This window comes from Pseudoalteromonas sp. McH1-42 (genome assembly GCF_022347845.1).
GTDB classification, from domain to species: domain Bacteria; phylum Pseudomonadota; class Gammaproteobacteria; order Enterobacterales; family Alteromonadaceae; genus Pseudoalteromonas; species Pseudoalteromonas rubra_D.
In genome coordinates this window covers 57,672-115,342 of sequence record NZ_JAKRFU010000015.1, presented here as the reverse complement: position 1 = coordinate 115,342, position 57,671 = coordinate 57,672, and the positions used below count along the sequence as shown (strand labels likewise).

Here is a 57,671-nt window from a genome sequence, read left to right as displayed (position 1 = left end):
AAAACAACTGCCGCTCCCAACGGTGCTAGAAACAGACACATCGCCACCCAGCAACTGGCATAGCCGTTTGGTTATACTCAGACCCAATCCAGTCCCGCCATATTTTCTGGTGGTGGAAGCATCAACCTGAGTGAAGGAATCAAACAAGCTTGAAAGCATCTCTTCGGGTATGCCAATCCCGGTATCCTGAATGCGACAAGTGAGCAGGGTTTTGTCTTCACTGATAGAATGAGTCAAAGACGCGCTCATCACGATTTCGCCTTGCTCAGTAAACTTAATTGCATTACTCAGGATGTTTGCCGCGATTTGTCGGATCCTGCCTGGGTCTGAATTAACCATGGCTGTTTGGATACCCGTCAGGTCGATGACTAAGCCGACGCCTTTCGTTTGAGCGCCGAGCGCCATGGATTCAGCCAGCTGCTCAAATAGCTGTCTGACATCGAAATCGATGAACTCAAGTTCCAGTTTGTCAGCCTCAATCTTAGAAAAATCCAGAATATCGTTGATCAGGCTCAGTAAGGAGTGAGCACTGTTACTGGCAATGCCGACAGAATGCGCCTGCTCAGGTGTCAATTCGCTGTGCTTGAGAAGCTCCAGCATGCCCAGCACCCCGTTCATTGGGGTTCTTATCTCATGACTCATGTTGGCTAAAAATTCAGATTTCAGTCGGGTTGCTTGCTCTGCTTTTTTGAGTGCAGCTTCAAGTTCCATCGCTTGTGACTTCAAAGAAGCCGTTTTCTGTGAAACTTGCTCTTCGAGTTGCACTACGAATTGCTTTTGGCGATTGATTTCCGCTTTTTGCATGCGGGTGCGCAGATAGATGACGGTAAAAATAAGCAAAGCACATGCTATGGCATAGAGTGTGTAGGCCCACCAGGTTTTCCAGGGCGGTGGGGCAACGTGTAAGTTAATAGATAACAGTTGCTCGCTCCATTCACCTCTACTATTCGTGGCTTTTACCTGAAATGTATAAGTTCCACCATCCAGATTTGTGAACGTGGCTGAGTTTCGGTTGCCAATGTCTATCCAGTTGTCGTCATAGCCTTCAAGTTTATAGGCATACTGGTTTTTATTAGGCGACACAAAATCAAGCACGGAAAACTCAAGAGAAAAAATATAATCCAGGTAGGTGAGGTAGATATCTGTGACGTATGAATAGGGTTTGTCGAGCTTTACAGACTGGCCCATTTTATTAAAGCCCGTCAAGATAAGCGTTGGGTCTTTGAGGGTTGATTGCAAAGGACGTGTGCTGAAATATTCGATACCGCGTTGGCTACTGGTAAAGAGCAGGTCTCGTTTGGCTTTGACCAGGCTATCGGAGTAGTAATTTAATCCAAGCAATCCATTATGGCTGTCAAAATTACTCACTTTCCCCGTAGACGGTGAAAACTTAGTGATGCCTCGGTTTGTAGTTAGCCATAAATTACCTCTCATATCGTCAGAGATAGCGCGGATCAAGTTGCTTGGCAGGCCATTTTGCGTGCTAAAGTGCGTAAAGTTGTTTGTCTTGGCCTGATACAGGTTGAGCCCTTGCTGGGTGGCAATCCAGATCTGCCCATCCTGGGTTTGGTAGATATCCTGTACAATGCTGCCAAGCAGGCTGTCTTCACGATATGGGTTATTCACAAAGGGCTGAAAAATTTGCTCTTTTTCAAGCCACAAGTTTACACCATTACCGGTGCCGACCCACATGTTGTGGGTATCATCTTTGTATATGGTTAGCACTTCTGGGTGTGACAAGCCATAGGAGGTATCGAGGTGTCTGAAGGTGCTAGTGTCCGGGTTATAAATGTAAACTCCGTTTTTGTATGTACCTACCCAGAGGTTGCCTTGTTTATCAACGGCAAGCGCTCTTATTTCTCTAAATTGCCTGTGATTTGGGTCATCCTTTGGATAACGAATAATTGTCACGTCACGTGTATCCAGGTTGAACTGTGCTAACCCTTCATCCTGCGCGACCCACAAAGTGGCATCGCCATCAAGATGTAAAACCGGGCGCTCAAGGAGTCGATTTTCACTAAAGCCGTTAGATTCATTAAATAGCGGCTCAGAAAGGGGGTGTAGGGTTTGAGATGCAACATCCCACCTGAGCAAGTGAGAAGTCGAATTGACAACAAGCAGGTCTCCATTTTTATCTGCAGCAATTCCATTTGGTGCTTTGAGCATTGAATTGCTGATGGATTTGAATTTACGATGTGGGACCAGTTTAAAAATACCGTGTACTTCATTAGTGATCCACAGCGTTTTGGCATTGTCTTCAAATATTATCCGCATGCCATTATTGTACTCAAGTTCCAGTTGCACTAATTCTTCATTTGACGGGTGCTGCCTGAATACGCCTTTACTGGTAACAAACCAGATATAACCCTCCTGATCCTCAATCATTGAGTTCACCTGTCCGAGGTCGGTGCCATCTTGAGCGCCAATTTTACTGAACTCAGCACTGGCAGGGTCGAATGCAAAAGGTCCTTGCTGGGTTCCGACGTATAGTTTGCTATGCGACGTTTTTAAAATGTGCCTGATTTCATTGGTGCCAGTGGGGGTGGTGTTTGTTGGGTCAGGGAAAAAATAGTTAAAGCGTTGCGTGGTTTTATCGTAGAGGTTCAGGCCGTAACTGGTCGCTATCCAAAGGCGGTCCATACCATCATTTTCGATGTCCCATATTCGATTGTGAGACAGGCCGGTGACTGAGTCAGTGCTTTTACTGACGTGCTCAAACTTACCCTCTCCCAGGTATCGATTAAGGCCACTATCATATGAGCCCAACCAGATTGAACCATCCAGATCATGATATAAAGACTGGATCCGGTTTGCTGAAATTGAGGTTGGCTGTTTAGGGTCATGAAGAAAGTTCTCGAACTGTCCGGTCTTTGGGTCATAGCGATTAGCACCTCCACCCCAGGTGCCAATCCATATGTCGCCATTTCTATCTAACATCAGGTTGCCAGCATCATTGTGTGACAAGCCGCTGTCACTTTGACCATCAAACTCAAACAGAGTGACCTTACGGCCATCATAGCGCATCACACCATTCTCAGCAGTACCGAACCAGAGTAAGCCTTGCTGATCTTGTATTATTGAATAGATTTCGGATGAGACAAAGCCGTCCTCAGCAGTCAGCTTTTTAACTGAGTATTGATTAGCAAGTACTGGGATGTTGCCAAAACACAATGCTGGCGCAACAGCCATCAAGACCAAAACGATATAGACTACAAAAAGCCGTTTACCCAAATGCATGATTGGCAACCATGAAAGATGCTTAAAAAGCGTAACTCGTGTTACTAGGCTAGTAGAAATTGCGTTCGATTTCTATGCATTTAGTTGTTTATACTGTTAAAAATTTATTATTTGCTGAGCAGGTTTCAGTCTATCCCAATACTGTTTATGCCATTAAGCAAAATAGTGCCGACATTTATCGGTCTATTGCTTTGGAACGATGTCAAAACGATTGAAACATGAACGCAACCTTGATGGTTTCCAGCACTCTCTCACACTTTGCCACATTCGCTGACAACAAATACATACTTAAACGAGTCCCTGGCTCCTATCCTAGTGTGCAGATGTTTAGACAACTTAGTTATCACCACATACAAGGATAGAAAAATGAAAGCACCAACAGATCATACTACTAACTTAAAGCACTTAGCATCTCAAGTGCTGGACAATGTTAACTTTGAAAGTATCAAGGATGTGACTGATATTGTTGTTATCGGGGGTGGGTTAGCCGGGCTGGCGGCGGCAAAGCAGTTGTCAGACCAAAACCGCTACCACTTTAAGCTACTTGAAGCAAAAAGCCGGGTTGGTGGGCGGACCTTGAATCAACAGCTGACAACAACAGGCGGGGAGCGCCATATTGTCGATGGCGGTGCACAGTGGGTAGGTGCGACACATATTCATATGCAATCTCTAATTGCTGAGTTGGGGCTTTCGACCTTTACAACGCCACAGGAGGGGGAGCCAATATCGCAAGATGACCTCCCAGCGCAAGTTCAAAATGAATTGGCTACAATACGTGCAACCCTTAATAGGTTGGCGGCAAGCTTACCCATACATGCACCCTGGTTGGCCCAGAGCGCTCAGGCCTGGGATGGTCAAACTGCCTATGATTGGTGTGTGGGCCAAGGTTATTCCGCCACTGCGATAGAAGAATTGGATTATTCCGTCCGCTCATTTTTAGCAGCTCCGATCGCACAAATCTCCTTTTTATTTTTACTCCACTATATACGAAGTGCTGGCAGTATTGAGCAACTAGAAGTCATCACCGGGGGGGCGCAGGACCGTATTATCAAAGAGGGAGCACAGTCGATTTGTCTGGCGCTGCAACAGCAGTTGGCAGAACATGTGCAATTTGATGCTGTGACCAAAGTAGAGGAACACGGCGAATTTTGCCTGGTCAGCTGCCAGAGCGGGCAAGTTATTTTGTGTCAGCGTGTGATATTCGCTATGGCACCCAGTTTACTCGGTAATATTCAGTTCGAGCCGCCGTTGTTATCGAATAAAAGGCAGCTTATTGAGCAATGGGATACGAGTGAAGGCAGCATCAAGGCCCACCTGTTATATACTCGACCATTTTGGCGTGCGCAGGGCTTGAGTGGTATTTCATTCATCCCAAACGAGGTGCTGACCAGTACTTTTGACTGTTCCCGTAACAGCAATGGACCGGGTTTACTTACCGTATTTGTAAATAGTAGTGACGCAATGCGCGCGTTGTCGCTGGATGAACGCAAGGAACAAGTGCTTGCAGTTCTGAGCCAATTCTTTGGCAATGAGGCATTTGAGGCTGTGGATTATGTGGAGACAGACTGGCAGGCAGTACCTTATCAGAGGGGGTGTGAATCTCCTCTTGCGGTTGGCAAGCTCACTCAGTTCGCCGATAACCTGAAAAAACCGCTCGGGTCTTTTCATTTCTGCGGAACAGAAACGGCAGACATCTGGACAGGTTATATGGAAGGTGCGGTTGCTTCAGGGTATCGGGCAGCGGAAGAGGCTGCCCAGGCACTGGATCACCAGCTGCTTAGCCTGTAATCTCATTTGTAGATGACTTTGTCATTGATGCAAGGGGCTAAACGTGCGTTTTAGCCCTTATTTAAGCCGGTCCGTTGAGTGACTTTTCCATTGCTTCACGCATTTTGAACTTTTGTAGTTTTCCAGTCACCGTCATGGGGTAAGTATCTACAATACGTATGTGTTTGGGGACTTTGAAGTAGGAAAGCTTGTCTTGTAAGTAAGTTCTAATGGCTTGCTCATCAACATAATGATCCGGTTTTAGTTGAAGCCAGACGCAAACTTCTTCACCATATTTTTCATCGTTGATCCCAAATACCGCCGCATCCTGAATGTCAGGGTGATGATACAAAACTTCTTCAATCTCCCGGGGGGAGATGTTTTCGCCGCCGCGGATGATCATGTCTTTGATGCGTCCCACAATAGTGACATACCCTTCGTCATCCATTACACCCAGATCGCCAGAATGCAACCAGCCTTGTGCATCTATGGTTGCCCGGGTTTTGGCATCATCCTGCCAGTAGCCTTGCATGACACAATATCCTCGAGCACACACCTCGCCGGGCACGCCCCTGAGAGTAAGCTCACCACTTTCATCAATGATTTTCACTTCAGTATGGGCAATGGCACGACCGACAGTGGTCACTCGTTTAATCAATGGGGCCGACACTTCAGTAATATGATTAATGGGGCTGCATTCGGTCTGGCCATAGCCAATTAAGATGTCTGTCATGTGCATTTTTGTCTGCACATCACGCATCACTTTTTCCGGACAAGTGGCTCCCGCCATGACACCGGTTCTGAGTGAGCTCAGGTCGAATTGATCAAACTGCTCGTGCTCCAGTTGTGCGATAAACATAGTAGGCACGCCGTGCAGTGCCGTACACTGCTCGGCCTCGACGGTTTGCAGTGTCAGAAGCGGATCGAAAGCATCGTTGGGGAACACTGCGCAAGCCCCCTGGCTGAGACAAACCAGGTTGCCCAGCACCATACCGAAACAGTGGTACAGCGGAACCGGAATACAGAGCTTATCCTGCTCTGTAAGTTGCATGGTCTGCGCAACCAGGTTGGCATTATTGAGAATATTACGATGGGTTAATGTTGCGCCCTTAGGGTTGCCGGTTGTTCCTGAGGTAAACTGGATATTGATGGCGTTGTCGGGGCTTAATCTGGCTCCGATAGTGCGCAGGGTGTTGTAATCTTGATCTGACGCGAGAGAAAGCAACTGATTGAAATCACACAACTCTGTTGGGGTTGGCTCTCCTTGCTGGGGGATCACCACAACATGGGTCAGATCAGGCAGTGTAGGTGCGCATAGCTCACCAAAAGAATGCTCTTCCAACTGCGGGGCGAGCTCTTTAAGCATATCGACATAGTGACTGTGTTTGAACCGGGTGGCCATAATGAGCATCTTACAGCCCGCATTATTGAGCGCAAACTCCAGCTCGGCAGGGCGGTACGCCGGATTCAGACACACCATAATGGCACCGATCCGCGCTGTGGCAAATTGCACGAGAGACCACTCAAGGTTATTGGGCGACCAGAGTGCAACTCTGTCGCCAGGCTGGATCCCGCAATGTAACAGGGCGGCTGCCAGTTCATCAATACGCTTAAGGTACTCTCGGTAGCTGAGGCGCTGTTGCTGATGGCAAACAACAATTGCTTCACGGTCGCCGAACTGTTCGACAATGTGCTCCAGAAAGCCGCCAATGGTTTGATCAAGTAAAGGCGTGTCAGAGGGACCTCGGTGATAACTGAGGGTCGGGTTCATTGCTGATGTTGTCATTATCTACTCCTTGTTGTTGTCATTGCTTTTTACTATCCAGTGCACCTGCGAAACCAATCAGGGAGCTTAAAATGGTAATAAGCTATAACTCAAAGAAATAACAAAGTTTGCCCCATTGCAAGCGAGAGCCGATGGATCGGCATGAAATTAGACTAATGGCTAAGGAAACAGGGTGAACAGCCAGCAAGGAAACCGTTATCAAAAGTAAGCGGATGGGCTTAGGAAGACTATTCAGGTAAAAAATAAAAAAGCGCCGGCACTCATTGAGTGATCGGCGCTTGTATTCGACCTGGAAAGTTAGGCCAGATCTTCTTTAGTATCTACATGCTCAGCTTTGTGCTGCTGTGCAATCTCTTCACTGAGTTCCTGTTTAGAGCGTTTCTCAGAAACACGTCTCGCCGTTAACCAGTAGAAGAATAGGGGCAGGAAGAACACTGCCAGGAAGGTTGCAGCAAGCATGCCGCCCATGACCCCGGTGCCTACACTATGACGCGCACCCGCACCTGCGCCTGAGCTCAATACCAGAGGTACTACGCCCAGTATGAAGGCCAGCGAAGTCATAATGATAGGGCGGAACCTCAGTCGTGCTGCTTCCAGTGCAGCAGCTGCCGGACTCCAGCCTTGCTGTGTCTTCATCAGTGCATACTCAACGATCAGAATGGCGTTTTTACTGGCCAGACCAAGTAAGGTGACCAGGCCAATCTGGAAGTAAACATCATTGGTTAAGCCTGCAACCCAGATGGAAATAAGTGCGCCAAAGGTACCAAAAGGTAGTGCCAGTAACACCGAAATAGGCAGAGACCAGCGCTCATACAGTGCCGCCAGGATTAAAAATACCATCACAACAGCCAGTCCAAGTGCCAGACCGGTTGTACCTGAGCTGCGCTTTTCCTGATAAGCGGAGGCCGTCCATTCAAAGGTCATATCCGGTGGCAGAACTTGTTTTGCGATACGCTCAAACTCTGCAATGGCCTGACCTGAGCTATATCCCGGCGCTGCGTTACCCATCAGCTTAACTGCTGACAGATTATTGTAGCGCTGCAAGGTTTCCGGTCCACGGCTGTACTCAATGTCAGTAAATGCTGAGATAGGCACCATTTCGCCACGGTTGTTTTTCACATAGATACGGCCAACGTCTTCTGGCGTCATACGGAATTCTGCCTCGGCTGATAACAGCACTTGCCAGGCTCGGCCAAATTTATTGAAGTCATTGACGTAATAATTCCCCAGATTGGCAGCCAGTGCATTGAATGCTGAATTGATATTCACGCCCATAGCACGAGCCTGTTCCCGATCCATGTGAACTTTCAGCTGCGGTGCATCCGGACGCCACAGCGTCTGAATACCCGCAAGTATCGGACTCTTTTGTGCTTCGCCCATTAGCATTTGCATGCCTTGTTTGAGACGTTCAGGGTCGGTACCCGCTTTATTTTGCAGGTAAACTTCAAAGCCCCCGGTGGTGCCCAGGCCAAATATAGCAGGGGGATTGAAAGCCAGAACCAGCGCTTCGTTGATCCCTGCGGTCTTCATAAATAACTCGCCAACCAGTGATTTCGTGTCGATTTCGCGCTCATCCCAGTGTTTTTGTGTGATGAACAGCGTTGCGGCACTGTTTTTGTAACCGCCACCAATAAAATCAAACCCTGTAAAAGCAACCACGTTTTCATTGGCCGGATTAGACTGGGCGGCAGCAACGACTTCCTCAACTACTGCAGCAGTGCGCTCCAGTGACGAACCATCGGGCAGGAACACCGCGGCGATGTAGAAGCCCTGATCTTCATCCGGAACCAAAGAGCCTGGAGTTTTTTGCCATATAAACATGGTTGCGCCGACCATAGAGGCCATCAGCACCACACCAAGCAAGCCACGTCTTATCATAAAGCTCACGGAGCCCACATAACGGCCGGTGACGCGCTGGAACCAGTTATTGAACCACAAGAAGAAGCCCGCGGTTTGCTTGTGCTCATGTTTGAGGATCATGACGCACAGCGCCGGGGTCATCGTCAGCGCGACCACACCTGATAAACTGACGGATATGGAGATGGTAATCGCAAATTGTCTGAACAACTCACCCGTTAAACCACCCAAAAAAGCGATAGGGACGAACACTGAGCACAATACCAGCACAATAGCGACAACAGGGCCGCTTACTTCCTGCATCGCTTTAATGGCCGCTTCACGAGCATTAAGGTGTTGCTCGTGCATGATCCGCTCGACGTTTTCCAGTACCACGATGGCATCATCAACGACGATACCAATAGACAGCACCATACCGAACAGTGTTAGGGTATTGATGGAATAGCCGAGCATATACAGTCCGGCAAATGTGCCTAATAAAGAAACAGGGACTGCCAGAGTCGGAATTAAAGTGGCGCGCCAGTTTTGCAGGAACAGGTAAACGACCAAAAATACCAACACCATGGCTTCGACCAGGGTGATCAATACTTCACGAATGGACACTTCCACAAAGCGTGTAGTGTCGTACGGAATACCGTGATCCAGGCCAACAGGAAACTGTTGACGAAGCTCTGCTATCACGGATTCTACTTCGTTCGCTACATCCAGTGCATTGGCACCCGGTTGTAAAAATACGCCCAGCAGTACGGCATCTTTACCATTAAAGGTACCGGCAAAATTGTAATCTTTGGAGCCCAGCTCAACACGCGCGACATCTTTAAGACGCAGGGTAGAGCCATCCGGGTTTGCGCGAATGATAATGGCTTCAAATTCTTCAGGCGTAGATAAACGACCCTTGGCGGTTACGCTGTACACTAACTCCTGAGGTTGGCTGCTGGTTGGTGTGGCACCTATGGTACCCGCCGCATACTGTGAGTTTTGCTCACGAATGGCTGCGGTGATCTCTTCAACAGTAACACCAAGCTGACTCATAAGATCAGGGCGGATCCAGACACGCATGGCGTAATCTTTGGCACCGAATATTTGAACGCTGGTGGTGCCGGGGATACGTTTAATACGGTCCAGGATATTCATGGTGACGTAGTTTGATGTCCACAAGCTGGAACGCGTCCCATCCGGCGAATAAAACGCATGGACCTGTAAGAAGCTGGATGAGCCTTTCGCAACAACCACACCCTGACGGCGTGTCTCTTCCGGCAAGCGCGCTTCAACTTGTTTTACCCGGTTGTTGACGTCTACTGCAGCCTGGTCAATATCGGTGCCTATCTCAAACGTCACTGTGATAGTGGTTGTGCCAGAGCTGGTACTGGTTGACTCCATGTACATCATGCCCTCAACGCCGGTGATGGCATTTTCTATCGGAGCTGCCACTGTCTGCTCCAGGACATCGGCAGATGCGCCAGGATAAAAAGCTGTTACCTGAACCTGCGGCGGTGCGATCTCCGGGTACTGAGCGATAGGCAAGGTACGCATTGCGGCCAGACCTGCCAGTACGATGACTATTGAGATCACAAATGCAAAGATCGGGCGATCAATAAAATACTTAGAGAACATACGATTATTCTCCTTCGCCGCTCACGCTAACTGGCATTCCTGGGAAGAATATGCGCGCCATACCTTCAACGATCACAGGCTGGCCAGGGGTCAGGCCCTGTCGTATCACCCACATGTTTTTGCCATCCAGGTTGACCCATTCACCTACCTCAACTGGCGCAGGCAGCGCAACGGTCATGCCTTGTTCGTTTTCAGTAGCAAGATAGACAAATTTACCTGTGCCGTTGTCTAGTACGGCACGTTGCGGCAGCACAATGGCGTTATTGCGCACTGCACCGGACAAACGAACGCGGACAAACTGACCAGGACGCAGCTCACCATCCGGATTGTTGATCCGGGCCTGTAATTCACTGGTACCAGTAAAACGGTTTACCCGGACATCCGAGAAATCGACTTTGCCTGAATGCGCATAGACTGAGCCATCCTGAAGCACTATGGTGGCATTAAACTCATTATTCTTAGGCAGGCTCAGTGTGCCATTTTCAACATCCTGTCGCATAGCCAGCTGCTCTCGTTCAGAAAACCCAAATCGTGCCCGCATCTTGCCGGTATCGGTGAGTTCACTTAACAGTACGGTCGGCCCGGAGACATAGCTGCCCTGAGATACGAACTCTCGACCCATGATCCCTGAGACAGGCGCTTTAACCTGCGCATATTCTAAATCCAGTTGTGCTTCACTGAGTGCTACTTTGGCAGAGTCCAGATTGGCGATGGCAACTTCATAGGCGGAAACGGCGTTATCAAAATCGCGTTTTGAAACGGAACGCTCATCTTTGAGTCGTTCAAGCCTGTCTTTCTCACGTTTTGCCTGTGCTACATTCGCTTTAGCGGCATTGAGGTCGGCTTCTGCTTTGTCTCGTTCAAGCTGCAAGGGACGAAGCTCAATGGTAAATAAAGAACGTCCTGCTTTAACGTACTGGCCCTCTTCAAAGTTACGCGACTCAATGAGACCGGACACGCGCGCTCTGATCTCAACTTCTTTATCACCGGCAAGTGTGGCTGGCAGTTCGATGTTGAACGGCACACTTTGGGTTGTGACCTTGTTGATACTCACTTGCGCAGGTGGCATGGATGGACCTCCCTGGCTTTGAGGTGCCTCGGAGCAGGCAGAAATAACGAGTGCAGACAATACTGCTGTTGCCAGGTGTACTACACGACTGCTGTTATGGGCTGGATACATGTACACTCCAAATCCTGATTAAAATTTTTTATTCCTGAGTAGAGGCAAGTTTACCTCTCATTTATTGGGTTTTCTTTTGCATTTTTCGCTGGCGTGGTTACAAACCAATCAAGTAAGTGTAGCACTGCTTTTTAACTTGCGTGTGCTGCATCATCATTGCGAGATTTTGCTTTAATGCCAGTGAATATCTTGCCGTGCTTCGCTCTGTTTACACCAAAGCAGAACGAACCGAATGAATAAAAAGCACCGTTTATTGCCTATGAAGCATGATTTATCAGCAGGCTGCACAGTGCTGAGATAGTTCGACAATAGTGCAAGTATACGCAAGTGTATACTTAATCAATCTGGAGGTAAACGGCCCCGTGTACTTTTATTTGGTTGTGTATACGAAATCGTTTACTTTAATGTTGGACCTTTTTAAGTTAAACTGCTGTTAATTTTGAACTGATGACCGAGTCGATGACCCAGCTTACTGAAAAACAACAGGCTATCTTAAGTGCAGCGGTAGAAGAATTTGCACAACGGGGTCTACAGGCGACCACAATGGAAGCAATATGCAGTGCTGCCGGGGTATCCAAACGCACTTTATACAAGCATTATGCAACGAAAGAAGCCTTATTTGATGCTGTGGTTATTTCGCTAATTGAAAGAATACAGCCTATTACGACCATTCAGTTTATCCCTAATTATGATTTTGAAGTACAGCTACGGCACCTGGCCGACAGTGCCGTGTCCTTACTGTCGGATAAAGACTACATTAAGCTGTCACGCATAGTGATGATTGAGTCTATGCGTTGCGAAGCACAGGCAGACAGGCTCAATAACAAGTTCAGTCAATGCGAGGCAGCCATGAGCCTGTGGTTTGAAGAGGCCTCGCGGGCAGGCTGCCTGGGTACTTTCTCAGCGCCATTTGCTGCTGCTTTTTTCTGGGGTGCATTAAAACGGCTGACGTTTTGGGATCAGGCGATCCGCTGGCAGGCACCTCTGGCTGAAGCGGATCTGGATGCGTTTGTTGATCAAGCCTGTCAGTTGTTTTGTGGTGGTATAAAATACGTCACGCAACAATAGACCTGACCCGCGCGGCTTTGGTTATTCAACGCCAATAAACCCACCGGTTTGATGTGCCCACAGTTTGGCGTAAATGCCATTCTGTGAGAGCAGTTCATCATGTGTACCTTGCTCAACAATTTGGCCCTGATCCATCACTATCAGCCGGTCCATTTGCGCAATGGTTGACAGGCGATGTGCAATAGCAATCACGGTTTTGCCCGTCATCAAACTGTCTAAACTATCCTGAATCGCCGCTTCTACTTCGGAGTCTAGCGCCGCAGTTGCTTCGTCCAGAATGAGAATAGGGGCGTTTTTAAGTAATACTCTGGCAATGGCGATACGCTGACGTTGTCCTCCGGAGAGTTTAACACCGCGCTCACCGACCTGGGCATCAAGTCCAGTGTTACCTTCGTTGTCTTCAAGCGATTTTATAAATTCACTTGCTTCGGCTTTGTCTATGGCCTTAAGTAAGTCATCTTCACTCGCATCGGGGCGGCCATATAGTACATTATCCCGCACGCTTCGATGTAGTAGTGCTGTATCCTGGGTCACCATCGCAATGTGCGCGCGCAGGCTTTCCTGGTCGACCTGCGAAATATCTTGTCCATCTATTTTTATGGTGCCTTGCTGAACGTCATAAAAGCGCAGCAGTAAGTTGACCAAAGTCGATTTGCCGGCACCTGAGCGACCCACAATGCCGATTTTTTCGCCCGGGGCAATCGTCAGGTTTAGTCCCTGAATAACGGTATGCTGCTCCGATTGCTGCTGGCGTTTGTAGGCAAAGTGCAGATTGTTAAATATGATTTCGCCCTGCGTTACGTTTAAGGCCGGGGCATTGGGCTGATCCTGGACATCCAATGGTTTGGATAAGGTATTTTTACCATCGATGACGGTACCTATGTTTTCGAACAGGCTGGATACTTCCCACATGATCCACTGAGACATACCGTTCAAACGCAAAGCTAGGGCAATGGTAATCGCGATGGCGCCACTGCTGATTGCACTGAGTGACCATAGATAGAGCGAGCCAGCCGCGACACTGAAGACCAGTAGGAAATTCAGTGTTTGTATGCTGACATTCAGTTGCGTTGCTAGCCGCATTTGGGCATATACGGGTTCAATGAACAAATTCATACTGTCACGGGCATAAGTTTCTTCCCGTTTGTTGTACGAGAACAGTTTAACTGTGGTTATATTGGTATAGCTGTCGACTATACGACCGGTCATTTGCGAACGTGCATCGGCCTGCTTGCTGGCTACCTGTTTGAGCCGTGGAACAAAATAGAACTGCATACCGATATACAGAGCCAGCCATATCAGCAAGGGGATCATCATTCTTATATCACTATCGCTGACAAGCGCAAGCATGGCACCAAAGTACACAATGACGTAAACAAGCACATCCAGCAGTTTCATTACAGCCTCGCGGATAGCCAGCGCTGTTTGCATGACTTTGGTTGCAATGCGTCCGGCAAATTCGTCCTGATAGAAGGACACACTTTGCTTGAGCAAATAGCGATGTGCCAGCCATCGAATAGCCATGGGGTAATTACCCAGCAAACTTTGATGTAATATTGCGCTGTGAAAAAATACCAGGCAGGGCAGGCCAATGAGCGTAATTGCGGCCATCATGGTGAGTTCCTGACGTTTCACTTCGAATAATTCGGCAGGCGGATATGCCTGCATCCAGTCAACCAGCGTGCCCATGAAGCCAAACAGCATGACCTCCAGTGTGGCCAAGATAGCAGCGCTCAGTGACATGAGTAGCAGTGGCAACTCCATTCCTATAGTATAAAATCGGCAAAATGCCAGTAACCCCTGGGGTGGCTGTGTTGCCGGGCGTGACGGGAATGGGACGGTGAATCGTTCAAAGAACCTAAGCATAGTGCCTCCTGCATGATGACAGTGCCGAAATGACCCTGCAAGTAGATGAGGTGTGCAAACGTAGACTGTTCAGAAAAAGCACACACCAAGCGTACTTTATAACTCAGAACCTGTAAGAAAACCAAGTGACAATTTGAAAAAAGTGAAAGGGGAGAGTGTGTTAGCTAGTTATGCAAAGAGAAAGCCCGGCATAATCGCCGGGCCAGTAATTATTCTGCCTGCTCGGCGTCTTCATGACCGTAAGTCTTACGCATAATGAACACGTAGGCGTTGTGAAACGCTTGTTCCTGATACTTTTTCAGGCCAGTATCGGCGAAGTCAACAGGCACAGGGTTACGTTTAAGCTGCTCTTTCACTTCCGTGGAAGACAATAACTTCACATCAGTGTCTTCTATTAGCTGGATCGCTGCTTCCATTTTAAAGCCCGCTGCGCTGCCCGCAAACTTGCCTTTATGGGCACGTTGACGGATGGCAATAGAGTCAATTTTGTAATCTTCTACCAGTTTGGCAAAATCGAAGTGGAATTTGCGCATTGCGTCTGTGTCCTGGCCAATATTGCCAAGTGTAAAGCGAGTCTGGCGAATATCGCGAATATCAAAAACGTCTTCTTCTTTGCTCAGAAGGCACAGCAGGGCCTCGCTGCCGGTAATCTCTACACCGAGTGTTCTCATTGTTGGTTTCCCATTAACTGGTCAAATAAATCGTTATAAGTAAGGATCATATCACAGCTCATCATGACCGAGAACTTATTGCAGTATCATTTCGATGGCGATGGCCGCGTGATCGGAATAGCGAATGTCTTCTTCATCTCGTTTGGGGTCTAAGTGCGACGCGTAATTATGGTAGGTGAGACGCCTGACCTTGCTTTGCTCAAGGTTAGGATTGAATTCTTTGGAGGCGAGGATGTAGTCAAGTGTGTTGCCCACCCCCTGATAATAATGTGTGGGGGGTTTTTGTCCGAAACTGAGTTGGTTGTCGGCCAGGCAAAAACTGTCAAACAGCCCGACGCTGTTAAAGTCCTGGTGGATGGCACTGGTCGGGAACTGTTGCGTCATAAAAGACAGCGCAGGACTGGCAATGTGATCGTTAAAATCGCCCATCACCAGTGTGGCGGCGCCTTTTTCACGCTGCGTCTTCAGCGCATCATAATAGACAATGGAGGCTTCGAGTGAGCGGGATATTTGGGATTGCATGGTGCCTACTGTTTGGTGCAACAAAGTGAGCAGGGGATCCTCCTGGGGAGTGTTCCCTAGCATATGGGCCATGGAGTGAACCCGCTGGGATTTAAAGTGTACGGCATAAACGGTTGTCAGGCCTAAGCCAGGCAGCTCGAAGCTACACTTTATTGGGGTCCGGTTAAACTTAAATTGATGCTGATTGTTGAGATATTCCAGTAACTCGGGGCAGGGCTCCAGCGGGGTAAAGCTCTTAAACGGGAATTTGCTGGCAATGGCGACAATGGGATTGAACAGCACATTTGGGTAAACCAAGTCCGGTTTTGGGGTGTCAACGGTTGCGAAATAAGGCAGTCCCAGATCTTCACACAAGGTGGCCAGTGTCTCGGGGCTAAATACCTCCTGAAACACAATTACGCTGGGGTCCATATGTTGGATCAGGCCCGTAATGAACTGTGTTTTGGTCAGCCATTGAGTGTCGTTATACGATTCTTCCAGCTGGTAAAAAGAATAGGGCGGCGCAGCAAAGTTCAGCAAATTAAAAGATGCAAACTTGTATGAGTGTTTCTGTGCCATGGTTTTCCCCGTCATTTTAGCCAAAATCCCTGCTTAATCTTAGTCTTTTCCTTGCAACTCGTCACGTGAGCGTTCACAATGGGCGCTGCGTTTGAAAGTCCTCGGACACCGACAGTATACCACTGTTCAGCCAATGCTTATTCGTAAAAGTGTTGATGGGCATCAAATTTAAAACAATTAACTTAAACTAATACATGTGATGCGTTGTAGGTGTCACCACTGTAAGTAGGAATTATCATGCCAGTAATTACTCTCCCTGACGGCAGTCAGCGTATATTTGAAAACCCGGTTACAACTTTAGAAGTCGCTCAAGACATCGGCCCTGGTTTGGCTAAGGCCACCATTGCAGGTCGTGTAGACGGTGTGCGTGTTGATGCCTGTGATCCGATTGAACAGGATGCACAATTAGAAATTATCACAGCCAAAGATGAAGATGGCTTAGAGATCATTCGTCACTCTTGTGCTCACCTGATCGGCCATGCGGTTAAACAGCTTTTCCCTGAAGCGAAAATGGCGATCGGCCCGACCATAGATAATGGTTTTTATTATGACATCGATATGGAGCACTCGCTGACCCAGGAAGACCTCGATGCCATCGAAAAACGTATGCTTGAGCTAGCCAAAACCAATTACGACGTTGTTAAAAAGAAAGTTAGCTGGCAAGAAGCTCGCGATGCGTTTGAAGCGCGTGGTGAGACCTATAAGATGGAAATCCTGGATGAGAACATCGAAAAAGATGATCGTCCGGGTCTGTACCATCACGAAGAATATGTTGATATGTGTCGTGGTCCACACGTACCAAACATGAAATTCTGCCACCACTTCAAAATCATGAAGGTGGCTGGCGCATACTGGCGTGGTAATGCCGAAAATAAAATGCTGCAGCGTATCTACGGCACAGCGTGGGCTGATAAGAAGCAGCTGAAAGCTTACCTGAAACGCCTTGAAGAAGCCGAGAAACGCGATCACCGTAAAATTGGTAAAGCGCTTGATTTGTGGCACTGGCAAGAAGAAGCGCCCGGCATGGTTTTCTGGCACAACGATGGGTGGAGCATCTATCGTGAGTTAGAAGATTTCGTGCGTGAAAAGCTGCGTGAATATGCATACGAAGAAGTCAAAGGTCCGTTAATGATGGACCGTGGTCTGTGGGAAAAATCAGGTCACTGGGACAAGTACTCGGATGCGATGTTCACCACTGAGTCTGAGAAGCGTGAGTATGCAATAAAGCCAATGAACTGTCCTGGCCACGTTCAGATCTTCAACCAAGGTCTGAAGTCGTATCGTGATCTGCCGCTGCGTATGGCAGAGTTTGGCTGTTGTCACCGTAACGAGCCATCAGGTGCATTGCATGGCCTGATGCGTGTGCGTGGCTTTACTCAGGATGATGCGCACGTCTTCTGTACTGAAGAACAGGTAATGGATGAAGTATCCGCCTGTATCAATATGATCTATGATACCTATTCGACGTTCGGCTTTGAGAAAATTGTTGTGAAGCTATCAACGCGTCCTGAGAAACGTATCGGTGATGACGAAATGTGGGACAAGGCTGAAGAAGCACTGGCAGATGCACTAAAAGCAAATGATATTGAATTTGGTTATTTGCCGGGCGAAGGCGCATTCTACGGCCCTAAGATCGAATTTACTTTGTATGACTGTCTTGAGCGTGCTTGGCAATGTGGCACAGTGCAGCTAGACTTTGCTTTACCGGGCCGTTTAGGCGCGACGTATGTAGCGGAAAATAATGAACGTAAAACGCCGGTGATGATCCACCGTGCCGTGTTAGGGTCAATAGAGCGTTTCATCGGTATTTTAACCGAAGAGTACGCAGGGTTATTCCCGACCTGGCTTGCGCCGAAGCAAGTGGTGATCATGAATATCACCGACAAACAGGCAGACTATGTGCACGAAGTTGTACAAAAACTGAATAAACTGGGAATAAGAGCCTGTGCTGACTTGAGAAATGAAAAGATTGGCTTTAAAATCCGCGAGCATACTTTAAAACGTATCCCTTATCTGCTTGTTGTCGGTGACAAAGAAGTTGAACAACAAGAAGTAGCGGTAAGAACGCGCAAAGGTGAAGACCTGGGCAAGTTCTCTGTAGATGATTTCATCGCTAAAATCAGCGAAGAGATTAAAGACAGACGTTAATTTATAGTAAACCTGTGCGAAAGGCTTATCACTTAATTCAAATCGCTTTTCGCACAATATATTTTTGACTTTTTGGAGGAACGTACCATTAGAGGCGGCAAAAAAGGGCAAACTACTGCTCAGAAAAATCGTATCAATGAAGAAATATCAGCAAAAGAAGTTCGCTTAATTGACGCTGAAGGCGAGCAGGCGGGCGTAGTTTCTATTAGAGAAGCAAGAACGCTTGCAGAAGAAGCCGGCCTGGACCTGGTTGAGATCAGTCCAAATGCAGAGCCACCAGTCTGTAAAGTAATGGACTATGGTAAGTTCCTTTTTGAAAAAGCAAAACTACAAAAAGAACAAAAGAAAAAGCAAAAACAGATCCAGGTTAAAGAAATCAAATTCCGTCCTGGCACGGACGAAGGCGATTATCAGGTTAAACTGCGTAACCTTCGCAAATTCCTTGAAGCGGGCGACAAAGCGAAAATCACCATTCGTTTCCGTGGCCGTGAAATGGCTCACCAGGAAATTGCCATTGAAATGCTTAATCGTTTGAAAGCCGATCTGGAAGAAGTGGCTCAGGTAGAGTCATTCCCGAACCGGGTTGAAGGTCGTCAAATGATTATGATGATGGCACCTATTGCGAAAAAGTCTTAAGCAAGGCATAATACGCGCCGATTTAACGATCGACAGAATTTAACTCAGGTTTAAAGTGCGTCAGCCACCTGAGTTAACCGGTACCTAAGTAAAGGTCACGTGTGGCTTTTCACCGGAATTAGGGTGCATACCAGGCCAACAAAGTGATGTGTATCATCCGCCTGCTTGCATAACGTTAACGCAATATCATTTGGAGTTATTGCAATGTCTTACAAACTAAAGACACACAGAGGTGCTGCTAAGCGCTTCAAAAAGACTGCTTCTGGCGGTTTCAAGCGTAAACAGTCGCATCTTCGTCACATTCTGACTAAGAAATCTTCTAAGCGTAAACTTCACCTACGTAACAAGACTATGGTTCATAAGAATGACCTGGGTCTTATCAATCGTATGTTACCATTCGCTTAATAGAGGATATCAGAAATGGCAAGAGTTAAACGCGGTGTTATCGCACGTGCACGTCACAAAAAAGTATTAAAGCAAGCTAAAGGTTACTACGGAGCGCGTTCACGCGTTTATCGCGTAGCTTTCCAGGCAGTAACTAAAGCAGGTCAATACGCTTACCGTGACCGTCGCGCTAAGAAACGTACTTTCCGTCAACTATGGATTGCACGTATCAACGCTGCTGCACGTCAAAACGGCCTTTCTTACAGCCGTTTCATCAATGGCCTTAAAAAGTCATCTGTTGAAATCGATCGTAAGATCCTAGCTGATATCGCAGTATACGACCAGGTAGCTTTCGCAGCACTTGTTGCTAAAGCAAAAGAAGGTCTTGCAGCTTAATTCCATATTAAGTTAAGCGATTGAAAGAAAAGGAGCCTATGGCTCCTTTTTTTGATCCTATCTATTTTTGAGCAAAATTTTGTCCAGCCAGGTTGAGCTAAGCAAGCGCTTAAGATATCCCATTAAGTAGGTCGGGAAGGTGACGTAATACCTTGGCTTTGCACGTTTTGCTGTCAGTGCATGCACGAGCTTTTCGTAGACTGCATCAGGCCCTAAGGTAAACTTTTGAGGTGCAGACTGCGCATTCAGTCGTGCTAACTGCGCTTCGTATTCCGCTTTATGTGCACTGCTGTTTATTTCAATATGTTGTTCAAACGCAATGCGCGCATTACGACGAAAATCAGATAAGACAGGACCAGGTTCTATCAGGCTTACCTGAATATTTGACCCATTTAGCTCCATGCGGAGTGTATCTGTAAGCCCTTCCAACGCGAATTTACTGGCATTGTAGGCGCCGCGGTAGGGCAAAGCGACAAGTCCCAGAACGGATGAGTTTTGAATGATTCGGCTGTCGCCGCCATGGTTTCTCATATGGGCAACTGCCATGCGCGTCAGGGTATGCCAGCCGAACAAATTGGTTTCAAATTGTGCGCGTAAAACCTCGGTTGGTAAGTCTTCTACCGCGCCGGGCTGACCATAAGCGCCATTGTTAAACAGCGCATCGAGCTTTCCGTCGCACAGCGTAACAGCCTCGTCAAATCCCTTTTTGATAGACGCTTCATCAGCCAGATCCAACAAAATACAGGGTATGTCGTCAGCTTCAAAGCGGGTCAAGTGTTCAGGATTGCGCACCGACGCCACTACGCGAAATCCGGCGAGGTGAAGCGCCTTGGCGCAGTAATAGCCAATGCCGGTGGAGCAACCGGTGATTAATATCGATTTTGTCATGTGTTTATCCATGTTTTTTCGCAGGGCCAAAAGTTAGCTCGCGATTAACTGTGAATTTTTGTAGAATCACCGCACATTGTAAGTTGTTAATTTAAATATTGATATAATCATTATATTGATAGATAAAAATAAAGATTGTTTATGAATTTAGGCATTGTTTTGCTAAGTGCAACAGTAAATCTGAATAGTCATTTACCACCGCTGCAAGACTGGCAGGGAAAAAGTGTCGACCTGATGCAGGAGCAGGGACCACTCACCACAGATTTTGAACTGAGCAAGGGTCTGGAAAGTCCGGACTATGCAAAAACGATGGCATTTATCGACCGCCTGGTCGCGGCGAATCCAACTCAGTTTAAGGCGGTTACGATAGGGAAGAGTAATGCAGGCCGCGATATTAAAATGTTGATTGCGTCTCAGGTAAATCAGTTCAGTCCAGCTATGTTGAAAAATAACAACAAACCGACATTGCTGGTCCAGGCTGGGATCCACGCGGGCGAAATAGACGGCAAAGATGCTATGTTTATGCTTTTACGCGATATAGCGACGGGCAAACGGCGTGATGTGCTCAACAAGGTTAATATTCTGTTTATTCCCGTGCTGAACGTCGATGGTCACGAGAGAAGAAGTGCCTATAACCGCATAAATCAGCGTGGCCCTGCGACGATGGGTTATCGCACCAATGGGCTCAATCTGAACCTCAATCGTGACTACACTAAGCTTGACACGCCAGGTGTACGAGCTGTTATGCAAGTGATCAATCAATACCAGCCCGCTATGTATCTTGACTTGCATGTGACGGATGGCGCTGACTATCAATATGATATTACCTATGGGTTTAATCCCAGCTTTGCCAGTGAGTCGCCCGCTGTTGCCAAAGTGCTGGAGCAGCATTTTACGCCTATGATTGACGAAAAACTTCGCCAGCAAGGCCATGAGCCAGGCCCTCTGGTGTTTGTAATGGATAAACGAGACTTTAAAAAAGGGCTCGCAGGCTGGGTGGCTGGCCCGCGGTTTTCAAATGGCTGGGCAGATATTAAGGCACTGCCGAGCATATTGTTAGAGAATCATTCTCTAAAACCTTATAAACAACGAGTACTAGGTACTTATGTATTTGTTGATGGCGTCATTGATGCATTGTCTGAGCATCATCAGGCATTAGCTAAAGCGGTCGAAACAGAGAAACATTTTGTGCCGGATGAGTTGGTTGTTGAACGCAGCTATGCTGAAAAACCAGCACTGATCACATTTAAAGGTATTGCCTATAAACGCTTCAAAAGTGCGTTATCAGGTCAAATGGAAGCCAAATATCTTGGTGAGCCAATGTTGTATGAGCAACTCCCCGTATACTGGCAAAAAGAAGTAAAGGTTAAAGTGAAAGTGCCCAGTGCGTTTTACATTCCGCCTGCTTATACCAATACTGTGGAAAAGCTTAAACTCCATGGGGTTACCGTTGAGCAGCTGAATACTGATGTATTGGCTGATGATTTGGTTCAGCTTGCGATAACCTCATATCAATTTGCAGACACCCCATTTGAAGGGCGTTTTCGTGTTAGTGCCGAATTTGAGCAGCAGGCAGTGTCGACATCCCTGAGCCTGTCGGGCTGGTATCGAGTGTCAACTCAGCAAGCCAATGGAGAGCTGGTAACCCATTTGCTACACCCTCAAGCACCTGACTCGTTTTTCGCCTGGGGGGATTTCCCTGGCGTGTTCCAGCGCACTGAGTACGTTGAAAATTATGCGCTTGAACCTTTCGCCCGGAAAATGTTAAAAGACAATCCGGCAATGGCACTGGCGTTTGATAAAAAAATCAGCGAGGATAAAGCCTTTGCGAAAGATCCAAAAGCGAGAATGGAGTGGCTATATCAGCGTACGCCATATTATGATCAGGCTTATCTGAAGTATCCGATACTCATGTCCTTTAAGGAAAAATAAATGCAGGTAATCACCATACCCGTCACTCCATTTATGCAGAACTGTCGGATTATTTGTTGTCCTGGCACAGGACTGTGCGCAGTGGTTGACCCGGGGGGCGATGTTGATAAAATATTGTCTGTTATAAAGGAACGCACCCTTAAAGTTGAAATGATTTTGCTTACGCATGGGCATCTTGACCATGTTGGTGCCAGTGAGGCGTTATCCGAAGCTTTAGGGGTTGATATTGTCGGGCCACAGCGCGAAGATAAGTTTTGGTTTGATGCATTACCTATGCAAGCGCAGATGTTTGGCTTTGCACCGCAGGCCTCGTTCTTTCCCAGACGCTGGCTTGAAGACGGTGAATGCGTTGAACTTGGCGAGCTGAAATTGGAAGTGCGCCATTGTCCCGGACATACGCCGGGTCATGTCGTGTTTTATGAGCCACAGAGTGCAACTGTATTGGTTGGTGATGTGTTGTTCAAAGGCTCAGTCGGCAGAACAGATTTTCCAAAGGGGGATGCGGCATTGCTAAAACGTTCTATCGAAACTCAGCTATTCACTTTACCAGAGGCGACTCGGGTAATGAGTGGCCATGGTGAAGATACGTCGATTGGGTATGAGCAGCGACATAATCCTTTTATGAGCGGGCGGTTTGGCTGATAACTGAGTCTATCGGCACTGTATTCATTTAACTAATTAAAAATTAAGAAAAATATGTCATTAAATCAGGTTGATCGTCAAATACTAGCGCTGTTACAGCAAGATGCGAGTTTATCTACGGCAGAAATAGCCGACAAAGTAGGGCTGTCCCAGTCACCTTGTTGGCGTCGTATTGCCAAACTCGAGCAAGATGGTTATATCAAAGGTAAAGTTGCATTGCTGGATGAGAAACAGCTTGGTTTTGATATGCTTGTTTATGCTCATGTTAAGTTATCTAACCATGGCCGTAATAACCTTGCAGAATTCGAAAAATTGATCATGAGTTATGACGAAGTCACTGAGTGCTATACGATGGCAGGCACGATGGACTTTATGTTACGCATTATTTCTCGTGGTATAGAAGGGTATGAGCAGTTTGTCAGAGATAATCTGCTCAACCTCGAATATGTTCAGGAAGTTCATTCAAACGTTACAATGACGTGCGTTAAGCGAACCACAGCCCTGCCAATCTGATTGTCATACATCAGACCTGAAACTCAACTATAATGTATCTCATTTGTTAAAAGCGCTGGATTTTGCTAGGATCCAGCGCTTTTCTGTCGTAGTAATAATCTTGGGGATTTAAATGTTTAATCTAATAGGCAAAGCGCCCAGCTCTGCTAAGAACGACATACTGTCAGGATTGACCGTCGCTCTGGCGTTGGTACCTGAAGCTGTCGCATTTGCGTTTGTCGCACATGTCGACCCATTAGTCGGCTTATACGCCGCGTTCATCGTGGGCTTGATCACGTCTATTTTTGGTGGTCGTCCAGGTATGATATCTGGTGCAACCGGTGCGCTTGCCGTCGTTATGGTGAGCCTGGTGATTGAACATGGTGTCGAATACCTGTTTGCGACAGTGTTGCTGATGGGGGTCTTACAGATCCTCGCAGGCGTATTTAAGCTTGGTAAGTTCATTCGTATGGTGCCGCACCCGGTGATGCTCGGCTTCGTAAATGGCCTGGCCATCGTAATTTTCCTGGCTCAGCTTGGCCAGTTTAAGGTGATGGATGGAACTGGCACATTACAGTGGATGCAAGGGCAGCAGCTTTATATCATGGCTGGTCTGGTAGCGCTGACGATGGCAATCATCCACTTTCTACCAAAACTAACAACGGCGGTACCGTCAAGCCTGGCAGCAATCCTGGTTGTTACTGGTTTGGTGATTGGACTCGACCTCGACACACGTAACGTTCTGGATTACCTCAAAGATATGAGTGGCAATGTGAATGCTACTATTGCAGGCGGCTTCCCTGAATTCCATATCCCTCAGGTGCCCTGGACATGGGAAACTTTCACGATTATTTTCCCATATGCACTGATCCTTGCCGCGATTGGTCTGATTGAATCATTACTGACCCTGACCTTGATCGACGAGATCACTGAAACACGTGGCCATTCGAACAGAGAGTGTATTGGCCAGGGCGCTGCAAACATGACCTGTGGTGTATTCGGTGCAATGGGTGGCTGTGCAATGATTGGTCAGTCAATGATCAACATTAATTCAGGTGGTCGTAGCCGTCTGTCTGGTATTACCGCTGCCATATTACTGCTTGCCTTTATCTTGTTTGCTGCCAGCCTAATCGAAATGATCCCACTGGCTGCTTTGGTTGGTGTGATGTTTATGGTTGTACTGGGTACTTTTGAGTGGTCCAGCTTCCGCCTGATGAAGCGCATTCCAAAGAGCGACGCGTTTGTAATTGTCCTGGTATCTGGTGTCACAGTGGTGACCGACCTCGCTATCGCAGTCTGTGTCGGTGTGATTGTCTCAGCGCTGGTTTTCGCCTGGGAGCACGCTAAACATATCTATACCAGCAATTATATTGATGAGCAGGGCTCAAAAGTGTATGAGTTACATGGCCCATTATTCTTCGGCTCTGTAAAGAATTTTGCTGAGTTGTTTGATGTGGCAAATGATCCGGCTGATGTGATCATTGAGTTCAAACATAGCCGAGTTGCCGACCACAGTGCAATTGAAGCCATTGATGCGCTTGCAGAAAAGTACACTAAGGCCGGTAAGAAATTGCATTTGCGTCACCTGAGTCAGGATTGCCAGCAGTTATTGGCAAAAGCGGCAGATTTGGTGGAAGTGAATGTGATAGAAGATCCAAAATATAAAGTTGCATCGGATAAACTGGCGTAACTTCAGGACAGAAGCCCCTTCATTGGGGCTTCTGAACAACTCTGGCTACTGCCTTTCCTCATGCACCATGTAACGGTTTTTTAGCCGCTCTGTGCGCTCACACAGTGCTCGTGCGCCAATAACCAGCCTCTAGATTGTGTTTGACTTAGTCGCCTCACCAGATTGAGTATCACTTTCCAATACTCGAGTAATGGTATCGAACAGTGCCTGCATATCAATTGGCTTAGCAACGAAGTCGTCAAACCCGAGAGAAAGGTAACGGCTGACATCCTCAGGGAGTACATTGGCTGTAATGGCGATGAGTGGATTGTGATAGTCGGTGCTTTTAACCTGTTGGCAAACCTCTATACCATCCATCACAGGCATTTGAATATCAACAAAGAAGAGGTCAGGTCGAGCTTTATTAAAGCTCTCCATGGCGAGCTTACCGTTAGCCGCCATAATGAGTGTTGCATTGGTCTTTTTCATCATGGCTGAAAATATTTGCTGATTAATCAGGTTATCTTCAGCAAGCAGTACCTTAACACCGCTCAGATCTGGGGCTTGAGGTTGTGTTTGTCTATCTGCGATTGCAGACTGGGTTGCGATTTTAACACTTTGCAGCGGGAGTGTGACCGTAAACTGACTGCCATCCCCTGCAACACTTGTGACTTTTACCTCACCTTGCATGAGCTCCACTAGCTGTTTGACAATAGCCAGTCCCAGTCCTGAGCCGCCGTATTTTCGAGTGGTTGAATTGTCGGCCTGATGAAAATGTTTAAACAAATTGGAAAGCTGGGTGGGAGTCATACCAATTCCGCTATCGCAGACCTCTATCGCGAGTCCATTGTCGTCACCTTGCACTCTCAAAGTTACCTGGCCTTGCTCTGTGAACTTGATTGCATTTGATAGCAGGTTACGAAGGATTTGTTTTAGCCGCAGAGGGTCGGCAAGTTTGATTGATAAGTGCGCTTGCAACTGTGAGTCCAGTTTCAGCGCAACCTGTTTGTCACGGGCCACGTGTTTGTACTCCTGAATGACTTCCCGACATAACTGCGGAATGTCCACAGCCAGAACCTCGAGTGTGAGTTTGCCAGCTTCCATTTTAGAAAAGTCGAGTATGTCATTCACCAGGCCGAGTAAGGTTTGTGAAGAGGTATAGCCTTGTTCAATCAGGGAGCGCTCTTGCACACGAAGATCCTCTTGTCTCAGAAGCTGAAAAACGCCCAGAATCGCATTCATTGGGGTGCGAATCTCGTGGCTCATGGTGGCAAGAAATTGTGCTTTGGCCAGCTCCGATTGCTCGGCTCGCACTTTCTCCTGCTTAAGTTGTGTGACCTGTGTATTGACGGTGTCGACCAGCTTGTTAAGGGTCTTTTGCAGTGTTTTTAGCTCTTCATATTCGAGGTTTGCATTATTCTGCTCATAGTTACCTGATGTCAGAGACATGCAGTATTTTTCAAGTTGCTTCATGGGAGTCGTGACTTTACGGCTGACGTAGGCGAGGTACCAGAAAAGTATGATCAACACGCCTAATGCCAGCATTGCGCTTCTGATGATAGCGTACAGGATTTCCTGAGTATAAGCGCTGTGCTGATGGGACAGCGATAGCGATAAATTCAGGCCTTCTGTGTCACGTTCATAAATGGGGTAGGTTGCATTGAGTCCTGCGTCGACATCATGCCCTTTATGAAACCACATTTGCTGATCTGAAAAGGTTGTCAGTGATTCATAGTCAGCCAGTTCAATCGCCAACTGACTAACATCCAATTCAAAGTACAGCACGCCGGTATAACGAAATGGGTCGATGAGAGAGGGTAAGGTCTGCCGTAACGGCACGGCAATAAACAGTGTTCCTTCGTGGGCCGATTTAACGTTGAGCTCTGTGTTGCTGATCAAGAGCTTTCTGACCATCAACTCGCGCGCACTTTCGTTAATGACAGAAGCGGTGTGCTCTATGATAGAAGGGGTTGCCCAGTGCAAAGTATAAAGAGGGTAACCCTCAACAATGTAAGGAGAGCCATCACTGATCATCACACTTTTGACCAATGGAGATTTGGATACCAGCTCTCGGATCTCCTTAAGCGCGTATTGTGTATACAAAAGGTTTAAAGGCAACTCTGCTAGGATCCGGTGGTCGCTGTAGTGCGCGACCTGAAATGTCAGTTCGGCCAGTCTGTTTTTTATGTCCAAAGACAGGCTGGTTGCGCGTTGTGCAACGGTATCTGATGCGATTTTATTGGCTTGTGTCCAGGCGCTATAGGCGAAATGGGCCAGGGCAATGGTTAACAAGACCAGGACCATAGTGCCGACTTTAAGCTGTAATTCACTGACCAGGTTTTTTTTCTTGCTCATAGCTAATCGACTTTTCTACGATATGTTGCATGAAATGGGCGGCCTGTTGTTCATCAAGCACGCCAGCAAGGTGGCGTGTCAGGCCTTTCAACATGGCTTCCCACACAAAGGCCATTTGTGCTTCGTTGGGCATCGGCTGAGTGTATTCCAGTGTTGTGATAAGCGCTTCAACCTGTGCAATGCTTTGTATTTTTAATGTGTCTAATGCTCGCTTATCGACAGGCAGAGCATTAATTGACGACCAAAAGTTGGTTTGTACCGGCAGAGATTGTAAGAATTCAGATAAGTGTTTAAGTTCTGCTCTTTTGGGGCCCGACAGGGCATTATTAGGAAAGGCCATGACATGTGATGAAAAGTAGGAGCGCATAGGTGCATCATTCAGGCTGGGCAATTGTGCGACCCCTAATTTGTCCGCAAAATGCTCGGAGAAGCGCTGGAACATCCAGGAGCCATTGATGGTGTAGGCAACTTCGCCAGCCAAAAATCGATTAACCGTGCATTCGTAGTTACATTCTACGTCTAGCCAGTCTTCTTCTTTGAGCGACTTATACCAACGCAGAGCGCGGATCATCGCCGGTGTGTCCAGGTTCACATGACCATTCAAAATCAGTGGCGTACCAAAGGTGCCCAGAAATGCCCTAAACCAGTACATCTCGTAATAATTCCAGCTTATCTCAACACCCTGGGCTTGCTGCTGTGCGCGGAGTTGTTGCCAGCTTTTAGCAGGTTGGCTCACCAGCGTCCTGTTGTAATACAGCATCAGGTGATTGCCAAAAACAATAGGTACGCCAAGTGTCGTGCCGTTGGCTTTGATGTTGGATTTTACTTGTTCTATCAGGTGTGTGGACAGCCAGTCGTCAGGCACTGCGGATAAGTTGAGTGCTGTCAGTCCCATGTAATCCGCAGGAACTATGATGCCGTCCGGTAACGCATTATTACTGGCACGGAGCAATAACTCCGATTTGAGGGTGTTATTTTCAAATTCAACCACCTTAACTTGGATACCCGTTTTTCTGGTGAATTCAGCAAACAGGGGCTTAAAGTCGTAATTTTCCAATCCGATGGCAATGGTCAACGATTGTTGTGGTTTTTGACTGGTATATCCCAAACTACTGAACAGGCTCGTCATCAGCATGAGTAAAAGAGTCAAACTTAACCTGCCAGACATGGCCTTCCTTAGTGAGTGATAATCTATTTAATGTATAGCAAATTCTATGGCCAGGGCAAACTGAGGTGTGCCAAGACCAATTAGAATTGATAACGTGTCATGATAGCGAACGGTTATGACAACTATGAGATAGGCCGCTGCGATATAGAGTGACGTAAAGGTCAGTCGAAACCAGCAGACTCAAAAGCAGTTGAATTTAAAAGGTAGTACGACTTTTGCGATTGCGACAATATACAGGCTTAAAGGATGCTGATTAAGAAGGGCGTGATTTAATGTCGTGTGATTGTTTATATGTGAAGGAGTAAGGAAATATGAGAAGTTGGTCGGGTCGAGCTGATTCGAACCATTGACTGCTGGACCGGGTTGTAGAGAGTGGTGGTGCTCTAACCAACTGAGCTACGATGGTACATTAGTAGGCGCTTTGTAAATTAACCAAGAAAGATTAATTGGTACGACCGAGTGGATCTGAATCACTGACCACTGGACCGGGTCATAGAGAGTGGTGGTGCTCTAATCAACTGAGCTACGGTGGTACATTAGTAGACGCTTTGAAAATTAACCAAGTAAGATTAATTGGTACGACCGAGTGGATCTGAATCACTGGCCACTGGACCGGGTCATAGAGAGTGGTGGTGCTCTAATCAACTGAGCTAAGGTTTTGCAATAGTAGGCGCGTTAAAAATTAACCAAGAAAGATTAATTGGTACGACCGAGTGGATCTGAATCATTGACCACTGGACCGGGTCATAGAGAGTGGTGGTGCTCTAATCAACTGAGCTACGGTCGTACAATAGTAAACGTTTTGAAAATTAACCAAAAAAGGTTAATTGGTACGACCGAGTGGATCTGAATCACTGACCACTGGACCGGGTCATAGAGAGTGGTGGTGCTCTAACCAACTGAGCTACGGTGGTAAAATAGTAGGCGCGTTAAAAATTAACCAAGAGGGAATAATTGGTACGACCGAGTGGATCTGAATCACTGACCACTGGACCGGGTCATAGAGAGTGGTGGTGCTCTGAATAGATGAGCTATGGTTTTACAATTGAGGAGTTAATTAATAACAAAAGTAGATTGGTACGACCGAGTGGATTCGAACCACCGACCCCCACCATGTCAAGGTGGTGCTCTAACCAACTGAGCTACGGTCGTACAATAGTAGACGTTTTGAAAATTAACCAAAAAAGGTTAATTGGTACGACCGAGTGGATTCGAACCACCGACCCCCACCATGTCAAGGTGGTGCTCTAACCAACTGAGCTACGGTCGTACAATAATAAAAGCTTTGAGAATTAACCAAATAAGATTAATTGGTACGACCGAGTGGATTCGAACCACCGACCCCCACCATGTCAAGGTGGTGCTCTAACCAACTGAGCTACGGTCGTACAATGTTGAGCAACTATGACTGTTTTGTTGCATTACGTCACTTGCCAACGGCCGCTAATATATAGCGAGCGTTCGAAGGGATCAAGTAAATTTGCTAAATTAATGTTTGTTTGCACTTTTTTCGCTCATACCGGTGCAACTTTACACACTTTATAGAAGCCTTGCCACCATTGTGCATGCCGCCTGCTTGATGACTTCAGCTCTGTCATCAGGGCCGCTGCATGGTCCGGGTATAACGGGTGAGGTATAGCTTGTGAAATTTGAGCGAACGAGTTACTCAGTTCCTGTAACTGATTACTGAGCTGAGACTGGTATGGTTGCAATTGCGAAATAGCGTATTTATTGAAAATATTATGCAACACCTGAGCCTTTTTCTTGTTTTTACCTTCAGGACAAATCGTTTTTTCCAGCTTTATTTGCGACAGCCATGTCGTTAGTTTTTGGTTCCAGCTAATTTGTCTACGCGCACTGGTCATTAAAGTTTGGATATAGCTGTTATTGTGTAATTTACTTAAGGCAGGCGTTATTTTCTGTGGGTCAATGTTTTCAGGGGTAAGTAAACTGTTTGCTATGGACGCAAGCACAGCCAGGCCCTCATTGGCCTGGATCTCATTGTCTGTGCCTCGCTTGTCAGTTTCTTCAAATGTCAGTCGGTTAAATTGGTTTAGTTCGGGCTCTGCTGAGAGCATAAATGCGAAATACTGAGGCAGCGCTGTGCGCTTTTCTTCGGCTGCCTGACGAAGAATGTTTTTGACTTCCTGATTCTGAGTTTTGGTATCCTGAATGCAGCGTTCAGCCAGCTGGATAAAGCGAACTTGATACTTGAATACCTCGCTGGGGACGGCCAGTTTACCGAGTTGGTTATTGTGTCGTGCTACGTCCTGGGCCAGCGCACAATGTCCCAGGTTGGCTAGCTGCAATACAGAGAGCTTAAACGAGGCTTCAGGCCTGGTGGCTGTGTATTCGACGATAGGGGATAGTTTGTCAATGCTGGGCGGAGGGATGTCCAGCACATTGGCCAGCCTGTTGGCATATTCCTGGTTGATGTCACTGGCAGTGGGTGTACAGGCCACTGCCAGTAGCAGGCTAAACAGGATCGGGGCGTAACGTATCAAGCCGTTTCCTCACAAAATAAAGAAGTAGTATAGCGGCGCAAGTCAAACCGACGATAATGCCGACCCAGAACCCTCTGGCACCCATGGCCGATGTCAGTATGTCGGTTTTTGCCAGCACAAAACCGAGGCTGAACCCAATCAGCCAGTAAGACACAAAGGTGACAATGGTGATGGGGCTGGTGTACTTCAATCCACGCAATACACCATTGGCAGCAACCTGCAAAGCATCTGGCAGTTGATAAATACATGCCAGCACGATTATCCCAGAGGCCAGTAACGCCACTTCGGTATTTTGAGTATATACCCAGGCAATCTCATTTCGGATCACGTAGGTAAAGGCCGCAACAATCACTGATACTACCACGGCACAGACAAAGCTGGTGTAGACCGAATTTACCAGTTTGGGGTAATTGCCTTCTCCTGACAAAGTTCCGATACGTATTGCAATCGCCATAGAAAGGCTAAGAGGGAGCATAAACAGAATGGTGGTTACGCTGGCTGCTATTTGGTGTCCGGATACTGCGATGGCTCCGAGATCTGCAATGAATAGGGGAATACAGGCAAATAAGGTCACTTCAAAAAACGTTGCGAGACAAATGGGTAGGCCAAGTTTGACTATTTGAAACAAAGTTGCAGCATGCGGCCATGCGAAGGCTGTGATCAACCAGTGTCCATCGAGATATTTATTGTTGAAGCTATAAATCAACTGCGCGATGGCCATGACCCAAAATACTAAGGTTGTTGCGAGTCCACACCCCGCGCTGCCCAGTGCAGGCATGCCAAACTTGCCATAGATAAATACATAGTTGGCAAAGACATTGACGACCAGTCCAAGCAAACTAATGTACAAAGCTGCTTTTGTGTTACCAACGCCTTCTGTGACATTACGATAGACAGAAAACAATAAAAAAGCAGGTAATCCCCATTTTACAAAATCAATATACTGTTGTGCTAAGTCTGTGATAGCACTCGCTGCCCCGATACGTGCAAAGACCAAAGGAGTAAAGGCACTGGCAATAAAACCAAGTGAAGAGAGTATTAATGCAAGGTAGATACCCTGCTGAAAGTAGGTTTTAATACCGTCTCGTTGTTTGGCCCCATCGCAGTAAGCAACCATACTGGTGATTGCCAATAGAATACCCTGTAAAGAAAAGGTCATCGGGTTCCAGGTGCCGGTTGCAATTGACAGTGCAGCGAGATCTTCGGCACTGACTTGCCCCGCCATCATAGTGTCGACAACCGACATAAGTACCAGCGTGATTTGGGCAAAAAAGACAGGGGTGGCAAGACGCACCAGGCGCTTTGCTTCCCATAAAGCAAATTTCATACTGAGTCTGGACTTCCTAAAACGTTAATCTTAAAAAACTTCTTTAAAACTTACCACTTTTATCTGATAAAAGCGCAGTTTAATCTGATGAGTGTTTGGGTTACACTGCGCGGCATTATTCTCGAAAATCTGAGTGTTATGTTTACCGGAATTGTACAGACTCAAGCGACAGTAGTTAGTGCTGTGTTGCGCGAAGGGATCATGAAGCTGGTGTTGTCGGTTGACAGCCGATATTTGGAAAAATTGACTCATGGTGCGAGTATCGCAATTAATGGATGTTGTCTGACCGTAACAGATTTTGAAGTAAGAGGTGCAGACGTCGTCGGACAGGTGTCTTTTGATGTGATCGACGAAACGCTCCAGTTGACCAACCTGAACTTGCTGCAGCAGGGCAGCCGGGTTAATTTTGAACGCTCTGTGACCTTTGGTACTGAGTTGGGTGGGCATATTGTGTCCGGCCATGTGCATTGTCAGGCGACGATCCTGGCATATATTCAGGAAGCCGATAACTGCCGGATCAAACTTGCCATTCCTGAGCAGTGGAAAAAATACATTCTTTATAAAGGGTTTATCAGTGTTAACGGTGCAAGTTTGACGGTAGGCAAACTAGAAGAAGATGGTTTCTGGCTTCATCTCATTCCGGAAACACTGGCACTGACCAACATTGGCACAGCCCACGTTGGCGATCTGTTTAACATTGAAGTTGACCAGCAGACATACACGACCGTGAACACGGTAGAACATTATTTGCGTAAAAATAGGGGCAATTTCTCATTGTGAGACTATCCTGGTGGCGCGAGTCGATGATTTCGAGGCGATAATACCGCTGTTACATCCTGTTATCGTTGCGGCGCTGGTATCTGAGGAGACAATACCGTGAGTAGCAGGTGTTGTTCTTAAACATGTGGTGATGTGGGCACTGTCAGTGCCCATTAAAAGACTTGTTCGTCGTCTGCATCAACCCTCAGTTCAAGCTTGTTAATTGCGTAATCTATATGCATGTTCAGATGGATCGGGTTGCAACAAGCTGCGCAATCTTCATAGTAGTCCTGATCACCTTCGCTAGCGTCCAGACTAACAAAAATATGATGGCCACAATGCGGGCAACTAATACGTTGGTCATACAGCTGCTTCATGAGTTTACTCCAACGAGTTTTCCGTTTTTTTCATTAATAACTATAGCAGCATTGTGGAGTATTACAGTAAAGTTGCAGTTATTTGCAAAGGTCTTCGATGTGGTTAGCGGCCTGCTTCAGATAATCCCCTGCGAACATATTTGCGTGGCATAGCAAAGGATAGAGTTGATAGATACGCCGGCGGTCTTCATACCCTTCCATTCTGGGGTAAACACTATCATACCCTTCATAAAATGCATGTGGCAGGGGCGCAAAGAGTTCGCTCGATGCGAGATCTATTTCTCTGTCACCATAATAACAAGAGGGGCAGAATAAACAGGGTTTACCCTGGGAAAAGGCGATATTGCCACGCCAAAAGTGGCCGTGTAGCAAAGATGGCGCGACTTGATGTGGCAACATGGGTTTAATGCGCTCAACGAACTGGTCGATATCGACCAGTTTGATCCCTTTTTCTGCCAATAGTTGTAGCTGCCAGGCGATCCGTTCTTCGGCAAAAAACACTTCCCATTTTTTATGCCACTGGTTTGGCTGAGCCAAATCGAAAAAGTAATTATCTTCCTCCAGTCCATACATTTTTTGCTCGTGGCGAGCGTGTAGTTTGGCGAGCGTGGTGCCACAGGTGTACCAATCTTCGAGCTCTCCTGACGTCTCAAGCCATTCAAGCACCAAAAAGCAAAATTCAATGCTTGAGCCTATTGTGATGGTATCGGCAACTAAAAAGTCGCTGTCCCGGATCAATGTGTCATGGTTGCGGGCCTCGCATTCAAAGCGCTCCAGCGCTTGAATATGATCTACCTTAACCAGATAGCAGTGATGATCATTCTCGATTTTAAACAACCGAGCGTGCGCATTGCAGGGCAATTGCGTTTTACGGGTAAACTCGAAATGTTCATGAATTGCATCACTGATATACTGGTTTACGAGATTCCACATAGTCCCGCCAAGGTTTGAGTACCACACATAGTCTAAACTATGGCCGATTTTTGCTATAACACAAATACTTGTAGCGAGATTTAAATTCACTACAATATGCGGCCGGGCAAAATACTCAGATCATAAGAGGCACTGATGAGTAAAAGTTTAGCGACGAATATCCTGGCCGCTGTGGTTGTACTGCTTGGCTGGTTATTAAAGATCGATGTGTTATGGACTATGGGCTTGTTTGCCTTGTCGGGGGCCGTCACGAACTGGCTTGCAATACACATGCTGTTTGAGAAAGTGCCGGGTCTGTACGGGTCGGGCGTGATCACCATTAAATTTAAAGAATTTAAAAGCGCCATTCGTAAACTGATACTCGAAGAGTTCTTTAACGAAGATAAGTTGCGTAGTTTCGCACAAAAAAATGAGATTCAGCTGGATCTGAAGCCAGTCATTACGCAAACCGACTTGTCACCTGCATTCAATAAATTGGTACAGGTGATAGAGGCTTCTCAATTTGGGGCTATGTTGGCCATGGTGGGCGGTAAAGAAGCGATTGAGCCGATGAAAGACAGCTTCACCGATAAAATGAAAGAAGCCTTGTTTGAAATCAGTGAAGGGGAAGATTTTCAGCAGCAACTGTCTGGCCTACTGAGTAGCGGGCAGTCGGTTGATGCCGTAAAAGTAGCCATTGAACATGCTGTTGAAGAGCGTTTGGAAGAACTCACGCCAGCGATGGTCAAAAGTATTGTTCAGGATATGATCCACACGCACCTTGGCTGGTTGGTGGTTTGGGGTGGTGTCTTCGGTGGCTTGTTTGGGCTCATTGCAGCTTTGGTCTAAAGGCCACCTTGTGTGGGTCATTTAGATTGGATAAAACCATTTATATGGACGCATCGTGCTGGGTATCAGCAGTTCACGATGCGCCGAATGGATGGCTGACACTTATCTGGAACCAGAAATGACGATTGTCTGTGTGTTTTCGGTCATCGCTATGTCTGTGATTGACGTGTCAGTCGTAAAGTCGATATTAAGCAGCCCCGCAGTTTTATGCAGGCCAAATTTCTTGGCAAACTGAGGCACTGGCATCTCGTTGCAGGTGAGTTTATTGGCAACAATAGAGCGGCTGATACGATGCTCCGTTAGTTCTTTAATTAAAGTCAGGCGGTGGTTAGTTCCTACTGCGACACATAGCTGTGTCGCGATGCTGTTGTCTGCTCCTACAAATTCTATGTCTCCTGCACTGGCAGCCATGCTGGTGGCCAGAAGCAGAGGGGAAAGCACTAAAGTCGCGGCAAGTTTCATGATCTTCTCCAGATTTATACAAAGCTCACAACAAGTATTAATGTGAATGCTGCAAAATGCTGTAACCATGAAATAACCGAATGTAAGTAACTATGTCTGCTGTAAAAGTGCTAAGTAACAAATTGATTTTAATGCTATAGTTGTTTCAGACGTAAGAGAATAATGTGTTTTGTCAGGGCAGTTTTTTTTCGATTAACTATTTTTCTTTGTTTCATTATAGTGATGTTTTCCTTTAATTGAGCTTAGATTAATACCTGTGTCAAAAGTATGTCGATACTTCTCTGGTTGTGACTGCAATACAAGTTTGTCGACATTGCGTACTGCCGATAATATGCACTGTACTGAGTTTGCAACACCTTTAGGAGTCACACTTGGATTCGCGGCATTGATGTAGAAAAAATAGGGGCTGATCATGCGGTTATGCTTGGCTCCAAGAATGCCATTACAGCTAATAGCAGGTGTATTAAAGTCAGCTTAGTCTCTATTGCAGGGAGAAAACTCGAAATGTGCAGATGGCCGAGCTATATTGTGAACTGTCGAAACTTAGTTGCAATTTTACGTCAATTGTAAGCCAATACTCTGCGGGGTGATCAATCACGCAGAACAATAAGAGAAATATGATGCAAAAATTCAAGCCGACGGCGATTGTACTTGCATTAAGTACAGTTCTTTTAGGGTGCCAGGACAAAGGCCCTCAGAAAGAAAAAGTCACCATTGATAAAAATCCATACCCAAGTACCTATCAGCCTCATAGCTCAGGCTCCACTTTAATCACCAATGCAACTGTACTGACAGGTACAGGCGAGCTGTTGGAAGACACGGATGTATTGCTTAAAGACGGCAAAATCAGCCAGGTTGGTAAAGACCTGTCCGCTCAGGCTGACGTGACCATAGATGCTCAGGGTAAATGGGTCACACCAGGTATTATTGATGTGCATTCACATCTGGGTGCTTATCCAAGCCCTTCTGTAGAGTCTCATGCAGACGGTAACGAGATCACCAAGCCGAATACAGCCCAGGTATGGGTTGAGCACTCAGTTTGGCCACAGGACCCGGGCTTTAACCGGGCGCGTGAAGGCGGGATCACCACCTTACAGATCCTGCCCGGCTCTGCCAATCTGTTTGGCGGTCGCAGTGTAACGCTGAAGAACGTGCCATCACCAACTATGCAAGGCATGAAGTTTCCGGATGCACCCTATGGTCTGAAAATGGCGTGTGGTGAAAACCCGAAACGTGTTTATGGTGGTAAGGGCGTCGCACCTTATACGCGTATGGGTAACATGGCGGGATATCGTGCTGCCTGGGCTGAGGCGAGCGAATACAAACAGGCTTGGGAACAATATGATGCGGCTTATGCGGCAGGACTGAACCCGGATGCACCAAAACGTGACATTCGTCTGGATACGCTTCGTGGTGTGCTTGACGGTGAAATCCTGATCCACAATCACTGCTATAAAGCGGAAGAAATGGCCATGATGATCGACCTCTCTAAAGAGTTTAATTATCACTCGGGTACTTTCCACCATGGTATTGAAGCTTATAAAGTCGCTGATCTGCTTGCCGAGAATGGTAATTGTGCCGCATTGTGGCCTGATTGGTGGGGCTTCAAAATGGAAGCATATGACATGGTTCCTGAAAACGTTGCCATCGTGGATGCCGTTAAAAATTCATGTGCCGTTGTTCACTCTGATTCAGACACCACAATCCAACGTTTGAATCATGAAGCTGCCAAAATCATGAACACTGCGAACCAGGCCGGATTCTCGCTTAAAGAGCAAGATGCCATTAAATGGATCACATATAATGCGGCTAAATCGCTCGGTATCGAAGAAAAGACCGGGTCGGTCAAACAAGGTAAGCAAGCGGATATTGTTATCTGGGACCGCAATCCATTTAGCGTTTATTCTAAAGCCGAAACCGTCTACATCGACGGTGCCAAAGTATATGACCGCTTCGATGAGAAATATCAGGCGGTGAGTGATTTTATGCTGGGTCAGCGCTAAGGAGTAAATGATGAATAAGTTTAAGATTTCTTTATTGACCAGTGCATTGCTGGCTTCTTCAGCCGCATTTGCTCAGATCACGGCGATCACCAATGCTAAGGTTCACACATTGACTGACGCGGGTACCCTGGAAGGGGCAACTGTGGTAATTGAAGACGGCACCATCACTGCGATTAACCCAACGAGTATCGAGGCCGATGTGACGATTGATGCACAAGGCCGAGTTCTTACGCCTGGTTTTATTGGTTCAATGAACCAGCTAGGACTGGTTGAAGTGAGCGCAGTGGCCGGCTCAAGAGATGCAGGTGATGATAAAGCCGACGTGGATTTTGATGCCAGCCCGGCATTCAACCCTCGTTCGTCGTTGATCCCATATGGTCGCAAAGGCGGTATCACGCAAAATGTGGTAATGCCACATGGCGGAAAGAGCATTTTCAAAGGGTTAGCCTTTGTAGTGGACTTATCCGGAGAGTTTGGCAGTGTACTGAAGACGCGCACTGCATTGTTGGTTGACATGGATGCAAGCAGCACCGGGTCGCGTGCAATGAAATACAAAACCCTGGCAGAAAAGCTTGAAGGTCAGCAGCAAAAGCTGTCTGATAAGGGCAAGAAAGACGATAAGAAAGCAGCGAAGAAGCCAAGCCAGGAAGAGCAGGTACTGACCGCAGTATTGAAAGGTGAAATGCCAGTTGTTGTTGGCGTAGAACGCGCATCTGACATCCTTGAAGTATTGAAGGTGAAAGAGCAGTTTGGCCTTAACCTGGTTCTTTGGGGCGTGAATGACGCTGTTCTGGTTAAAGAGGAAATCGCTAAGGCGAATGTTCCTGTGGTTATCAGTGCAGTGTCTAACTTGCCAACCAGTTTTAGCTCATTACATGCTGATCTGACCAACGCCGGAGAGCTTGAGCGTGCTGGCGTAAAAGTGCTGTTGTCTGGTTTTGCATTTGAAGGGGCGCACAATTTGTATCAGCTGCGTTTCGATGCGGGTATTGCTGTCGCACATGGTATGAGTTACGAAGGGGCGCTAAAAGCGGTCAGTAGCAATATTGCAGATGTATTTGACCTGGACGGGGGTAAGATTGCCTCTGGCCAGCGTGCAGATTTGGTACTTTGGAGCGCCGACCCATTTGAGTTTACTACAACCTTAGATAAACTCTGGATCAATGGTGAAGAAGTGAGTACAGAATCTCGTCACGATAAACTAAGAGACCGCTATACCACAGACTCCGATATGCCTCGCGCGTATACTAAGTAATCAAGATATCGATAAAGGTCCGTCAGGGCCTTTTTTCTTGCCTAAAAATCATATTTTCACTCTGTCGATTTGCGTTTAACCGTTAAAAAAGTAAGACCGCTGGCGCTGTTGAATGGGGCTGCCATAGGATATAATTTGGCTAAGTCTTAAGAGGTTATAAACGTTTGAAGTGGCAAGCTCTGGTCGATAATCGACAGCGATTTTTCTGGGTTTTACAAATTGCAGGCTGGATTGGCTATGCATTGGTAAACTACATAGGTTCAAAAGTATTCGAAATGCGCGATATTTACGTTTTTGTGATCGTGCTAAACGCCTATGCAGGTTGTCTGATGACAGTGCCATTGCGTTATCTCTACCGTAAAGTATGGAACGCAAAACCACTATTGCTTATCTTTGTTGTTTTTAGCACCTCTTACCTGACAGGCACACTTTGGTCTGTCGTTCAGAAGTTTAACATGTGGGAAATTTACCGGCATGGATACAGGCCCGAAGAATGGTATTACTACCTTCAGCAAGGTTTGGATTCTGTTTACATTATTTTGTGTTGGAGTGGTCTATATTTCGGTATTAAGTACTATCAGCTGCTGCAAAGTGAACGACAGAAGGCACTGAAAGCTAATACGATGGCCCACGAAGCGCAACTTAAAATGCTGCGTTACCAGCTAAATCCCCACTTTCTTTTTAATACACTCAATGCCATTTCAACGCTGGTACTGGTTGAAGAGAATAAAGATGCCAATCAAATGGTGTCCAGGCTGAGCGATTTCCTGCGTTATACATTAAATACAGACCCAATAAAAAAAGTACCGCTAGAGCAGGAGTTGCATGCACTCAAATTGTATTTGAATATTGAGAAGGTGCGCTTTGATGAACGCCTTGAAGTGGTTTTTGATATCACTGAAGAAGCCAAACAAGCACTGGTGCCTAGTCTGATCATGCAACCGTTAATTGAAAACTCAATCAAATATGCTATTGCGCATATGGCCAGTGGTGGCAAAATCGAGATAAGAGCTCAGGTTTTTGCCAATGAGCTATTGTTAGAGGTAGGTGATAACGGGCCGGGTGCGTCCATAGAAAATGGCCAGTTGAGCAATGTCCAGGGGGTAGGTATTGCCAATACCCAGGACAGACTAAGAACATTATACGAAAATAATTATTCATTTGTGCTTGCGCACAATACGCCTTCTGGATTGAAGGTGAATATACGAGTTCCTTTTGAAAAGGCTGAGAAGTAAAGTAATGAGCAAAATCAGAACGCTAATAGTAGACGATGAGTCCCTAGCCAGAAAAGGCCTGGCTGTGCGCTTAAAACAGATAGAAGACATAGACGTTATCGAGTTGTGCAGCTCAGGGGAGCAAGCGCTTGAGTTATGCGCCAATCAACAAATCGATCTGGTATTTCTCGATATTCAAATGCCAACCATGAATGGGTTTGAAGTGGCCAGAGCGCTCAGTGAGAGTGTTAAGCCGTTGCCGGCCATCGTGTTTGTCACTGCTTTTGATCATTATGCAGTAAAAGCCTTTGAAATTCATGCTTTAGATTACATCCTAAAGCCCGTAGATGACAACAGACTAAAACAGGCGGTTGAAAAAGTGCATAGCTATTTGAAAACACAACAAGATAATGCTCACAAGAAAAAGCTCGCCAGCTTCGTTGCCGGTATCACAGGCAATAACTGCGAAGAAATTCTGCGTAAATTGGCTACTGGTGACACCATTGAAGACAAAAAGTATCCAGAGTCGATTGCGGTAAAAGAGCAGGGGGAAATCATTCGAGTATCTGCTGCCTCTATTCAATGGATTGATGCTGCCGGAGATTACATGTGTTTGCACTGCTCTGACGGTCAGACTCATATTTTGCGTAAAACGATGAAAGAGCTTGAGCAGGAATTGGACCCTAAATTATTTGTGCGTGTTCATCGCTCAGCTATCGTCAATACCAAGCAGATCAGCAAGCTGGTTACACAAAGCAGTGGCGAGTATTTGTTGGTGTTAGAAAATGGCCAGGAGTTAAAAGTCAGCCGAAGCTACCGTGACAAAGTTAAAGCGGCTTTAGCAAGCTAGACAGTTTTTGGATGATGAATTGAGACGGAAGGGTTATCCGGGCAGCAATGCCACCCGGACTCAGACTCTCTAGACGGTGACAATTTTCATTGTATTGGTCGCACCAATGGTTTCCATTACGTCACCGTGAGTTAGGATCACCGTATCGCCTTGTTCCAGCGCACCTGTTTCGACCAGTGTATTTAGCGCATCGCGAACGGTTGATTCTCCACTACATTGAGTAGAATCAAAATAAACCGGATAAACGCCCCGATAGAGCGCTGTCTGGCCAAGTGTTCTGGCATGTCGAGAAAGTGAATAGATTGGCAAGCCAGAGCTAATTCTCGACATTAATTTAGATGTATTTCCAGACTCAGTCAGTGCAACGATGGCTTTTACTGAAGTCAGATGGTTTGCCGCATACATAGCTGACAGGGCCAGTGTTTCTGACGTATCAGTAAACATGCTATCCAGTCGGTGTCTTGAAATATGTGTTTGTGGCTGTGATTCAGCACCAAGACAAACACGTGCCATCGTTGCGACGGTTTCTTCCGGATATTCGCCTGCAGCTGTTTCTGCTGACAGCATTACGGCATCAGTGCCATCCAGTACCGCATTTGCTACGTCCATGACTTCGGCACGGGTCGGCATCGGGTTATCTATCATAGATTCCATCATTTGTGTTGCAGTGATAACCGTTCTGTTGAGTGAACGTGCACGGCTAATGATTTGCTTTTGCTTGCCTACCAAGGCCGCATCACCAATTTCTACACCCAAATCACCCCGTGCAACCATCACTGCGTCTGAGGCTAATACAATGTCGTCAATCGCTTCAACTGAATCAACGGCTTCTGCACGTTCAATCTTAGCCAGTAGTTGTGCGTCTGATCCTGCTTTTTCAGCAAGGCCCCGAACGTAGCGCATGTCGTCGCCGCTGCGCGGGAATGAAACGGCAATATAGTCAACGCCAATTTCAGTCGCAGTAAGTAAATCTTCTTTGTCTTTTTCGGTAAATGCAGGCGCTGTCAGGCCCCCCCCCAATCGGTTGATGCCCTTATTGTTCGAAAGGACACCGCCGACAGTAACCGTACAGTGCACTTTATTGCCCGCAACGTTATCTACGGTTAGCTGGATAAGACCATCATTCAACAGAAGTAAATCGCCCGCATTTACATCATTTGGTAGCTCTTTATAATCAATACCGACAGACTCGATAGTGCCTTCACCTTTTTCAAGTTCAGCGTCTAGAGTAAACTTTGCACCTACGTCTAGGTTAACTTTGCCGTCTTTGAATGTAGAAACACGAATTTTGGGACCCTGCAAATCAGCCAGTATTGCGACGTGTTTGTTCAACTTTTTTGCAATTTCCCGGACTGCTTCTGCGCGGTCTTTATGGTCCTGTGCGACACCGTGGGAAAAGTTCAAACGAACGACGTTTGCACCTGCGCGAATGATTTTTTCTAAGTTATTATCTCTATCTGTAGCTGGCCCTAGTGTTGCTACAATCTTTGTGCGTCTAAGCATCAGGTTCTCCTGTTGGCTTGTCTCGGTGACTTTATCTGGATAACTTGCTGGGTTTTAAGAAAGAAATATCTTATAGCCCTTTTTAACATGCAAATTAAATTATATGATCTATATGAACTGATTATGACACCGGTGTCAGGTGGCGTCAATCACGACTTTTTGTCAATAACATGCCGTACTTATCTAAAATTGATTAATTTACAATCAGGTAGGCGGGATCAGTGAGGTAAGCTGAACGCTTTATATCCGACTCAGCTCGGGTATAATGACGGTACGCTACCGAAAGACTATTGAATTTGTTACCGAGGAGGAAAACTTAATGCAAGTTGCATTAGTTGGTTTGGGTGTGATGGGGAAAAACCTCGCGCTAAATCTTATAGAACAGGGCATGACATTAGTTGCCTATGATAAAAACCCGGACGCGGGAGCGGAGCTATTAAGTTGCGCGCAGTCGTCGGGTATTGCCGAGCGCCTTCACATCGTTTCCGATCTTGCTGACATGGTTAAGCGATTGGATACGCCAAGGTCTGTTTTGCTTCTGGTACCGGCTGGTGAGCTGGTTGATAAAGTGTGTCAGGACTTAATTGAAGCGGGTGTCGAGAAAGGCGACATCATTGTCGATTGTGGCAATAGTAACTACAAAGATGGTATTGCCCGCAAACTTAAGTACCAGAACAAGTTCGAGTTTGCCACGATGGGGATTTCGGGTGGTGCAGAAGGGGCTCGACATGGGCCTGCTATGATGGCCAGTGGTTCAGAAGGTGGCTGGGAGCGCTTAATTCCTTGGTTCGAAAAAGTGGCTGCCACGCACAATGGTGAGTCTTGCTTTGCACGTGTTGGTCAGTCGGCTAGTGGCCATTTTGTGAAGATGGTTCACAATGGTATTGAGTACGCCTTGATGCAGCTTATCGCAGAGATGTATCAGCTGTTACGCATAGGTACCGGCCGCTCACCTGCTCAGGTAGCAGAGGTGTTTAAGAGCTGGTCTGAAGGGCCGCTTAACAGCTATCTGCTCGCTATTTCAAGCCATATTCTGAGCCTTGAAAGCGATCAGAATGAACCTATGGTTGACCTAATTGACAATAAAGTGGGTGCAAAGGGTACGGGTCTTTGGACTGCACAAAATGCGCTTGAGCTTGGGATCGCAGTTCCGTCTTTGGTGGCTGCTGTGCAAGCCAGACATTTGACCAACACCATAGATACACCAGCAGCGAAAGAAATGACGTATGCTCAGCGTGCAACAAACAGTGTAGATCTGGATTTGGATGAACTCAAAGATGCATTCTATTTTGCCAGCCTGCTTTGTTATCGTCAGGGTTTGGCACTGATCAAAGGCGCGTCCAGATCGCACCAGTGGAAAGTTGATCTGGATAAAACCCTTCAGACATGGCGTGCAGGGTGTATCATCAGAGCCGATTATCTGGACGATATTGCCAAAGGCGTTGAGTTCCTGGATACACAAGAAGGGCCTGCCAATGCTTTACGTAAAATTGCTGGTCAGGCAATTCAGAGTGGCCTGGCGTTCCCTGTACTGGCTTCTACACAAACTTATTTCGCGACACTGAGTACGCCGAGCAATGGCCACTTAGTTCAGGCGCAGCGTGATTATTTCGGTGAGCACGGAATTAAGACCCACAGCGGTGAGTCGTGTCACCTGACTGATTTAGCTGAGATTGACGCTAAAGTCAGATAAATTGTTTGACTGTTCAAATAAAAAGCCCGGGATGTCAGCCCGGGCTTTTTTGTATGTGTGCGTATGATGGCTAACGAGTCAGTTCACCACGCAGGTTGTCTTGCATCAGGTGACGTACGGTCTCCAGTTCGAGACCCTGACTGAATAAGTAATGTAGCTTAGTCAGACATGCTTCCAACGTCATATCATACCCACTAATTACGCCGCAGTTGAGTAGGGCGTTACCTGTCGCATAGCCACCCATATTAACCTGCCCCTGAATACACTGGGTTAAATTAACGATCACGACCCCTCTGTCCGAGGCCGTTTTAAGAGCGTTAAGAATGTCTTCTTGCTGAGGTGCATTGCCGACACCAAAGCTCAGCAATATAAGGGCTTTGATATCACTCTGCAGCACATTCGCTACCATGGTGCTACTGATACCTGGGTACAGGTGCAGCACGCCTATGGGTTGTGATGCAACAGATGTGACGCGCAAACCCTGGTCAACGTATGGGCTGAGCTGACCTTCGAGTAATTGAATATTGATCCCTGCCTGAGCGAGAGGGGCCATATTGGGAGAGGCAAAGGCGTCAAATCCGTCAGCATGTGCTTTGATGGCACGATTACCTCGAAAGAGTTTGTTATTAAAAAACAGGCTTACTTCGGCAATGGGGTAGTTTGCGGCGAGATACATTGCATTAAGCAAGTTAACCTGGCCATCAGAGCGAAGTTGGGACAGGGGAATTTGTGAACCTGTGATAATCACAGGCTTGGTCAGGTTTTCGAACATAAATGACAGTGCAGATGCCGTGTAAGCCATGGTATCTGTGCCATGCAATACGACGAACCCATCGTACTCTTCGTATTTACTCTTAATGTCGTCGGCTATTAGTTGCCAGTGTTGTGGCGACATGTCAGATGAATCGATCAGTGGGCAGTATTCATGAATGTCGAACAGGGGCATTTCTTCTCGGGTGAATTCAGCATTACTTTTTACCGTCTCTGTGAGATATCCTGCGACGGGTACGTACCCCCGGCTGGATTGCTTCATGCCAATTGTGCCGCCTGTATAGGCAATATAGATTTTTTTTCTTTTCATTCTGGTACCTAAAAAAAAGCCCGGATCCTAGTCCGGGCTAATTATATCAACTGCAGCATCACAATGCAGTCAAATCATTGAGACATTCCTTACTCACCCACTATGCAAGTGGTACACAAGGTGTAGATGTTGTTAGGGTCATTAAATTGTGTGATCATCGCAGCACTTTGTTTCACCTGATAGAAAAGCTGGTTGAGTCCTTCATGAGCAATCGGATTTAATGACGGCGCATTATCTTCTGACGCTGAAAGCAAAGACTGCATGGTTGCTGAGCCGAAAATATCCTGTAGTAGCTGCTCCTTTTCTGACAGGGTTTGCTCAACAGTGTAAATATCGTAATGCTCAAGGTTGGCCATTTTTGCAGCAGCTTCAATCGCTTGCTGCTTAGTACCAAGTTGGTCAATAAGCCCAAACTCATGCGCCTGAGTAGCAAGCCATACCCGGCCTTGTGCGACATCATCTACGTCAGATACTGGCAGGTTACGGGAATCTGCTATCACAGAAATAAACTTGTTGTAGGCATCTTCCACACCCATTTGCAATACATCTGCAAACTTAGGATCCAGGCCTCTGGACAAAGAGGACGACTTAAGCTCAGTCGTTGCCACACCGTCTGAATATACGCCCAATTCTTTCAATGAATTCTCAAAGGTTAAGATGGTTCCAAAGACACCAATAGATCCGGTAATTGTACTTGGAGACGCCCAAATTTCGTTAGCAGACGCTGCAATCCAGTAGCCGCCTGATGCTGCCACTGAGCCCATAGACGCAATCACTGGTTTTCCGGCAGCTTTAATGGCCAGCACTTCGTTACGAATAACTTCGGAAGCAAACATACTGCCGCCACCAGAATCAATTCTTAACACCACAGCCTTTACTTTGTCATCCAGTCGGGCTTTTCGTAGCAGAGCCGCTGTTGAGTCACCGCCTATCATACCGGCTTTACGTTTGCCGTCGACAATCGTGCCTTTTGCAACGACTACGGCGACTTTTTCGGTAAATGGATTCGGGCCAAAGTCGTGTGACGCGGTACTTGCAAAGTAGTCCTCGAAAGAGATTTGTTTGAAGCGCTTACCATTGTTCTGAGTGCCTACCAGGTCAATCATTTTTTGGTTGAATTCCTGGTCTGTTTCGAGTGAATCAACCCAGCCATACTTTAAGGCAAATTGCGCAGAGTCGCCGGTCACCGAGGCCATTTTATCTACATATTGAGTAAGTGTTTCGTCAAAGTTGGCAAGTTCAAATCCGCGCTTGTTTGCTACGTCTTGTTTGTACTGAGACCATAAAGTGTTAAGCCAAAGTTTGTTGGCTTCTTTTGCAGCCGCAGACATATCATTACGAATGAATGGCTCAACCGCTGACTTATAGGTACCTACCCGAAAGATGTGTTGTGTGACCTTGAGCTTTTCCAGTGCCTCTTTAAAGTACATTGGGTAGGAGCCATAGCCACTGATGTTAATGCCCCCGTACGGGTGAACAGATACTTCGTCGGCGTGAGCGGCCAGATAATACTGAGACTGACTAAAATACGGGCTATGCGCAAAGACCTTTTTTTCTGATTCTTTGAAAGATTCAATAGCACCGGCAATATCACGTAACTTATCCAGGTGTGCGTAGTGCATATGACGTAAATCTAGGTAAAGCGCTTTGATGCGGGGGTCGCGGGCCGCTGTATTGATGGTGTTTACAACATCGTCGACCAGCATTTCTTTGGGCAGGTCTTGTTTACCGAACACGTCTCCCATAGCTGCGTCTATTGGGTCAACATAAGTTAGTTGCTCAACCAGTTTACCAGACAAGTTCAGTCGCAATACACTGTCCTGCGTTACCTGAGGTTGCTCCTCCGTTGAGAAAACACCGATCATCGCTGCAATGATCAGGAAGAAGAACAAAAAATTGAGGATCAAGCGGCGAGAAAAGTTTATCGCGTGCCAGATCCCGAGAAAAAATTTACCGATCAATTTCAAAGCTATACCTCTGAATGTCTTAGTGGAATGTACTCACTGTTAATCATAACTTAGTTGCCGCAGCGTCGTTAGAACAAAAACGTAACTAAGTATTTATTTGGCGACGATGGGCGAAAAATCAATCACTTTTCTATCATTGAATCGTATTTAACAGAAATTAGTCGCGGTTTTTGCTTGCGAAAAAATATAAAATCGTTAATGTTCACAGGTAAGACCAGTTACATTGGGGCACGCAATGTTAGAACAAAAACTACAATTGAAGAACACAGATTTGCGAAATCGCTTGGTCATGGGCTCGATGCATACAGGCCTGGAAGAGGGATGGCACAACAGGAAACGACTCAAAGCGTTTTATGAGGAGCGCGCAAAAGGGGGGGTTGGCCTGATCATCACCGGTGGGTATAGCCCAAACCTGCGTGGTAAACTTACGCCGATATCTTCTTCATTTAATAGCCGCTATGACATCATTAAGCATCGCGCCTATACCGATGCTGTCCATGCACATGGCGGTAAAATTTGTCTTCAGTTATTACATGCAGGGCGCTACGCGTATCATCCATTTAATGTTGCACCCAGTGATATTAAAGCACCCATTAATCCATATACGCCAAAATCGATGTCGTTGAGCATGATCCGCAATACCGTCAAAGACTTTGCTAAATCGGCCAAAATGGCAGAAAAGGCGGGCTATGATGGGGTGGAAATCATGGGCTCTGAAGGTTATCTGATCAATGAGTTTATGGCTGAGCATACCAACAAGCGTCAGGACTTATACGGGGGAACGCTGGAAAATCGCATGCGACTGGCGGTTGAAGTGGTACGCGCAGTAAGAGAAAAGGTATCCGCAAAGTTTATCATAGTATTCCGTTTGTCAGTTATGGACCTGATCCCCAATGGCTCGACTGCTGAAGAGGTTACGCTTCAAGCCAAAGCGTTGGAAGAAGCCGGTGTCGACATTCTGAATACCGGTATTGGTTGGCACGAAGCACGTGTCCCGACGATTGCTAGCATGGTACCGGCCGGGGCGTTTCGTGAAGCATCAAAGCGGCTTAAAGATGTGGTCGATATTCCGGTCGTGGCCGTGAACCGAATTAACACACCTGAGCTGGCAAATGATATTTTGAACCAAGGTGAGGCTGACTTGATTTCTATGGCGCGGCCATTACTTGCGGATCCAGAATTCTTTAATAAGTATGCTGAAAATAAACCTGAACAGATCAATATTTGCATCGGCTGTAATCAGGGGTGCCTTGATCACGTGTTTAAAGGTAAGCGGGCAACTTGCCTGGTTAACCCACAGGCCGGCTATGAACTGGATTATCCGCTGGAGCGCACCAACAGCCCTAAGCAGGTATTGGTTGTGGGCGCTGGGCCAGCAGGCCTGTCTGCAAGTTGCTATCTGGCTAAGAAAGGACACAAAGTTACACTGATTGATAAGAATCAACATGCCGGAGGTCAGTTCAATCTGGCAATGCGCATACCTGGTAAGGAAGACTTTAAATACACCCTAAATTACTTCCTCAAAGAAGTAGCACGTCTGGGCGTGACCATGAAGCTGGGTTGCGAGTACGAGTCGTCTATGGCTCAGTCTTATGATGATATTGTCTTCGCAACGGGCGTTAGCCCCAGACAGTCCAGAATTACTTGCAGCGATGGCAAACGTGTTTTCGCTTACGATGAAGTGATCCGCAAAGAAGTTGAACTAGGAGACAAAATTGCGATTCTGGGTGCGGGTGGTATTGGCTTCGACATGGTTGCTTTTCTCGCTGAGCAAGCCGATCAGAGTATCGATGAGTTCAAAGCGCAGTGGGGAATTGAATGCCAGCCGTCAGACACTGCAACAGGAAAAAAGCTGTACATGCTTAAACGCAGTGAAGGACGCTTTGGCAGTAACTTAGGTAAGACAACAGGGTGGATCCACCGAGCTGTTGCCAAGCACCACAATGTTGAGCAGATTGCCGAGTGCGAGTATATCTCATTCGACAGCAAAGGTTTGTTGGTTAAGCAAGCGGGTAAAGAGCGCGTTCTGGACGTGGACACGGTTGTGGCCTGTATTGGACAAACCTCTAATGATGCGTTGTTCAACAAAGAGGCTATGCCTGCGAATCAACATGTGATAGGCGGAGCCAAATTGGCATCAGCCATTGATGCTAAACGGGCTATTTATGAAGCCCTTCAGGTTGCCAGAAAAATATAATCGTTCCAGGGCAGACAAAGCACGGGCATGCTTATTAGGCATATCACCCGTGTTTTGTGCTATTTAAAACCATACTATTTGCAATAAAAAACGGTGATTTAAGGTCTACACTCTATAACATCAGTTATCACAGACTTTATTTATGTTTAAATCACTCTATTCCTTTTATCGTACCTTTCTTACTAGATTAGCCTTGCTCGACGGTCTGGCGCCATTGATGCTCAGGTTGATCCTGGCACCAGTTATGATCATAGCCGGCTACAGCAAACTAAACCTCGCCAATTCTGATATTACTGGCCTGTCGCGCTTGCTGGCCGATGAAAATGTGGTGGCCTGGTTTGGTAACGCAGATTGGGGGTTAGGCCTGCCAGCACCAGACTTGCTGGCCTTTCTGGCAGGCTGGACAGAGTTTCTCGGTGGCTGGTTTTTGTTAATTGGTCTGGCAACACGTTTGGTGTCCATTCCACTTGCTGTGACCATGTTTGTCGCTGCAACTCAGGTGCATTGGCATAACGGCTGGTTTTCAGTTGCTCCCAGTAATCCGGATACCAGCGCAGCACAGGTTTTTGCCTGGTTGGGCAGCGATGCTGCGAAGCAGAGTCTGGAAGCAAGCGCAGAAGTCGCTGAACGCTTGTCTCGTATCAAAGAGATTGTTGCAGCGAATGGGCTACCAGAATATCTTTATGAGTATGGCAATCCGGTGATCCTGAACAATGGTATTGAGTTCGCGGCTATCTATTTTGCGATGCTGATAAGCCTCTTGTTTACAGGAGGTGGACGCTACTTTAGTGTGGATTACTGGGTCCGAAAGCCGCTGGAACCTGAGCAAAATTACTTGCCGTAAGCGGTTTTTGAAAGCAGACACTAAACTTTTGCGCCGGTGTCGCGTTAGAATAGGGTACTAACAGAAATTTTAGGAATTACAAATGGATGCCATTGAACTATTAACGACGCGACAATCCGACAGCAACTTGTCATTCCCGGGTCCTGATGCGGCTCAGCTGGAAGTAATAAAAAAAGCAGCTCTTAAAGTGCCAGACCACGGTGGATTAAAACCATGGCGCTTTATTCTGGTTGAGGAGCATGGCAGGGAGAAACTGGGCGAGATTTTTTATCAGGCGGCTGTTGAGGAACAACAAGAGCAACGCATCATTGACCGTGCTAAATCCTTACCTGAACGCGCTCCTATGCTTATCATTGCAGTTTCTCCTTATATGGAACATCCAAAAGTGCCCAGAATAGAGCAAGTAGAAAGCGCAGCTTGTAGCGTATTTGCTATGCAGCAGGCGGCCTTCGCTCAGGGGCTATCTGGCGTATGGAGAACGGGTTACTTTGCACAAAGTAACTCGGTGAAGCGCCAGTTGGGATTGAATGAACAGGATGAAATCGTTGGTTATCTTTACCTGGGTACACCAACCGTACACTGTACCAAACCTGTCAGGCATCAGCCTGAAGACTTTTTTACTCAGTTATAACTCTTGCAGCCAGCCGCATTCTTCTAACGTTTTTAGGCGTACAGTATCGAAGTCGGTTGGTTTGATGCACAGCTTGATAGGGCCTGTATGGTGCGCATTAGTGGCATTAAATCGTGTGAGTGGACAGGCCTTTTAAAACGGTTCTAACAGTGCTTATCATTATGGTAGGGCTAATAAAGAAAATGCCGCTTTGCAGCGGCATTGGGCTCAGATAGGAACTGTTAGTCTTTTGCTATTAGCTAACAAGAAAAACAGAGCCTACAAACTTAGAAGTAACCACGGATCCCTAACTTGAAGTTACGTCCTGGTAACGGGGCTTGCTCTTTGATAAATGAGCTATGTACAAAGCCAAGTTCATCAGTGATGTTGTCTACATTCACATAACCTACCAGATCTACACCAGATAAACTGAAGTTGTAGCTAAAGCTTGCATCAAGCAAGGTGTAGCTGTCTGTTTTAGTTTCTGACTGCGCGAGGTTGTCCTGCGTCATGTAGTGAGTAGCACTTAGTTCAGCCATAAAGTCTTGTAGCTCGAAGCGGTAGCTTGTGCCCAGCTTGTTCGATGGAATACGTGGCAGGTATTCGCCTGAGTCCAGCTCAGCTCTCAGGTGGTCACCAAAGACCTTAATGCGGTTACGCGCATCAATTTGATAGTGGGCGTCAAATTCAAACCCATATAGTTCAGCATCGGCGCTTTCAAACTGATATACAGGTAGGGCTCCATCATGGTGATGATCAGCCAGTTCAATGCCGTGTTCACCGGTATACATGTAGCCAGTATTACGCTGATAATAGTAATTTGAGACATCATTGTAGAAGAAGTTTACTGTGTAACCAAAATCGCCAATGAAACGTCTGAAACTGATATCCAGGTTCGTCGATCTTTCCTGTTCAATGTGCTCAGGTTCGAAGTGAACTTCATCACCTTCGATGTGGTAGCCAAGGCCGAGCTCGTAGGTCGAGGTGGCGATGTGCAGGCCATTTGACAGCAACTCGGCAGTCAGAGGTGCACGCTCTGAGCGAGACAGGTTAACGGCAACATTTTGCCCTTCTGCATAGTCATACACGGCTCCAATTGAGGCGCTAAAGTTAGTAGTATCCAGTGTATAGTCGATCACCTCAGCCATGTGCTCATCTTCATGACCTTCATGCTCGTGGTCATGCTCGTCGTGACCGTGGTCATCATGATCATGCTCGTCATGGTCATCGTGGCCTGACGTAAAGTTGCTAGACAATGCGAAGTCTTCAACACGTGCACCCAGCTCTAACGTTACATCACCAAAACGGCGCTCTTCAAGCACGTAGAATGCGTGTGTTTTTGTGTTAGTCGCAGGGGTGAACGCTTCTGCGCCTTCAGCGGCGTAGTCACTGTCAGAGAAGTGATAACCGATAATGCCGTGCCACTCGCCCAACCTGTGCTCGATATTAGTTCTCAGTTCAGTTGTTTCGTTAGTAAACGTTGTTCCAACGGCACCATGTTCAATTTCAGAGTGTTCATAATCGGTAAAACCTGCGCGCACCTGAATAGACTCGATCCAGTTGTTATGCAATGCATAGTTAAACATTGCCTGCCATCTGTCTTGCTTAACACGAGCGAAGACTGCTTCTTCTTCTGTCCCATGTGCATGGTTGTGCTCGTCTTCGCTATGCTCATCATGGTCGTCATGATCATGTTCGTCGTGGTCATGCTCATCATGGTCATGGTCATGTTCATCACCATGGTCGTGATGTTCATGCGAGTGGGCAGGGATCCCGTAGTCGGTTTCAATGCGACCGTACGACAAGCCAACCGTCAGGTGGTCGCCAACGAAGCTGGTACCAATATTAAATTGCTCGGAGTCGATAAAGGTATTGGCAACACGCTCAGCGTACTCAGTCTCGCCGTGTTCCTCTTCTCCGTGCTCATCGTGACCATGTTCATCATGCTCATCATGCTCATCATGACCGTGTTCATCGTGATCATCATGTCCATGTTCATCGTGGTCATGCTCGTCATGTTCTTCGCCAGGTAAGCCGAAACGTGGTGTTTCGTAATCGCCGCCTTTACGCGTTACGCCATCAAAGTGGAAGTTAAAGCCGTTGTTGCCTGCTTCGAATAAAGCAGCGACTGTATTGGTATTTGAATTGGTGTCATGGCTGAATTCAGCAGCACCCTGAACACCTTCAATCACATCAGTTGGGATACGATTATCAACCACATTAACTACACCACCAATAGCGCCTGAACCATATAGCAATGTAGCAGGGCCACGTAGCACTTCAATTTGCTGTGCAGCGAGAGAGTCGTTGGTATTGGCATGATCAGGGCCGACGCGAGATGCATCACTGCTGTCGAGGCCGTTTTGGGTAATTTTAACGCGTGGACCATCTAAGCCACGAATGATCGGACTTGATGAGACAGGGCCAAAATAACTGGCGTTGATACCTGGTAGTTGCTTGAGTGTTTCACCCAGAGTTGGCTTTGCGCTGTTTTTCAGCTCATCACCACTTAAAACGGCTACAGGAGAGGCCATTTCGATGTTGCTTTTGTGCAGAGCAGAGGCATATACCACTACGCTCTCAACTGAACTTGGAGCCAGCTTAACGGTTACATAAGGTGAGTCCGGAGAAACATCAATGCGCTCATTGATAAAGTTGTCTTTACTGACATGCAGCTGAGCGGCTTGATCGACGTTAATGCTAAATTGGCCGTTAATATCAGTTTTAACGGACTGAGATTTACCGTGCAAATGCACAGTAGCATTTGGCACTGGCTGGTTATTGGTATCCAGCACTTTACCTTTTAATTGTGCGGCAGAGGCCTGCGAGGAAAAAATTGCGCTGGTTATGGCAAAAGTGATCAAAGACTGCTTAAACATAGTACTCATTCTGAATTGTTTATACTTGCAATAATATAACACCGCATTATTGCGGTATCAATGATGTTATACTATCTCTTTAAGTTTGCATTATTTTGACGGCTTAATATAGTTAGTTTGATAGGTTCAGGTACAAATATCATGACTGATCTCTTTGTTTTTAAGGTGCGAATGAATATTGCAGACTTGTTTCATCGCTCACATCATCAGGAAGTGTTCACCGCAGCGCTGCAAAAAGCCGAGACATTGGAGCATTTTGTATTAAAGCTGATAGGGTTTTGCGGTCTGTCTTACTTAGACAATGTGCACTGGCTGGGAGTGAGAGAGAAGCATCAGCCAGACGTGTGGCTAGAGAATGCGCAGGGGCAAGTAGACGTTGCACTTTATGCTGGAGAACATAGCCTGATTGAACTGCACAAGTATCGTAAACAAGCGAATAAGGTGGTTTTTCTGGTGTTTGACGCTGATGCTTGGTATGCAGAACTGGCACCTCATCTGATAGCGGTACGGGATATCCGTATTTTTTCACTATCCGCAGATTTTGTGAGTCAATTGGCCAGTGTTTTATCGCGTAGTCTGCATTGGGACGTGATTATAGATAATGGGGTGATCAGCGTGAGTGACAAAGTGGATTACTATCAAAGTGAGATCATTAAACTACACTAGCTTAATGATCACATCGGTAACTGGCTGACTGCAACAGAGCAAAATTTCTCCGTCACGCACGAATGCCAAAGGTTCCTGATTGTAGGCTATCTTTCCCCGGCAGAGCTTAGCGCGGCACGCTCCACAAAACCCTTCTCTGCACTGATAGGCAACTTCAACCTGATTGGCTTCAAGCGTTGCAAGGAGTGAAGGGGAGTGAGCCGCGTGAAGGAGCGGCTCTTTTTCAGGGTCAAGAAAGATTTTTTTGACTGGCCTGTCTGTCATTACAGGTCAAAGTCACCAAAGTCAGACGCATCGACTTCCGCATCAATCTGACCTACCAGGTATGAGCTGATCTCAGCCTCTTGTGGTGCAACCTGAACATTGTCAGACACTAACCAGGCGTTGATCCAGGGGATAGGATTACTGTTACTTTCAAACTGTGCAGGTAAACCGACAGCAGCCATGCGTACATTGGTAATGTATTCAACATACTGACAAAGAATGTCTTTGTTCAGGCCAATCATAGAGCCATCTTTAAATAGGTATTCTGCCCATTCTTTTTCCTGCTCAGCGGCTTCTACAAACATCTGGATCGCTTGTTCCTGACACTGTGCAGCGACTATCGCCATTTCTGGATCATCTTTGCCATCTTGCATAATGTTAAGGATGTGCTGAGTACCAGACAAGTGTAGTGCTTCGTCACGGGCGATCAGCTTGATGATCTTGGCGTTACCTTCCATGAGCTCACGTTCTGCGAATGCAAATGAACAGGCGAAGCTCACATAAAAGCGGATCGCTTCCAGGATGTTCACCGACATAATGCAGAGATAAAGCATTTTCTTCAGCTCAAACAGGTTAATATGCACTGTTTCGCCGTTGATTTCGTGCTTACCTTCGCCGTACAGATTGTACAAAGAGACCTTTTCGATTAAAGCGTCATAATGTTTAGTAACCGCTTCTGCACGTTCACTGATCTTATCGTTTTCAACGATATCGTCGAAGATCAGTTCAGGTGACTTAGTGACATTGCGAATAATATGCGTGTAAGAGCGGCTGTGGATCGTTTCACTGAAAGCCCAGGTCTCGATCCAGGTTTCCAACTCTGGGATTGAGACGATAGGGAGCAAAGCAACATTGGGAGAACGCCCCTGCACACTGTCTAACAGTGTTTGATATTTTAGGTTGCTTAGAAAAATGTGTTTCTCGTGCTCTGGTAATGCCTGGAAATCCAATCTGTCTTTACTGACGTCTACTTCTTCAGGACGCCAGAAAAAAGACAGTTGTTTTTCGATCAGCTTTTCGAAAATAGGGTACTTTTGCTGATCATAACGGGAGACATTAACAGATTGGCCGAAAAACATCGGCTCCTGCAATTGATTGTTGTGGGTTCTGTTAAACGTAGAATACGACATAGATAATTCTCGACACCAAAAAAGAGCGGGTAAATTACCCGCTAACTATGATTAGATTTTACAAGCGCCGCCTGCACAATCATCGTCTTCAGCCTCAGGCTTCATTTCGTCCTGAGCATCCGATGCACCGTCACGGGTGTTGTGGTAATACAAGGTTTTCACGCCAAGCTTGTATGCGGTAAGTAAATCTTTGAGCAACAGCTTCATAGGCACTTTGCCACCTTCAAACTTAGTTGGGTCATAGTTGGTATTGGCTGAAATAGTTTGGTCAACAAACTTTTGCATAATACCCACCAGGCCTAAATAGCCATCGTTTGAAGGGATATCCCATAATAGCTCGTAGTTGTCCTTCAGTCGCTCGTACTCAGGCACTACTTGCTTAAGGATACCATCTTTACTGGCCTTAACGCTAATGTGACCGCGCGGTGGCTCAATACCATTTGTTGCATTAGAGATCTGCGACGAGGTCTCAGATGGCATCAATGCAGATAAAGTCGAGTTACGCATACCATATTGCATAACGTCCTGACGTAATCCATCCCAGTCAAGGTGCAGGGGCTCGTTACAGATACCGTCTACATCTTTTTTGTAGGTATCGATAGGCATGATGCCTTTTGCGTAGGTTGTCTCATTAAATTTAGGACAAGCACCACGTTCCTGAGCAAGCTTGTTAGAAGCTTTCATCAGGTAATACTGAATGGCTTCGAATGTTCTGTGCGTCAGACCATTGGCGCTGCCATCTGAGTATTTAACGCCATTTTTTGCCAGATAGTAAGCAAAGTTGATAACACCGATACCCAAAGTACGACGACCCATAGTGGCATTTTTCGCCGCTGGGACAGGGTAATCCTGGAAGTCCAGCAAGTTGTCCAGCGCACGAACAGCCAGCTCAGCAAGCTCTTCAAGTTCATCCAGGCTGCTGATAGCGCCAAGATTAAATGCAGACAGAGTACACAATGCAATCTCGCCTTCTTCGTCATTGACGTGGCTCAGTGGCTTAGTTGGCAGTGCAATTTCCAGACACAGGTTAGACTGACGAATAGGTGCAACTTTTGCGTCAAACGGGCTGTGGGTATTACAGTGGTCAACGTTTTGCAGATAAATACGACCAGTACTCGCGCGTTCCTGAGCAAACATAGAGAATAGCTCTAGTGCTTTAATGCGCTTCTTACGGATTGACTCGTCCTGCTCATACTGTACATACAGACGTTCGAACTTTTCTTGATCTTCGAAGAACGCGTCGTACAAACCAGGCACATCTGATGGGCTGAACAAAGTGATGTAATCGTCTTTGATCAAGCGAGCGTACATCGTTTTATTGAACTGAACACCGTAGTCGAGGTGTCTTACACGGTTTTCCTCAACACCCCGGTTGTTTTTCAGAACCAGCAGGTTCTCCACTTCCAGGTGCCATAGAGGGTAAAATAGTGTCGCAGCACCACCACGAACGCCTCCCTGAGAGCAGCTTTTTACCGCTGTCTGGAAGTGC

General features: G+C 46.7%; 43 protein-coding genes and 4 tRNA genes (2 of these 47 cut by a window edge). 21 read left to right on the top strand and 26 right to left on the bottom strand.

Going from position 1 to position 57,671, the window contains the following annotated elements:
• Window positions 1-3,237, bottom strand: partial view of a hybrid sensor histidine kinase/response regulator gene (locus tag MHN31_RS14975; RefSeq protein WP_239444614.1) — the 5' portion only. 900 nt of this gene lie to the left of the window's left edge; the window shows 3,237 of its 4,137 coding nt (coding positions 1-3,237); it begins with the start codon at window positions 3,235-3,237; its stop codon lies beyond the left edge, outside the window.
• A gap of 366 nt (window positions 3,238-3,603) precedes the next feature.
• On the opposite strand from MHN31_RS14975, the gene MHN31_RS14970 reads away from it, so the two are divergent.
• The gene (locus tag MHN31_RS14970) at window positions 3,604-5,025 is read left to right on the top strand and encodes an NAD(P)/FAD-dependent oxidoreductase (RefSeq protein WP_239444613.1); all 1,422 of its coding nucleotides are present in this window, start codon (window positions 3,604-3,606) and stop codon (window positions 5,023-5,025) included.
• A 61-nt stretch (window positions 5,026-5,086) separates the two neighbouring features.
• Here MHN31_RS14970 and MHN31_RS14965 read toward each other — a convergent pair whose 3' ends face one another.
• The 3 genes from MHN31_RS14965 to MHN31_RS14955 all read right to left on the bottom strand — a co-directional run bounded on the left by MHN31_RS14965 (window position 5,087) and on the right by MHN31_RS14955 (window position 11,441).
• Window positions 5,087-6,790 (bottom strand): AMP-binding protein, encoded by a 1,704-nt coding sequence (locus tag MHN31_RS14965; protein WP_239444612.1) that lies wholly within the window; start codon window positions 6,788-6,790, stop codon window positions 5,087-5,089.
• A 297-nt stretch (window positions 6,791-7,087) separates the two neighbouring features.
• Window positions 7,088-10,261, bottom strand: coding sequence for a multidrug efflux RND transporter permease subunit (locus MHN31_RS14960; protein WP_010387206.1), 3,174 nt, complete (start codon window positions 10,259-10,261; stop codon window positions 7,088-7,090).
• Window positions 10,262-10,265: 4 nt separating this feature from the next.
• Window positions 10,266-11,441: an efflux RND transporter periplasmic adaptor subunit gene (locus MHN31_RS14955; RefSeq protein WP_125559762.1), complete on the bottom strand. Its 1,176-nt coding sequence runs from the start codon at window positions 11,439-11,441 to the stop codon at window positions 10,266-10,268.
• A gap of 459 nt (window positions 11,442-11,900) precedes the next feature.
• On the opposite strand from MHN31_RS14955, the gene MHN31_RS14950 reads away from it, so the two are divergent.
• The gene (locus MHN31_RS14950; RefSeq protein WP_125559760.1) at window positions 11,901-12,509 is read left to right on the top strand and encodes a TetR/AcrR family transcriptional regulator; all 609 of its coding nucleotides are present in this window, start codon (window positions 11,901-11,903) and stop codon (window positions 12,507-12,509) included.
• 21 nt (window positions 12,510-12,530) lie between these two features.
• On the opposite strand, the gene MHN31_RS14945 is transcribed toward MHN31_RS14950, so the two are convergent.
• From MHN31_RS14945 to MHN31_RS14935, 3 genes are all read right to left on the bottom strand, one after another.
• On the bottom strand, window positions 12,531-14,375 hold the full coding sequence (locus tag MHN31_RS14945; RefSeq protein ID WP_239444611.1) for an ABC transporter ATP-binding protein: 1,845 nt from the start codon (window positions 14,373-14,375) through the stop codon (window positions 12,531-12,533).
• A gap of 209 nt (window positions 14,376-14,584) precedes the next feature.
• Window positions 14,585-15,046 (bottom strand): DUF3010 family protein, encoded by a 462-nt coding sequence (locus MHN31_RS14940; RefSeq protein WP_010387199.1) that lies wholly within the window; start codon window positions 15,044-15,046, stop codon window positions 14,585-14,587.
• 75 nt (window positions 15,047-15,121) lie between these two features.
• On the bottom strand, window positions 15,122-16,126 hold the full coding sequence (locus MHN31_RS14935) for an endonuclease/exonuclease/phosphatase family protein (protein WP_040645231.1): 1,005 nt from the start codon (window positions 16,124-16,126) through the stop codon (window positions 15,122-15,124).
• Between the two features lie 237 nt (window positions 16,127-16,363).
• Between MHN31_RS14935 and thrS the strand changes: the two genes are divergently transcribed.
• The 4 genes from thrS (at window position 16,364) to rplT (ending at window position 19,690) form a co-directional block, all read left to right on the top strand.
• On the top strand, window positions 16,364-18,274 hold the full coding sequence (gene thrS, locus MHN31_RS14930) for a threonine--tRNA ligase (RefSeq protein ID WP_010387197.1): 1,911 nt from the start codon (window positions 16,364-16,366) through the stop codon (window positions 18,272-18,274).
• A gap of 72 nt (window positions 18,275-18,346) precedes the next feature.
• The gene (gene infC, locus MHN31_RS14925) at window positions 18,347-18,910 is read left to right on the top strand and encodes a translation initiation factor IF-3 (RefSeq protein ID WP_010387196.1); all 564 of its coding nucleotides are present in this window, start codon (window positions 18,347-18,349) and stop codon (window positions 18,908-18,910) included.
• Window positions 18,911-19,114: 204 nt separating this feature from the next.
• Entirely contained in the window at window positions 19,115-19,315 is a 201-nt protein-coding gene (gene rpmI / locus MHN31_RS14920) for a 50S ribosomal protein L35 (RefSeq protein ID WP_010387195.1), read from the top strand.
• A gap of 15 nt (window positions 19,316-19,330) precedes the next feature.
• A complete protein-coding gene (gene rplT, locus MHN31_RS14915) occupies window positions 19,331-19,690 on the top strand; it encodes a 50S ribosomal protein L20 (RefSeq protein ID WP_010387194.1) in 360 nt (119 codons plus the stop codon).
• 57 nt (window positions 19,691-19,747) lie between these two features.
• Here rplT and MHN31_RS14910 read toward each other — a convergent pair whose 3' ends face one another.
• On the bottom strand, window positions 19,748-20,578 hold the full coding sequence (locus MHN31_RS14910; RefSeq protein ID WP_239444610.1) for an SDR family oxidoreductase: 831 nt from the start codon (window positions 20,576-20,578) through the stop codon (window positions 19,748-19,750).
• 141 nt (window positions 20,579-20,719) lie between these two features.
• Here MHN31_RS14910 and MHN31_RS14905 point away from each other — a divergent pair, with 141 nt between their 5' ends.
• The 4 genes from MHN31_RS14905 (at window position 20,720) to MHN31_RS14890 (ending at window position 25,334) form a co-directional block, all read left to right on the top strand.
• Window positions 20,720-22,510, top strand: a complete 1,791-nt coding sequence (locus MHN31_RS14905; RefSeq protein ID WP_125559750.1) for a M14 family metallopeptidase — start codon at window positions 20,720-20,722, stop codon at window positions 22,508-22,510.
• Window positions 22,511-23,152 carry an MBL fold metallo-hydrolase gene (locus tag MHN31_RS14900; protein ID WP_138539207.1) on the top strand — a complete coding sequence of 214 codons (642 nt, stop codon included), beginning with the start codon at window positions 22,511-22,513 and terminating at the stop codon, window positions 23,150-23,152.
• A gap of 54 nt (window positions 23,153-23,206) precedes the next feature.
• Window positions 23,207-23,665 carry an Lrp/AsnC family transcriptional regulator gene (locus tag MHN31_RS14895; RefSeq protein ID WP_010387187.1) on the top strand — a complete coding sequence of 153 codons (459 nt, stop codon included), beginning with the start codon at window positions 23,207-23,209 and terminating at the stop codon, window positions 23,663-23,665.
• Window positions 23,666-23,777: 112 nt separating this feature from the next.
• A complete protein-coding gene (locus tag MHN31_RS14890; RefSeq protein WP_239444609.1) occupies window positions 23,778-25,334 on the top strand; it encodes a SulP family inorganic anion transporter in 1,557 nt (518 codons plus the stop codon).
• 129 nt (window positions 25,335-25,463) lie between these two features.
• Here MHN31_RS14890 and MHN31_RS14885 read toward each other — a convergent pair whose 3' ends face one another.
• The 8 genes from MHN31_RS14885 to MHN31_RS14850 form a co-directional block, all read right to left on the bottom strand.
• Entirely contained in the window at window positions 25,464-27,668 is a 2,205-nt protein-coding gene (locus MHN31_RS14885) for an ATP-binding protein (RefSeq protein ID WP_239444608.1), read from the bottom strand.
• Entirely contained in the window at window positions 27,640-28,836 is a 1,197-nt protein-coding gene (locus MHN31_RS14880) for an extracellular solute-binding protein (RefSeq protein WP_239444607.1), read from the bottom strand. Before MHN31_RS14880 ends, MHN31_RS14885 begins: the two co-directional genes overlap by 29 nt.
• A 701-nt stretch (window positions 28,837-29,537) precedes the next feature.
• A tRNA-OTHER gene (locus tag MHN31_RS14875) sits at window positions 29,538-29,623 on the bottom strand.
• Window positions 29,624-29,911: 288 nt separating this feature from the next.
• Window positions 29,912-29,988 (bottom strand) — tRNA-Val (locus tag MHN31_RS14870).
• A gap of 41 nt (window positions 29,989-30,029) precedes the next feature.
• Window positions 30,030-30,106 (bottom strand) — tRNA-Val (locus MHN31_RS14865).
• Between the two features lie 41 nt (window positions 30,107-30,147).
• Window positions 30,148-30,224, bottom strand: a tRNA-Val gene (locus MHN31_RS14860).
• 126 nt (window positions 30,225-30,350) lie between these two features.
• On the bottom strand, window positions 30,351-31,340 hold the full coding sequence (locus MHN31_RS14855) for a DUF3080 family protein (protein ID WP_239444606.1): 990 nt from the start codon (window positions 31,338-31,340) through the stop codon (window positions 30,351-30,353).
• A complete protein-coding gene (locus MHN31_RS14850; protein WP_239444605.1) occupies window positions 31,312-32,667 on the bottom strand; it encodes an MATE family efflux transporter in 1,356 nt (451 codons plus the stop codon). The genes MHN31_RS14855 and MHN31_RS14850 overlap by 29 nt, the downstream gene beginning before the upstream one ends.
• A 138-nt stretch (window positions 32,668-32,805) precedes the next feature.
• Here MHN31_RS14850 and MHN31_RS14845 point away from each other — a divergent pair, with 138 nt between their 5' ends.
• Complete coding sequence (locus tag MHN31_RS14845) at window positions 32,806-33,447, top strand: riboflavin synthase subunit alpha (RefSeq protein WP_125559798.1); 642 nt, start codon at window positions 32,806-32,808, stop codon at window positions 33,445-33,447.
• Window positions 33,448-33,599: 152 nt separating this feature from the next.
• On the opposite strand, the gene MHN31_RS14840 is transcribed toward MHN31_RS14845, so the two are convergent.
• Window positions 33,600-33,803 carry a CPXCG motif-containing cysteine-rich protein gene (locus MHN31_RS14840; protein ID WP_010384490.1) on the bottom strand — a complete coding sequence of 68 codons (204 nt, stop codon included), beginning with the start codon at window positions 33,801-33,803 and terminating at the stop codon, window positions 33,600-33,602.
• A 78-nt stretch (window positions 33,804-33,881) separates the two neighbouring features.
• Window positions 33,882-34,736, bottom strand: coding sequence for a fructosamine kinase family protein (locus MHN31_RS14835; RefSeq protein ID WP_239444604.1), 855 nt, complete (start codon window positions 34,734-34,736; stop codon window positions 33,882-33,884).
• A gap of 135 nt (window positions 34,737-34,871) precedes the next feature.
• Here MHN31_RS14835 and MHN31_RS14830 point away from each other — a divergent pair, with 135 nt between their 5' ends.
• Window positions 34,872-35,564, top strand: a complete 693-nt coding sequence (locus tag MHN31_RS14830; protein WP_125559736.1) for a DUF445 domain-containing protein — start codon at window positions 34,872-34,874, stop codon at window positions 35,562-35,564.
• Between the two features lie 102 nt (window positions 35,565-35,666).
• On the opposite strand, the gene MHN31_RS14825 is transcribed toward MHN31_RS14830, so the two are convergent.
• Window positions 35,667-36,026, bottom strand: coding sequence for a DUF3718 domain-containing protein (locus tag MHN31_RS14825; RefSeq protein WP_164517515.1), 360 nt, complete (start codon window positions 36,024-36,026; stop codon window positions 35,667-35,669).
• A 620-nt stretch (window positions 36,027-36,646) separates the two neighbouring features.
• Here MHN31_RS14825 and MHN31_RS14820 point away from each other — a divergent pair.
• The 4 genes from MHN31_RS14820 (at window position 36,647) to MHN31_RS14805 (ending at window position 41,348) form a co-directional block, all read left to right on the top strand.
• On the top strand, window positions 36,647-38,029 hold the full coding sequence (locus MHN31_RS14820; protein ID WP_138536047.1) for an amidohydrolase: 1,383 nt from the start codon (window positions 36,647-36,649) through the stop codon (window positions 38,027-38,029).
• Between the two features lie 10 nt (window positions 38,030-38,039).
• On the top strand, window positions 38,040-39,284 hold the full coding sequence (locus tag MHN31_RS14815; protein WP_239444603.1) for an amidohydrolase family protein: 1,245 nt from the start codon (window positions 38,040-38,042) through the stop codon (window positions 39,282-39,284).
• 164 nt (window positions 39,285-39,448) lie between these two features.
• Entirely contained in the window at window positions 39,449-40,519 is a 1,071-nt protein-coding gene (locus tag MHN31_RS14810; RefSeq protein WP_010384498.1) for a histidine kinase, read from the top strand.
• A 4-nt stretch (window positions 40,520-40,523) separates the two neighbouring features.
• The gene (locus MHN31_RS14805; RefSeq protein ID WP_125559731.1) at window positions 40,524-41,348 is read left to right on the top strand and encodes a LytTR family DNA-binding domain-containing protein; all 825 of its coding nucleotides are present in this window, start codon (window positions 40,524-40,526) and stop codon (window positions 41,346-41,348) included.
• Between the two features lie 69 nt (window positions 41,349-41,417).
• Here the strand turns inward: MHN31_RS14805 and pyk are convergent, their stop codons facing one another.
• Entirely contained in the window at window positions 41,418-42,851 is a 1,434-nt protein-coding gene (pyk, locus tag MHN31_RS14800; RefSeq protein ID WP_138536035.1) for a pyruvate kinase, read from the bottom strand.
• 319 nt (window positions 42,852-43,170) lie between these two features.
• On the opposite strand from pyk, the gene gndA reads away from it, so the two are divergent.
• Window positions 43,171-44,544, top strand: coding sequence for an NADP-dependent phosphogluconate dehydrogenase (gene gndA / locus MHN31_RS14795; RefSeq protein ID WP_125559727.1), 1,374 nt, complete (start codon window positions 43,171-43,173; stop codon window positions 44,542-44,544).
• Window positions 44,545-44,614: 70 nt separating this feature from the next.
• Here gndA and ansA read toward each other — a convergent pair whose 3' ends face one another.
• Both ansA and sppA read right to left on the bottom strand, forming a co-directional pair.
• A complete protein-coding gene (ansA, locus tag MHN31_RS14790; protein ID WP_125559725.1) occupies window positions 44,615-45,625 on the bottom strand; it encodes an asparaginase in 1,011 nt (336 codons plus the stop codon).
• A gap of 89 nt (window positions 45,626-45,714) precedes the next feature.
• A complete protein-coding gene (gene sppA, locus MHN31_RS14785; RefSeq protein ID WP_228553227.1) occupies window positions 45,715-47,586 on the bottom strand; it encodes a signal peptide peptidase SppA in 1,872 nt (623 codons plus the stop codon).
• A gap of 241 nt (window positions 47,587-47,827) precedes the next feature.
• Here sppA and MHN31_RS14780 point away from each other — a divergent pair, with 241 nt between their 5' ends.
• The 3 genes from MHN31_RS14780 (at window position 47,828) to MHN31_RS14770 (ending at window position 51,264) form a co-directional block, all read left to right on the top strand.
• The gene (locus MHN31_RS14780) at window positions 47,828-49,789 is read left to right on the top strand and encodes an NADPH-dependent 2,4-dienoyl-CoA reductase (protein WP_125559721.1); all 1,962 of its coding nucleotides are present in this window, start codon (window positions 47,828-47,830) and stop codon (window positions 49,787-49,789) included.
• A 142-nt stretch (window positions 49,790-49,931) separates the two neighbouring features.
• Window positions 49,932-50,633 carry a DoxX family protein gene (locus MHN31_RS14775; RefSeq protein ID WP_138536027.1) on the top strand — a complete coding sequence of 234 codons (702 nt, stop codon included), beginning with the start codon at window positions 49,932-49,934 and terminating at the stop codon, window positions 50,631-50,633.
• 82 nt (window positions 50,634-50,715) lie between these two features.
• Window positions 50,716-51,264 (top strand): NAD(P)H nitroreductase, encoded by a 549-nt coding sequence (locus MHN31_RS14770; RefSeq protein ID WP_138536025.1) that lies wholly within the window; start codon window positions 50,716-50,718, stop codon window positions 51,262-51,264.
• A 266-nt stretch (window positions 51,265-51,530) separates the two neighbouring features.
• Here the strand turns inward: MHN31_RS14770 and MHN31_RS14765 are convergent, their stop codons facing one another.
• A complete protein-coding gene (locus MHN31_RS14765) occupies window positions 51,531-54,122 on the bottom strand; it encodes a TonB-dependent receptor (RefSeq protein WP_239444602.1) in 2,592 nt (863 codons plus the stop codon).
• A gap of 141 nt (window positions 54,123-54,263) precedes the next feature.
• On the opposite strand from MHN31_RS14765, the gene MHN31_RS14760 reads away from it, so the two are divergent.
• Window positions 54,264-54,788 (top strand): YaeQ family protein, encoded by a 525-nt coding sequence (locus MHN31_RS14760; RefSeq protein WP_239444601.1) that lies wholly within the window; start codon window positions 54,264-54,266, stop codon window positions 54,786-54,788.
• Here the strand turns inward: MHN31_RS14760 and yfaE are convergent.
• The 3 genes in view from yfaE to nrdA are tightly spaced (at most 51 nt apart) and all read right to left on the bottom strand, a layout consistent with a single transcriptional unit that may run on beyond the window.
• Complete coding sequence (yfaE, locus tag MHN31_RS14755) at window positions 54,780-55,052, bottom strand: class I ribonucleotide reductase maintenance protein YfaE (RefSeq protein ID WP_138536021.1); 273 nt, start codon at window positions 55,050-55,052, stop codon at window positions 54,780-54,782. The genes MHN31_RS14760 and yfaE overlap by 9 nt on opposite strands.
• Window positions 55,052-56,182, bottom strand: a complete 1,131-nt coding sequence (nrdB, locus tag MHN31_RS14750; protein WP_239444600.1) for a class Ia ribonucleoside-diphosphate reductase subunit beta — start codon at window positions 56,180-56,182, stop codon at window positions 55,052-55,054. Before nrdB ends, yfaE begins: the two co-directional genes overlap by 1 nt.
• Window positions 56,183-56,233: 51 nt before the next feature.
• On the bottom strand, window positions 56,234-57,671 hold the 3' portion of the coding sequence (nrdA, locus tag MHN31_RS14745) for a class 1a ribonucleoside-diphosphate reductase subunit alpha (RefSeq protein WP_049866282.1). The gene runs 848 nt beyond the window's last position; only the last 1,438 of its 2,286 coding nucleotides appear in the window; its start codon lies off the right edge, out of view; the stop codon is at window positions 56,234-56,236.

Coding starts and splice junctions, on each gene's coding strand:
- MHN31_RS14970 (WP_239444613.1), top strand. CDS start 3,604: ATGAAAGCACCAACAGATCATACTACTAACTTAAAGCACTTAGCATCT.
- MHN31_RS14965 (WP_239444612.1), bottom strand. CDS start 6,790: ATGACAACATCAGCAATGAACCCGACCCTCAGTTATCACCGAGGTCCC.
- MHN31_RS14960 (WP_010387206.1), bottom strand. CDS start 10,261: ATGTTCTCTAAGTATTTTATTGATCGCCCGATCTTTGCATTTGTGATC.
- MHN31_RS14955 (WP_125559762.1), bottom strand. CDS start 11,441: ATGTATCCAGCCCATAACAGCAGTCGTGTAGTACACCTGGCAACAGCA.
- MHN31_RS14950 (WP_125559760.1), top strand. CDS start 11,901: ATGACCCAGCTTACTGAAAAACAACAGGCTATCTTAAGTGCAGCGGTA.
- MHN31_RS14945 (WP_239444611.1), bottom strand. CDS start 14,375: ATGCTTAGGTTCTTTGAACGATTCACCGTCCCATTCCCGTCACGCCCG.
- MHN31_RS14940 (WP_010387199.1), bottom strand. CDS start 15,046: ATGAGAACACTCGGTGTAGAGATTACCGGCAGCGAGGCCCTGCTGTGC.
- MHN31_RS14935 (WP_040645231.1), bottom strand. CDS start 16,126: ATGGCACAGAAACACTCATACAAGTTTGCATCTTTTAATTTGCTGAAC.
- thrS (WP_010387197.1), top strand. CDS start 16,364: ATGCCAGTAATTACTCTCCCTGACGGCAGTCAGCGTATATTTGAAAAC.
- rpmI (WP_010387195.1), top strand. CDS start 19,115: ATGTCTTACAAACTAAAGACACACAGAGGTGCTGCTAAGCGCTTCAAA.
- rplT (WP_010387194.1), top strand. CDS start 19,331: ATGGCAAGAGTTAAACGCGGTGTTATCGCACGTGCACGTCACAAAAAA.
- MHN31_RS14910 (WP_239444610.1), bottom strand. CDS start 20,578: ATGACAAAATCGATATTAATCACCGGTTGCTCCACCGGCATTGGCTAT.
- MHN31_RS14905 (WP_125559750.1), top strand. CDS start 20,720: ATGAATTTAGGCATTGTTTTGCTAAGTGCAACAGTAAATCTGAATAGT.
- MHN31_RS14900 (WP_138539207.1), top strand. CDS start 22,511: ATGCAGGTAATCACCATACCCGTCACTCCATTTATGCAGAACTGTCGG.
- MHN31_RS14895 (WP_010387187.1), top strand. CDS start 23,207: ATGTCATTAAATCAGGTTGATCGTCAAATACTAGCGCTGTTACAGCAA.
- MHN31_RS14890 (WP_239444609.1), top strand. CDS start 23,778: ATGTTTAATCTAATAGGCAAAGCGCCCAGCTCTGCTAAGAACGACATA.
- MHN31_RS14885 (WP_239444608.1), bottom strand. CDS start 27,668: ATGAGCAAGAAAAAAAACCTGGTCAGTGAATTACAGCTTAAAGTCGGC.
- MHN31_RS14880 (WP_239444607.1), bottom strand. CDS start 28,836: ATGTCTGGCAGGTTAAGTTTGACTCTTTTACTCATGCTGATGACGAGC.
- MHN31_RS14850 (WP_239444605.1), bottom strand. CDS start 32,667: ATGAAATTTGCTTTATGGGAAGCAAAGCGCCTGGTGCGTCTTGCCACC.
- MHN31_RS14845 (WP_125559798.1), top strand. CDS start 32,806: ATGTTTACCGGAATTGTACAGACTCAAGCGACAGTAGTTAGTGCTGTG.
- MHN31_RS14840 (WP_010384490.1), bottom strand. CDS start 33,803: ATGAAGCAGCTGTATGACCAACGTATTAGTTGCCCGCATTGTGGCCAT.
- MHN31_RS14835 (WP_239444604.1), bottom strand. CDS start 34,736: ATGTGGAATCTCGTAAACCAGTATATCAGTGATGCAATTCATGAACAT.
- MHN31_RS14830 (WP_125559736.1), top strand. CDS start 34,872: ATGAGTAAAAGTTTAGCGACGAATATCCTGGCCGCTGTGGTTGTACTG.
- MHN31_RS14825 (WP_164517515.1), bottom strand. CDS start 36,026: ATGAAACTTGCCGCGACTTTAGTGCTTTCCCCTCTGCTTCTGGCCACC.
- MHN31_RS14820 (WP_138536047.1), top strand. CDS start 36,647: ATGCAAAAATTCAAGCCGACGGCGATTGTACTTGCATTAAGTACAGTT.
- MHN31_RS14815 (WP_239444603.1), top strand. CDS start 38,040: ATGAATAAGTTTAAGATTTCTTTATTGACCAGTGCATTGCTGGCTTCT.
- MHN31_RS14805 (WP_125559731.1), top strand. CDS start 40,524: ATGAGCAAAATCAGAACGCTAATAGTAGACGATGAGTCCCTAGCCAGA.
- pyk (WP_138536035.1), bottom strand. CDS start 42,851: ATGCTTAGACGCACAAAGATTGTAGCAACACTAGGGCCAGCTACAGAT.
- gndA (WP_125559727.1), top strand. CDS start 43,171: ATGCAAGTTGCATTAGTTGGTTTGGGTGTGATGGGGAAAAACCTCGCG.
- ansA (WP_125559725.1), bottom strand. CDS start 45,625: ATGAAAAGAAAAAAAATCTATATTGCCTATACAGGCGGCACAATTGGC.
- MHN31_RS14780 (WP_125559721.1), top strand. CDS start 47,828: ATGTTAGAACAAAAACTACAATTGAAGAACACAGATTTGCGAAATCGC.
- MHN31_RS14775 (WP_138536027.1), top strand. CDS start 49,932: ATGTTTAAATCACTCTATTCCTTTTATCGTACCTTTCTTACTAGATTA.
- MHN31_RS14770 (WP_138536025.1), top strand. CDS start 50,716: ATGGATGCCATTGAACTATTAACGACGCGACAATCCGACAGCAACTTG.
- MHN31_RS14765 (WP_239444602.1), bottom strand. CDS start 54,122: ATGTTTAAGCAGTCTTTGATCACTTTTGCCATAACCAGCGCAATTTTT.
- MHN31_RS14760 (WP_239444601.1), top strand. CDS start 54,264: ATGACTGATCTCTTTGTTTTTAAGGTGCGAATGAATATTGCAGACTTG.
- yfaE (WP_138536021.1), bottom strand. CDS start 55,052: ATGACAGACAGGCCAGTCAAAAAAATCTTTCTTGACCCTGAAAAAGAG.
- nrdB (WP_239444600.1), bottom strand. CDS start 56,182: ATGTCGTATTCTACGTTTAACAGAACCCACAACAATCAATTGCAGGAG.